The organism is Commensalibacter sp. W6292M3, from assembly GCF_016101315.1.
GTDB classification, from domain to species: domain Bacteria; phylum Pseudomonadota; class Alphaproteobacteria; order Acetobacterales; family Acetobacteraceae; genus Commensalibacter; species Commensalibacter melissae.
Genome location: NZ_JACFQT010000001.1, coordinates 944,512 through 1,002,182, shown reverse-complemented (window position 1 = coordinate 1,002,182; position 57,671 = coordinate 944,512). Strand labels below are relative to the sequence as shown.

The following is a 57,671-nucleotide window of genomic DNA, read 5'->3' as shown; positions in this document are numbered from 1 at the left end:
GAGATGGATTTAAGCTTTCCGATGCACAGGAGCTTGAAATTGAAGCCATGATTAGATCTGATTTGTCAGGTCAATTGGCTGGTAATGAACATATTGGTCGGGCCGTACGTCTGGATGATGCGGCAGGTCGCTATATTGAGCATGCAAAGGCTTCTTTTCCCCGTGGGTGTCGCCTTGATGGTTTGAAAATCGTTATTGATTGTGCAAATGGTTCCGCTTATCATGTGGCTCCCAAGGCATTGTGGGAGTTGGGCGCAGAAGTTATATCGCTTGGATGTAAACCGAACGGTTTAAATATTAATAAAAATTGTGGCTCAACACATCCAGAGACGCTAATCAATTCTGTATTGGAGCATAAGGCTGATTTGGGAATAGCCCTCGATGGTGATGCTGATCGTATGCTGTTGGTTGATGAAGAGGGCAAGCTTATCGATGGTGATCAGATTCTGGCTTTAATTGCATCTTCCTGGGATAAAAAAAAGATGCTCCAAAATCATTCAATTGTAGCGACAGTGATGTCTAATATGGGACTCGAGCAGTTTTTGAATGATACCGGAATTCAATTAATGAGAACCTGTGTAGGTGATCGTTATGTTGTTGAAAAGATGCGTCAACTTGGATGTAATGTTGGAGGGGAACAGTCTGGGCATATGATCCTTTCTGAATTTTCAACGACCGGTGATGGTCTTATTGCTGCATTGCAAGTATTGGCAGTTATTATTGAAGAGGGTAAAAAAGCAAGTGAAGTATGTAGAATGTTTATGCCGTTCCCTCAAAAGTTATATAATATTCGTTTTAACGGAAAAAACCCTTTAAATACCGAAGCAGTTAAAAAAGTCGTAAGGGATGCGGAATTGAAATTGGGTAAAGAGGGAAGGGTCCTTCTAAGGAAAAGTGGAACAGAACCCTTGATTCGTATTATGGTTGAGGCAAAGGATAATCAGCTTGTGGATCTTGTGTTACAGAAATTAAAACAAGTGATTGAAAATAATATCTAGGTATTGACTTTATGCAGTTAAATATGAAAGCAGGTTGTCTATTATTTGATGATTTATTGAATAATGTTCCTTTGGGACAGAAAGCATCTCTTTTATGCTTTGAACGAAAGGAGAGAGGGTTTTATCCTGATCATAACAATTTTCAATCATGTTTTGAATCATTGTTAAAGTCATTTCCGGATGGAACTGTAATCCAATTACATTATTCTTTATCATAAAGGCCTGATGTGGGCAACCTTGACTAAATGCGAGTAATTTGGCATGTGCTGGAATATCAAATTGTTCACCATGCCATAAAAATGTGACAAAATTTTCAGGCCATTTGATTTTCTTACGCTCCTTGGATTGAATTACCTGAATAGGAAACCAACCAATTTCTTTATGCTTAGCGATTGTAATATGGGCATTATAAATATCAGCAATTAATTGAGCCCCCAAACAAATGCCTAGAGTTGGAATATTTTTATTTATTAAGTTTTTAATTAATTGTTTTTCTTTTGATAACCATTTATATTTTTTTTCATCATGAACACTCATGGGACCACCCATGATAATTAAAAGATTGATGTTATAGGAAAGAGGAATGTTTTTTTCATCCATTTCGTACAATTTCAAAATAATTGTTTCATATTGATGTATTTTTAGCCATTCAAGAATATAACCCGGTGTCTCAAAAGAAGCATGCTGCAAGATTAAAGCCTTCAAGATTGTTTCCTTTGGTATGAATGTTTATGTTAAAAATTTTGAAGAATTATAATAATATTATTAGCAAATTGAAATAAAAAAGCCTCTTGATATGAGATCAAGAGGCTTTGATGATTTATCAATGGATAAATTAAAGAGTTTTATCCCCTTTGTGCCAGCTGCAAGGACAAAGACCCCCGTTTTGCAAAGCATCAAGAATGCGAAGGAATTCTTCTGGATTGCGACCAACAGACAGGTCATTTGCACTGACGTGACGGATAATCCCTTCTGGATCAACAATATATGTCGCTCTTAAATCAACACCAGCTTCATAATGAAGAATACCTAATGCTGCAGAAAGTTCGCGCTTGTTGTCAGCCAGCATTGGAATCTTCAGATTTTTTAAAGTTTCATTATGAAGACGCCAGTTTAAATGAACATATTCAGAGTCAATCGATACACCGTAAACAGCAGTGTTACGTTCTGAAAATTCTGTTTCCATGTCGCTAAAAGCCGCGATTTCCGTTGGGCAAATGAATGTGAAATCCATAGGCCAAAAGAAAAATAATTTCCATTTACCCTTGTCGCTTTGATTATTGATCGTTATAAATTCTCCATTCAGTCCATCAGGACCAGCAGGAACAGTTGTAAGACTAAAAGACGGAAATTGATCACCAACAGTCAACATATTATTTTCTCCTAATAAAATAACATTATAAAATTTTTTTTGGTTCCTCTATTAATATGTGTAAAAAATGCTAATATTTCAAATGAAATATTTAGTAATGAATGATTGAAAAAAACGATGGAAGCACTCCCTTCGCCGCAACAATTACGTTATCTTATTGCATTGTCAGAATTACATCATTTTGGTCGTGCGGCAAATGCCTGCTCTGTTACACAGTCAACATTATCTGCAGGAATTTTAAGTTTAGAACGTCAGTTGAATGTCTCTATATTGGATAGAACAGCGGGAAAAAGGGTTGTATTTACACCATTGGGACAGGAAATAGCTGAACAAGCAAGAATTGCATTACAGGGTTTGGAAACGGTTCGTGAAATGGTAAGTTTTGCGCATGAACCACTTTCCTCTTCTTTGAGGCTTGGAATCATTCCCACAATTGCACCTTATATTTTATCTTTTTTGGTTAGGGAAATTCGGAAAACCTATCCAAAACTAACTTTGACTATTCAGGAAGATATAACTGAAAATCTAATGGAAAAATTATTCATTGGATATCTCGATTTATTGATTATTGCAATGCCATGTTCCTGTGGAGGTGCGGATACCTATGCGCTTTATAAAGACAAATTCTATTTAATAACACCCAAGGATCATGTCTTAGCCTCTTTGGATAGGGTGTCATTACATCAGATTGATCCAAAAGAAATTATAATGTTGCAAGATGGTCATTGTTTACGCGATCAGACCATTGATATGTGTCGACAAAGTCAGACCATGAAAGCGGTCAACGATTTCAGCAACAATTTTGTCGCCTCTTCTCTGGATACGGTAATAAGTATGGTTGAAGTCGGTTTGGGAATTGCATTTATTCCCGAAATGGTTATTAGATCCGGTGTAATAGTAAACAAGGATGTAGCTGTCTGTTCTTTAGAGGGAAATCCAGCCTGGAGAACAATTGGCCTGGCCTGGCGTAGAAATTCATTGAGATCGGCAGAATTCAAGCAATTTGAAAAAGTTTTCCAAAAGCTTAAACTTTAAAAAATAATCGCTTTGCATTTGACATTTTTTAATTTTTCTTTATATAAAAAGGGACTTTTGTATTTATTGCCTGGGATGAATTAATTATGAAAATCAGAAATAGTTTACGTTCTGCGAAACTCCGCGATAAAGATTGTCGCATTGTTCGCCGTCATGGAAAAGTATATGTAATCAACAAGAAAAATCCGCGTATGAAAGCACGTCAAGGTTAGTTCTAAATTTGTTTTACTTTTTACAATCCTCTGTTTAAGAGGATTTTTTATAGAATATACAATTCAAACAATGTGCGTTTAAAAAAGTTATTTTTTGTCTTTTACTAAATCTGAACGTACCATTTCAACATAATCTGGATTTGCATTTGTATTTGATTCCGGTATGCCTTTTGCAATCAAATAAATGCGAGTGGCCGGAATACCCTGATTAATTAAGACAGCACGTATAGTAAGCCCACGATTTAAGGCGTTTCTTCTTGGTGTAGATATATCATCAACAGTTCCATGACTATATGCATTAAGGTAAATCTGAACGTTAGGATTCCGCTTAAGTACATTAGCCATATCCATTACCGTTTTCATCATTATTTCGTTTAATTCAGATTCATCTCCCTTAAAATTAATGATGGTGTGTTGATCATTAACCACGACATTTCCTTGGGCTTTAGGATTAATCTTAGGCATGGCAGGAGAGGCTGGTGGATGTAAAGGTACGTTTAGCTCTGGATCTCTAAAAACAGGGTTAGGAGGTGGGGAATTGGGAATTGACGGGATGGCAGCTTGTGTTTGTTTTGGTTTTGACTTCGAAATTTTGGCAGGATTTGTTGGTTGTTTTGTGTGTTTGGAAATAGAAGTTGCTTTTTTATTTTTTGTCGATTTTGGCTGGATATTTTTTGCAGGACCTAGATTATTCAAGGCTGAATTATTGACACTAACCTGGGCAAAAATCATGTTATTCCAAGAAGAAAACAATACGGTTGAAAATATGGTCAAATAATAAAGATGCTTTTTTTTTAGTGCCGGTGCAGAAGATGATAAAAAAAACATTTGATGCATTCTCAACCTGTTAGAATAAAAGAATAACTAAAATTAATTATCATTTATTATCAAGGTTTGGAAATGTTTTCTAATATTGTTTCCCTAATTTTAGGAAAAAGCGCTGCATTTCCTGCAACAGTATTAACAGACATTTTTAGATCATCTAATGGATTTCCTTCAGGATCGGTTACATATCCGCCCGCTTCCTTGACCAGTAGAATTCCTGCGGCAACATCCCAGGGTTTTAAATCCATTTCCCAAAAACCTTCATAACGGCCTGCTGCAACCCATGCTAAATCCAGGGCAGCGGCACCATAGCGTCTTATGCCTGCAATTTTTGGCATGACTGATTTAAGGATTTTTACAAATTTTTCCTGTTTATTAATGTCGGAAATGGCAAAAGGAATGCCAGTGGCAAGTACAGCCTGAAACATGTCTCGTCGAGAGGAAACGCGAAGGCGACGTTCATTCAGAAAAGCGCCGACACCCTTTTCAGCCCAAAACATTTCATTGGCAACCGGGTTATAAATAACGCCGGCAACGATTTCAACCTGACCTTTATCATTACGTTTCTGAAGGCCTATGGAAATTGCCCAATGTGGAATTCCATGTAAAAAATTAGTTGTTCCATCAAGAGGATCAACAACCCAGCGCCAGTTCCAGTTATCTCCCCCTGAGGCACCGCTTTCTTCCATAAGAAAGGCATATCCAGGTCTCGCTTTACTGAGTTCTGTTTTAATAGTCGATTCGGCCTTTAGGTCTGCCTGCGATACGAAGTCCCCGGGACCTTTGACACTCACTTGCAACATCTCAACTTCATTAAAATCACGAAGAAGCGTGCGTGCAGCTTTTTGTGCTGCATTCTGCATTACGGTCATATGAGGGGAAAGTCGAATCGCCATTAATTTTTCCTAGAATTTACAAAAGGCATTTGAATTTTTCAGTTAGTATTTAACCTAACTTAATAATGCAAATTTAAAAAGATGTCTTTCTTAATTGACTAAGATTTGACATCTTTTCTTTAGATCAAAATAAAAATGGTTTAGGTTTAAAACTATAAAAAAGCCTAATTTTTTGCTCTTTCAACATAGCTACCATCTTCTGTTCGTACAACGATTTTTTCTCCAGCCTCGATAAAAGGGGGAACCATTGTTTTTACACCATTGGATAACATGGCGGGCTTATAGGAAGAACTTGCTGTTTGACCTTTTACCACAGGTTCGGCCTCAACAATTTCCAAGGTTACCTGAGGGGGCAATGTGACGGAAATGGGATCGCCCTCAACCAAATTGACTATGACCTTCATATTATCCTGCAGAAACGCAACCTGATCCCCAAGTATATCTTTTGGCAACATAAATTGTTCAAAAGTTTCCGGATCCATGAACACAAGATTATCACCATCTTTATAAGAGTAATTATATTCTTTGTCTTCGGTTAACAGACGTTCGACGGTATCGGCAGTACGCCAACGTTCATTGGTTTTGTTGCCTGTTTTAAGATCACGCATTTCGACTTGAATAAAGGCACCGCCTTTACCAGGTGTGATGATTTGCTGCTTAAGGACAGACCACCGACGTCCATCATGTTCAATAACCTGACCTGCACGGATTTGGTTTGCCTGTTGTTTCATAATACTCTCTGATGATTAAAATACTAAAAAGACGGTTTATTGTTCTTTTTATATAAAATGGACTAGGCGTTGCTGCAAGATATAATTTAAATTTTATGATTATGATTTTTAGGGTCAAGAATCGAGGATGGTTTTTCGGGATCATAATAGTCTGGTCCCAATGGAACTTTTCCATACCCTCCAGGAATATCAAGAACATAGGTAGGCCAAGCTATACCTGTAACGCGCCCTCTTAATGCACGAAGTAATTCCTGTCCATTATTAATGGGTACATAAAATCGATTGGTGCCAGGCGCTTTATCCAGCTGATGTAAATAATAGGGCTTTATCCGCCATTCAACAAAAGATCTCAATAGGTTTTCCAGCGTTTCAATATTATCATTCACATTTTTCAATAATACGGATTGACTAAGAAGAGGTATCCCTCTCGAGAGCAAACTGCGAATGGCCTTGAATGCGTAAGGGGTGAATTCAGCTGGATGATTGGCATGAACAACGATCCATAGCGCCTTGTCTGTGTCCAGACTTTCAATAAAGATCTTATTCATAAGAGAGGGTGCGGAAAAAGGGACACGTGTATGAATCCGTATGGTTGAAACATGCGGTATGTTATTTATTTTTTGTATAATCAGTTTCATTCGACGTGGCGAAAGAATAAAGGGGTCGCCCCCTGAAAGAATAACTTCACGAATTTTGGAATGTTTTTCAATCCATTGAAGTGCTGCAATCAATTCCCTGTCATTAAGTAAACCGTGATCTGGGCCAACATGTTCCCTGCGGAAACAGAAGCGGCAATAGACAGGACAAATCTGTAGAGGTTTCAATAATACACGGTCTTCATAACGATGAACAATCCCTTTGATTGGTGATAATGCCTCATCTCCAATGGGATCATGCATTTCATCCGGGGTAATTTTCAATTCATCAGGATGAGGAATGTATTGTAGACCGATTGGGTTGGGGTCATTCTTTTCAAAATCATGAATAAGATTCACCATTTCAGGAGAAATGGCGGTGGCATAAAACTGTTCCAATTCTTGCAGAGGCTTTCTAATGGTTTGATCAATTAGCCTGGAATCAATTAAATCCTGAACATTTCGAAGTGTTTTTGATGTCATGAATTTTTTCTTGCTTTGAAGAGGAAAGCTTTTATTTAATTTAAATTGTTACATATTTAAAGACATAAATAAATTTCTCAACATAATAAGGAACCCTGCAATATTATGTCTGATCTTAGAGTATCGATAGCCGATCGTTTACCTTTATTGAATCGTCGTCAATGGATCATGAAATCCATTCGCAGTTTTTTTGATGCTCGAGGATACATGGAAATTGAAACGCCTTATTTGGTCAAAACTCCTGGGGAGGAAGTCCATTTACATCCGTTTCATTCGGTATATGAAACTCCCCAAGGAGAAAAATACAATCTCTTTCTTCATACCAGTCCAGAATTTTCCATGAAGAAGGTAATGGCAGAAATTCATCAGCCTATTTTTCAGTTGGCACGGGTTTGGAGAAATCAGGAGGGAGGTAATATTCATTCATCAGAATTCACGATGTTGGAATGGTATAGACCTAACTGTTCCCTTGGTGATCTTATGGATGAAACAGAATTGCTGTTAAAGAGGTTATTGCCACCTTATATTGATTATAATCATTACAAGCTTGATTTTACCAAACCGTTTCAACGTCTGACAATTCAACAAGCCTTTGAGATTTATGTTGGTATTGACTTGCTTGATCTTCCTGAAGATGTTGCCTTATTGGCAAAGGCAGCAAAGGTTGATGCAAGGAATAATGAAACATGGGAAGATTTGTTCTTTCGTCTTCTATTGGAAAAAGTCGAACCGAATATAGGAAGACAAAATCCAACGTTCCTGACCCATTGGCCTTTAAGCCAAGCAGCTCTGGCAAAAAAGGATCCCTTGGATCCGCGGGTGGCTTTGCGATTCGAATTATATGCAGGAGGTCTGGAACTGGCAAATGCATTTGAAGAATTGACCGATCCACTGGAGCAGAGAAAAAGATTTGTTTATGATCGTCAGCGTCGTTCTGAATTATATCCTGAAATGAAATATTGGGAGATGGATGAAGAATTATTGCTTTCGCTTGAAAAATTACCTGTGTGTTCGGGAATTGCCATGGGTGTAGATCGATTGGTCATGTTGGCAACAGGTGTGACCAATATACAGAATATATTATGGGTATGAATAACGTAGTTTTACTGATAGAAATAAATGATTGAATGCTTGTCGAAATGTTTATTACAAGTTAAATCATAGAGATATTATGTCTAATGTTTATTAAACGCTGGCAAGAGTAAGATTTAATATAAGGATTTTGACAGGATGAAACATTTAAACGTTGGTAATTTGGTCGATAAAAATTATTTAAAAAAAATTTCAATTCGAATTTGTGGTTTTATAGGACTACTCTCATTAGTTAATTGTTCCAATAGTGGTGTCCCCGAGCATGAACGAGAATGTCAATGGCATGGAAGCCCATCCTGGTATTGCCGTCATACTGCCAAAGTTGATACATATTATACGAAAGGAAGCACAAAACTTTATTTTATTCCTTCTTACAATAATGTTAGAGAATTTCCAGTGCCCAATATGCCTGTTTATGCTGACGAATCATTGGATCAAACAGTAAGAGCTTCTATCGTGTTGGCGGATTATACGGCGGCATTGCGGAAAACAGGTCTGTTATCGATTATTGAACGTCGGGGTCCCTATACGCTTTTTGCAGTACCAAATGCACCAATGGAAAAGCCTAAATTTTTTGTGAATGGTTCATTAATGGACGTTCAGAATGAATCTTATTTGAAAAGATTGATGGGGTATACAATAGTGTTTGGAAGTTATTCACCTGAATATCTTAAAAAACTGGTATTGCAACATAATGGAACTTACACTCTAACAACCTATTATAATGATCCATTATATATTTCCTTGGACGATACCAAACAGCAATTGATAGTTAAAAACAAGGTTGGAGAGAGAAATAAAATCTGGGTAAATGGTATTCCCCAGGCCAATGGTTTCATATATGTGACTCAGGATTTACTGAATGTTGTTCCATAACTGGAATAAATTTTGTAAATCGCAATAAAAGGGTTGAAAGTCATTTTTAAATATAGGTTCGTATTATTTTTCTTATATAGTTTTCCATATTTCTATCCTTTTTATTGCGTGGTCATACCAGATTCAGACCGATCATGATACACGTTAAAAAATTGAAAAGATAATACACAATCCTCGTTTAATAATTTTTGATAAAAGAACAGTAATTTATCAAGTTTCAGCATTATATTTAACAGTTCATAATTATGATTTCAGGAGTGATTTAATCCGTATTGGATATTCTTCCTCTTAAAAAGCTGGATGTTGCTTATGTCGGTATTTTTATAAAAAAAACGAATTTTTTTAGTTAATAATTTTATCCAAGATAATTGCAGATTTATTATTATTACTAATTATAGGAATGGTTATTCTTGCTCAGCCTCATTTATAGATTTTAACATTTCTTTGATTCCTTGGGCTGGACCTTCAGCATGTCCCCATACAGCATTTATAACAGCAAGAAAATCTGCGCCAGCCTTTACAAGGGGTTTGCAATTTTCAGGTGTAATGCCGCCAATTGCAACTACAGGAAGTTCCATTAATTCTGACCACCATTTTAAGAGTTCAACAGGAGTGCGAATTTCTGTATTTTTGGTTGGTGAAGGAAAAAAGGCGCCATAGGCAATATAATCAGCGCCGCTTTCACCAGCTTGCATTGCCAAGTCTTTACTGTCGTAACAGGAAACACCTAATTGTAAATGATCCCCAACAATTTGTCGGGCTTGTTGGATAGGCATATCTTCCATACCTATATGAACACCGTCACATTCAAATTTTTTTGCCAGATCTGGACGGTCATTAAGTATAAAAGCAATATCACGTTCCTGAACGACAGGTTTAAGAATTTCAATTGCTTGGCATATTTCAAGGTCCGTGACGTTTTTTAAGCGAAGTTGAACAGCTGCAATAGGTCCGGCTTCAAGGGCTTCAACGAGTAAGGGTTTAAATTTTTCTGGATTAAGTTGAGGTGGTGTTAATAGGTATAACTGGCAATTAGACATTATCTTGTTAATTCGATATTGGATTGTTTTTGATAAAAAGATAGGTTAGAACCTGTTTAATAAAAAGATATAGATATGTATAGAGAATAAATAATGTTCCATTTCTGTTTTAATGAAAATAATGTTGGTCACTTTTACTAAATATATCGTTGTTGGAATAGCGAATACCCTCTTAACTTTAGGTATTAGTTTTATTCTTATATATTTTAAAGTCAATTTGTATTTGGCTAATATTATTGGATATATTTTTGGATTTATTTTAAGTTTTATTTTAAATTCATTATTTACTTTTTCAGTACAATTGACTGTTTTAAGGTTTTCAAAATTTTTTATAACTTTTTTACTTTGTTATTTTTTAAACCTCTTAGGGATGAAAATATTCTTAGATTTTATTTTGATCTCTTCTAATTTAAAAGCCTATTTTGCCCAATTGATTGGAATGGTCGTTTATACTTTGAATAGTTTTTTTATTAATAAATTCTGGGTCATGAAATAAATAATACATTGATGTTATTGTATGAGAATGGAAGATAAAAGGGATTTTTATAAAGCGGGGTGAAATATGGACAAAGAAACAATTCCCTCATTAGCTCTGATCGTGCCTTGTTATAACGAATCGGAGATATTTAAACATAGTTTAAATATTTTAAAAAACTTTCTCAATTGCCTGGTCGAAGAAAAAAAAATCAGGGAAAATAGCTATATTCTTTTTATTGATGATGGAAGTGAAGATGATAGTTGGCAGCAAATTATACTGGCTTCACGTGAATTATCCTGTGTAAGAGGAATAAAATTATCCAGAAATTGTGGGCATCAAGTTGCACTGATAGCGGGTTTATCTTCGGTTGATACGGACATATGTATCAGTATCGATGCAGATTTGCAGGATGATATACAATGTATAGACAAAATGGTTGAAAAATATAAACAGGGATTTGAAATTGTTTATGGCGTCAGAAAGGATCGTTCCACGGATACTGTTTTTAAAAGAGGAACCGCAATTTTATTTTATCAATTAATGGAAAAAATGGGGGTTGAACAAATTGCCAACCATGCGGATTATCGTCTGTTAAGTTATCGTGCTTTGCAGAGTCTGCTGAAATTCAAAGAACGTAATATATATATACGTGGTTTGATACCTTTACTTGGTTACAAACAAGCCAGGGTCTATTACACAAGAAGTGAACGTCTGGCGGGTGAATCAAAATATCCATTGAAGAAGATGTTGGGACTTGCACTAGAAGGGATTACCTCTTTTTCAATAATACCGTTGAGAATAATTTGTTTTATTGGATTTGTAACTTGTTTTATTTCACTAATTGCAATTGGCTATATATTGACTGAAAAAATGATGGGCTATGTTGTTCAGGGTTGGGCTTCTGTTCTTATATCAATCTTTTTTTTAGGTGGAATGCAACTTTTTTCTTTGGGAATTATAGGTGAATATATCGGAAAAATTTATATGGAAGTAAAAAAGCGTCCCAAATTTTTTATTGAAGATACTATAATGAAGGAATAATAAATTATTAATTAAAAAAAGCGTTTTAATTATGTAATAAAACGCCTTTATATTATATGCAAACTATAGTTATTATTTTTTAAAGATATCAACAAGTTTATTTAAAATTTCTAAGGCTTCATGACGTGGGCGCTGAAAGACATTACGTCCAATTATAGCTCCGTTTGCACCGCCATCTTTTAGTGATTGATATGTTTCTAAAAGATTTTTTTCCGAGGTATGGGTTCCGCCTGAAAAAATAACCAATCGACGTCCGGCAAAAGCGGATTGCATGATATGTTCAGTGCGTTTGGTTAAACTGGAAATGTCAATTTTTTCTTTTTCATACACTTTTTTGGCTTCAGGCAAATGTAGATGAGCCGTGGGTGGCTTAATTTTAATAATATGGGCACCCATTTGAGCGGCAATATGTGCGGCATAGGCACAGACGTCAATGGCTGTTTCACCATCTTTATCCAGTGAGGGGCCGCGTGGATAACTCCAAATGACTGAAATTAATCCAACGGATTTTGCTTCCTCAATAATTTCCTGAAGATTTCTCATCTGATCATAAAAATAATCACTTGCGGGATATATTGTATATCCGATACCGACACAACCTAAACGGAGAGCTTCCTTAACTGAACCTGTTATTCCCTGATTTTTTGCATTGTTCAGGCAATTTGCATTGTTAAGTTTAAGAATGGTTGGAATTTGATGGGCATAGATGCCGGCCCCGCATTCCAACGCTCCCAATGGAGCAGCATAAGCGTTCAATCCTGCGTCAATGGCAAGTTCATAATGATAATGAGGATCATAGGCCGCTGGATTGACAGCGAATGATCTTGCTGGTCCATGTTCTACCCCTTGATCAACAGGGAGAATAATAAGTTTGCCTGTTCCCGATAGTTTACCGTGCATTAACAACCGTGCAAGATTACGTTTTGTTACCGGGCTATCACTTTCGTAATTATTAAGAATATGTTTAATTTGAGGGGTTAGTTTCATTGTTAAACCTAAAAACAAATCATTAGAGAAGTGGAAAATTATAATATTCTTTTCCAGAAAGGATAGTAAAATTAAGTTTATGTGATTTTTTGTAATATGAAATAATCATTACTTAGAAGTAAGAGAATCTTAATTCGGTCAAGTCAAAACTTTCTGAACGTTTGGTTAAAATAGTCGCCTGAAGTGAGTCCGCACGATTTTTGAGGAGGTCAAACTGTTTTGATTTTGAATTAAAGAGTATTTTTTTTTGGCCAAGTCTCAAAGCCGCCAATGCCAATCCGGCATTATCGTAGCAATCGAGTGCATCATCAATTGGATTTGAAAAAAGTTGTTTGCCAAATTTTATAAGTTGCATCCACCAGCGTACACCCATATAAGCAACAGCATTCTGGGGAGAGATGAAAGTTATAGGGCAGTAATTATTTTTAATATGTGAAGTAATAAAGTAAAATTGGGATAAATGATTGACGGTAAAAAAATATGCATTTGTATCAGTAGTGTATTTATTAAATGAGAAAATTATATTTTTTTGTGATATAAAAGTGAATTTATGGGCTTGCATTTTGGATAAGTGTCTTTTTTTAAGTATTTAATCGATAATTACCTTTAAAAAATAAAAAGGGTTTTATTATTTGGATATCATATTAAGGTGTAATAACATGGAAACGCATGAAGTCATTAGTACAATTGAATCTGATAATAAAAACAATTCAGAAAAAATAAATATATTGTCTATAAACAATACTGAGGAGGGAAATAATCAGGATTCATCAGATAAAAAGCTTGAAAAGGCGTTTGATAAAATAGAATTTTTTTTAGACAAAAAATTATCTTCACCTGATTTTATAAATTCAAATAAAAATGTGGATAAAATTTTAGCAAATTTAGACATTTTAATTACCCAGGTAAAAGATGTATTATTAAAAGTGGATTAGTTGGAAAATAAAATTAACAAGATCGTTAGAGATGAAAGAATGGCGCAAGTAACAATTTCCATTAATGGTTTTAATTATACAGTTGGATGTGAGGACGGGCAGGAAGGTCATTTACAGGCAATGGCCAATATTGTTGAACAACATATAGATATGATAAGAAAGATAGGGGGCCAGAGTGGTGAGGGACGCTTGTTGGCTCTGGCAAGCCTGATTATGGCGGATAAGCTTCATGACATAACTAATCAATTGAATGCATTGGAAAAAAAACAAAATGAGCATGAGATTGAGGTTTTAAGAAACAAGAACCGTGAATTGCAAGAACAATTAAAATATTTCTCCGAACGGGCGGAGACTATTGCAGACAGGATTGAAATAGCCTAAATATATAATGGAGGCTGCCTGGTTCGTTAGAAAGTTCATCTCCTGGGCCGATAATTTCTTCCAAGGGAGCTGGCGCTGACGTAATCGTGGTTTCGTTATTCTGGCACCCACCTGTATTTGCAGGTCCGGAAGAGCTGACAGTTCGACGGCTATGGCGGCTTCTTTATTTTTATTAAAAGACATAGATGCAAAATATTTCAAATCAAAAAAAAATGCTGCGACAAAAAATGCGGCAATTGAGAATTGAAAATCAAATTTTACAGCAAAAAAAAAATAAACAGTTAAATCGAAATATTGTTCAGTATATTCATAAAAAACATTTTCGTAGTCAGAAAGTTGCGTTTTTTTGGCCTCTTGAATTTGAAGCGGACATACGGGATAGTTTGCATGAATTATATCGGCAGGGATATCGTATTCTATTACCCGAAACGCCACCGGTGGGATTGGCCTTGCAGTTTCACTTATGGTATCCGGAAGCGCAGTTGAGGCCTGGACGGTATAAAACCTTATATCCAGATACGGAAATCATGCACCCCCAGATAATTATGCTACCCTTACTGGCATTTGACCGGAAGGGTAACCGATTGGGTTATGGTGGCGGGTATTATGATAGAACATTGGCTGTTTATTCGACGGTTAAAACCGCTGGTATTGCTTTTTCCTATCAAGAGGTATCAACCGTACCGGTTGAAAAATTTGATTGTTCTTTACAAACGATCATTACTGAAACAGAGATTATTTACAGTCAGAAGGATTAAAGGTGCGTATTGCTTTTCTAGGGGATATAGTAGGTCGTAGCGGTCGAGAAGCCGTTATAAAAGAATTGCCCATGTTAAGATCTAAACTATGTTTGGACCAGGTTATTGTAAATGCAGAAAATGCCAGTCACGGATTTGGGTTGTCTCCTATTATCGCACAGGATCTTTTTAGGGCGGGTGTCGATGTTATTACCTTGGGTAATCACAGTTGGGATCGTAAAGACCTGATTACCTATATCGCACAGGATCCACGTATAGTCAGACCTATTAACTATCCCATCGGGACTCCGGGGCAGGGTTATCATATCTCCTTTACAAAGAATGAAAAAAAAATATTGGTTATCAATGCAATGGGTCGTCTATATATGGATCCGCTTGATGATCCTTTTAAAATGATTGAAACTCTTTTGATATCCTATCGGTTGGGTGAAACAGTAGATGCTGTATTGATAGATATACATGCCGAGGCTTCAAGTGAGAAAATGTCTCTTGGATATTATCTGGATGGAAAAGTTTCTGCGGTTATAGGAACGCATACGCATGTTCCTACAGCTGATTATCGGATTTTGCCGTTGGGTACTGCCTATCAAACGGATGCGGGTATGTGTGGGGATTATAACAGTGTCATCGGTATGCAGAAAGAAGCGGCCATTAACCGTTTTGTTACAAAAATGCCTAGATATCGTTTTCAGCCAGCCGAAGGATCAGCCACTATTTGTGGATTATTCATTGAAACAGATGATGCAACGGGATTGGCAAAACGTACGTTTCCCATTCGTTTCCAGGGTGAGCTGGACACTTTTTTGCCTGATATAAAATAAAACAGAATACAACTCATTGCCGCAATAAAATATAATTGATTTTTAAATCCATATCAAAATGATCTGGAAGATCCGGAGGGATTTTGGGTAGTTGTGCATTTCTGAACATTCCAAGGATTGCCGCATCCAGAGCGTCAGAACCTGAGGAGTTGGTAAGATTTATCGAGAGAACCTGTCCATCCCGGCTGATAACGACATGAACGGAAGGACTGCCATCTTCTCCTTTACGAATGGCATCAGGTGGATAATACATATGTTGTTGGATCCAGGATGCAATTAAATCACTGTAATCGGAACTTACCCCTTTAATGGTAAATTTATCTGCATATGGAGTATTGATTTTACCATTTTTGACTAGAGGACCAGTGGACATATTAATGGCTGAACGTGACCCCTGGGGTCTTATTTTTGCCATTCTGCGATGAGAAGCGTTGGGATTTTCATTAAAATCCAGGTTTGTCAGGTTTTCAAAAGGTGATTGAGATCTTACGGGATGAGCAGTTTTTCTTTTGATCCGTGGGGGAATATTTTTATAAAAATATTTATGTTCTTGATTTAAATTGATTTTCCTGTTTTTGTGTCTCGATTTTTCTTTTTTGGATGGTATTGGTTCCGCATTGGGTTGTGAAACTGTTATTCTGTTTTCGGATGGGTTTTCATCCGGTTTTGGAACTGAGGCTATTTTTGGAGGTACAGGAAGCGAATCAGGAATGGGAGGGGGAGAAATCGCCTTGCTTGGGGCCGGTTCCCCATTATATCCTTCACCTTTTAATCCTGATTGTCCTGTTGATCGAGGTAGAAAAACGACATCTACTGGTTTACCCTGACTACTATTTCCATATGGATTGGTATTTTTGTGATTTATATAGAGGCTTCCCACAAAAATAAGAAGTACAATAATTCCATGAAAAAAAAGGGAAGTGGTAAAATCTAAAAAAAAAGGATGTTTTTTTGATTGGTTAGGAACATGAAGACAGGAATTTTTATCTATTGAATAGTGTAAAAATCGACCTGTTATAATTTTCTCAAGTTTATTGTCAATATTATCAAAAAGTCTAAAATTGCTATTGAAAGGTTCTTTGCGAAGAAGTTTGAAGCCTTTCAATAAATGGTTATAATTTTTAGGGCGATCCAACAGGGAAGGTTTTAAATGGCATACCGATTGATGATGAATTACTGATCGATCTGATTTTTGAACCAAATTCCAATATAAATGACGTTTGCCTTTTCGTCTGCCAGATATTGGGGAAGGGTGTCTACCAATGTTCATTCGACTGTAATTTTCTTCGGATGGAATGTTTATTGACTAAAACTTTATCTATTTAACATAATGTAATCTAAAAAAGAATAAATCTTCGATTAAAATAATAATTAATATTATTTCTATATATTATCGTGTCATTAAACTGGATATGAGATAATGACTATTTTAATGATCAAATCATCATCTGACATTGAACAGGGAATGCGGTTTCTTGAAAAAACAGATCAAGATCTGGCAAAAATTATTGATAAAGAAGGACCCTGTCGATTGAAAATCGATAGGAAAACGCCTTATGATGCCTTATTACAGGCCATAGCGGGGCAGCAATTGCACGCAAATGCAGCGAACGCTATTTTAAACAGGTTGAAATTGGCTAATTCGGGAGCTTTGCCAGATCCTGGAGCTTTGTTAAAATTAAGGCCGGATCAATTACGAGAGTGCGGCTTTTCATTTCGCAAGATCGATTCCCTATACGCTCTGGCCATGGCTACCCTGGATGGTATTGTTCCAGGCTATGAAGAGGCTTTAACTTTATCAGATCAAGATCTTATTGACCGTATAACCGTTCTGCCGGGAATTGGATGCTGGACGGTTGAAATGCTTTTAGTTTTTACACTTGGTCGTATGGATATCATGCCCAAAGATGATTTTGGAATTAGGGAAGGCTGGCGTATTTGTAAAAATCTTGCACTGCAGCCTAAACCCAAACAACTGGAAATTGTCACCAGGATATGGAGTCCATTCAGGACAATCGGGGCATGGTATTTATGGCGAGCTGTTGAGCAATCAAAACCTTTGAATAAACGTAACCCTTTAACATTATAAAATTAATCAGAAAATTGTGATAGATCCAGAACAATTTTTCCGATATGCTTATTGCTTTCCATCAATTGATGCGCCTTTCTGACTTGTTCAAATGGAAAAATTTTGAAAACTTGAGGTTCAATAATTCCGGTATCTAAAAGTGGCCATACATGTTTATGTAAAGCGCGCGCGATTTTTCCCTTAAATTTTGTATCACGAGGTCTTAAAGTGCTGCCTGTAACAGTAACACGCTTCATGGCGATCAATCCCAGATTCACATTTTCCGCCTTTATACCTCCTTGGAATGATATGATAACCAAACGTCCTTCTTCACTGAGAGATTTAATATTATCACTGAAATAAGAAGCGCCCATAATATCTAAAATCAGATTAACACCTTGTTTATTCGTAAGCGATTTTATTTTTTCATAAAAATTATCTTTTTTGTAATTTATAAAGTCAGTTGCGCCCAATTTTTTACAAAAACTCCCTTTCTCTTCAGTGCCAACAGTCGTATAAATGGTTGCTCCAAAAGTTTTGGCTAATTGAATTGCGGTAGTGCCTATTCCGCCACTGCCGCCATGGATCAGAAGGGAATCATTCGGTTTCAGATTGCCGATTGCAAAAAGGTTTGTCCAAACTGTAAAAAAAGTTTCAGGTAAAGCCGCCGCTTTTATAGCGTTATATTGTTTGGGCCATGGAAGACACTGTACGTAGGGAACAGAACAGTATTGTGCATATCCACCACCATTTGTTAATGCACAAACTTTGTCTCCGATGGAAAAATGGGAATTTGACGGGGATGAAACAATTTCTCCTGCTATTTCTAAACCCAAATGTGGATTTGCATTTTTGGGAGGCGGATAATTGCCCTGTCTTTGAACGATGTCAGGACGATTGATACCGGCAGCTTCAACCTTTATTAAAACTTCATTTCTTCTTGGTACGGGAATGGGAATACTGGATAATTTCAAAACGTCTGGATTACCCGGTTGATTAAAGGTTACCGCTTGCATCATAGAGGGAAGAGAAATGGACATATATTAATGCTTTCATGAATGAGGAGTAATTACAGTTTATTTGACCATAAAAAGGAATATTTTATAATAAAATGTAATTTACATGGAAAAGATAGATGAAACTCTGTAGATTTATCTTTTCAATTCACCCTTATATTTCTCTAACATATTGATTACATGCTTTATAATAGTTTATCTGATTTAGTGGCCGGTTTACCCAGACATTATCGTTTATTGGGAATAGATCCTGGTAAAAAACAAATTGGGTTAGCCTTATCCGATATAACCCTGATGCTTGCTTCCCCTTTTTCTGTTGTAAAAAGAGGGAAACTATCCGTTTTTGCTCAGTACTTGAAAGAATTATCTATAAAAGAAGAAGTTGGGGGTCTTGTTTGCGGATTACCTTTGTCGCTGGATGGTGACTTTGGGCCTGCAGCACAAGCAGCTAAAGATTGGATTATGGCTGTTTCTAATATGAGTGGTCTTCCGGCCTGTCTGTGGGATGAACGGTTGTCTTCCAGCGCAGTTAACCGCTTTTTGATTAATGAAGCGGATTTAAGCAGGAAAAAAAGGGATGAAATTGTAGATAAAATGGCTGCGAGTTATATATTACAAGCCGCTCTTGATACTTTAAAACCCAAGTAAATTATCTTTTGTTGCAGAAGTGGCGCCCAATGCATTGAGATATGATCGATAGATATCAAGCCTTTTTTTTGATTCTTGAATTTCGGCTTGGGGTAGGGGCTTCGTTTTGTCATATCTTGATCGAAGGTTTATTATAGATTGATAAGCCTCATAACGATACCGTTTGAGCCGTTCAAATGAGGCTGGATCGGCTTTACCATAAAAATTGTGCATATAACGCTCATTCAAGTTAACTATGTTTTTATATTCATTTTGGACATGCTCGAGAATTGATTGCTGTTTTTTGGATGCACATGCAAATAAAAAAGGAAAGCAGATGAAAAAAATGAAATATTTAACATATCGTTTTGGCGTTTGTGTCATATGAAATTAATTCTTTATGAAATATGGCCGATTAAAAAATGGATCAATCATCAATACAAGATGTATATCTATAATTATACTAGGCATGAATGATCAAGATGAAAATAGTTAAAAATAAAAATCAATTGTTCGTTCATTATAATATATTCGTATAATAAAAAATTTTCCTTTAAATGACAAATAATGATGATTAACGCAAATAACCCATATTTAAAACAAGTTAAGCGATTAATATTCAAGCAAAATGTATATTTTTTTATTCTTGCGTTTTGCAGTGGACTCATTGGGGCAATTTCAGTTCAGCTATTAAATATTATGTCCCTTACTCTCCACAAATTCTTATTTCATTTGGATGGAAATGGTCATTTGTCGGGATTAAGTTACGTTAACCCATGGTATTGTATATGTATTCCCATGATCGGAGCGATAGGTTTATTCCTTGTCCGTTATTATATGGGTCAATTTTTCAGTGCAAAAATTGCAGATATAATTGAAGCAAATGCATTATACGGTGGTAAGCTTTCTATCAAAGACAGTTTTTATTTAACGCTGCAGACCCTTTTGTCCAATGGGTTCGGTATTTCCTTGGGATTGGAATCTGCATATACACAGGTTAGTGCCGCAGCAGCATCCAAAATCGGACGCTTCTTTAAAATTAAACAGAATAAATTGAGAATACTTGTTGGCTGTGGAGCGGCAGGAGCCATCGGTGCAGCCTTCAACTCGATTTTAGGAGGGGCTTTTTATGGATTTGAAATTGTTTTAGCCTCATATAATTTTATAAATTTCCCCTATATCATGATTGCTGCAATGTCTGGATATATAATGATTCATTGTTTGGGTGGTGCAGGACCCGTTTTTCATATTGTTCCGGATTTTATCCATTATATTGATTATGGAATTGTATGTATTTTTTCACTGATTTGCGCAATCATTGCCATTATGGTCATGTATGGGGCGACACGTATTGAAATTTATATAAATCAATTGAGAATTCCGAAAATTTATGGTCTGGTTGCTGGAGCCCTGATGGTGGGAGGGATGGGTATCCTGACCCCTGCTGTATTGGGATCTGGTCATGGTTTTCTTTGGGTTGTCTTGGATCATGGTATTGCCTTTAAATTGGCAGTTTTTATTTTGTTTTTAAAGGCAATCGCCTCATCCGTTTCCCTAGGTGTGGGATTTAGGGGAGGATTGTTTTTTGCTTCAATGATGCTTGGTGGAACAGCGGGAATTGTTTATGGCAATATTGTATTATATCTAGGGATTCATACATTTTCCCCTCTTGTATATGCGGCAATAGGGATGGCGGTCATGTCGGCGAGTATTATTGGCGGTCCCTTAAGCATGATGTTTTTATCTCTTGATATGACGCAAAGTTATTCTATGACAAGTGTGATTATTTTAGCTGTTATTGTGGCTATCGTTACAGTGAGAAAAATATTTGGATATTCCTTTGCAACCTGGCGTTTCCATTTAAGTGGAAAAAAAATTCGCTCAGCTTTGGATATCAGTGGATTGACGAGAACGACCGCACAGACATTGATGAAACCTGTTGATTTTACACTTGATTATAATTTACCTCTTAATCAGGTTATACATTCGCTGCAATTTCATCATAAAGAGTTATTAATATTAAAGAATGAGGAGAATGAATATGCAGGATTGGTCGAATTAAAAGATATATTTGAGAATTTGGTTCATTATCAAGAACAAATCGGGGAACTTGCAATCAGAAAAAATCGGGTTTTGACCCCGGGTATGAATATCAAAGAAATGATGGATGGTTTTGATGACATACATGAATGCCCATGGCTTATTGTTGTGCGTGGAACCGACAATTATGAAATAATGGGCATTGTAAATGAGGATGATGTTCTGAATCGATATAATGAAATTCTTGAAAGACAGATAAAAGATCTGACAGGAATGAAATTATATAGAGAGCTATAATGATATAAGGCACTCAATAAAGTGCCTTATAAATGAAAATTGTGCCAGATCAATGAAATAGAAAGTTATTTGTACTAGTCAAGTGTGTGACGGTTAAAAGCCTTGAACCATTGGTTGCCAAATTCAGTTACAGCGGCAAGAACTGCTGGATCAGCAATGAAAAGATCAAAAATGCTTGGTGGCAGGGTAATACCAGCAGATCCGATCATCATGCATTCTAAAGCCTGACGGGGGCTTTTGAAGCTTGCATTAACGATTTCAACATCTGGTTTGTGTTGGGAAATCAAGTTTTGCAATTCTTTAACGGTTTCGGGGCCATTTCCACCTTGTGCATCAATTCTGCTGACATAAGGGGAAAGATATTTGGCACCTGCCAAAGCCGCCATAAATCCTTGAGCGGCACCATAGATTGAAGTTCCCAGGGTTGGGATGCCTTCCTTGGTTAATTCTTTGATGGCAACCAGACCGTTAGGGGTTACAGGAACCTTAACAATAAGGTTTTCTACACGAGAGGTCAGTGTATGAGCGTCTTTGATCATACCTTCTACAGTTGGAGAGATTACTTGAGCAAGCAACATTCCCTTTCCACCCATTGCATCACGGATGGCTGGTAACAAATCAAAAACGGACTTGCCACTTGCTGCAACAATACCGGGATTGGTTGTAACACCATCAACAGGTACCATCGCACAAATTCTTTTAATGTCTTCTACATCAGCTGTATCAAGTAAAAATTTCATATTTTATACACCTTTTTAGAATTATTTAAATGATTTAAATTCATTATATGATAAATAATATGTGAACATTAATAATGCTAGTGTAAAAAATGATTTTTGTTAAGTTTTTTGATAAAAAAATCAATTTTTTGTGATATTTATTCGATTCAATTTATAATTGAACAGTTTTATGGCTCTAATTAGTAATAAAATTACAAAAATTGATAGAATCAGTTATTATTTTTAAATTGTGATTTTATTTAAATTTTTTAAAATAATATTTTTTTAATTGACATTTAAAAACTTAATAGTTCGTTTTTTTATATCCTTGCTGTAGGAATGACTGATTAAAGATCAGCAAGGATATTTATTTGAATTTTAGACAGAGTAATACATATCAAATTCGACAGGGTGAGGCGTGTGTTCGAAGCGATATACTTCTTCCCATTTGATTTTGCAATAACTGTCAATCTGGTCCTGAGTAAATACATTTCCCGCCAATAGGAAATCATGATCAGCTGCAAGGGCTTCCAATGCCTCACGTAAGGAGCCACATACGGTTGGAATTTCTTTAAGTTCTTCAGGAGGTAGATCGTAAAGATCCTTGTCCATTGCATCACCAGGATGAATTTTGTTTTTGATGCCGTCAATTCCAGCCATTAGCATTGCCGCAAATGCGAGATACGGGTTTGCTGTTGGATCGGGGAAACGGATTTCAACACGTTTTGCTTTAGGACTGGTCACATATGGAATGCGACAGGAGGCGGAACGGTTGCGAGCCGAATAGGCTAACAAGACAGGAGCCTCAAATCCTGGAATCAATCTTTTGTATGAATTGGTGGATGGATTTGTAAAAGCGTTTAACGCTTTTGCATGTTTAATAATTCCACCAATATAATACAGGGCTTGATCTGAAAGGTCGGCATAGCCATTTCCTGCAAAATTTGGAGTGTTGTTTTTCCAGATAGATTGATGGACATGCATACCAGTGCCATTATCACCATAAATTGGTTTTGGCATGAATGTTGCAGTTTTGCCATATGAATTTGCAACATTATGAACGCAGTATTTATAGATCTGCATAAAATCAGCGGAACGTACTAGGGTGGCAAAAGCCACTCCCAATTCGTGTTGAGACTGGGCAACCTCATGATGATGTTTTTCGATAGGCAATCCCATCTCACCCATCGTGCTAAGCATTTCTGCACGCAAGTCATTTTCCGTATCAACAGGTGGAACAGGAAAGTAGCCTCCCTTCACCCGAGGACGATGTCCCATGTTTCCTTCGGGATAATCTTTTAGGTTTGCATCAGGGCCTTCTATACTATCGAGTTGATAGATACCATAATTGGAACCGACACCGAATTTGACATTATCGAAAATGAAGAATTCTGCTTCTGGCCCAAAATAAGCCGTATCGCCAATTCCTGTTGATTTTAGGTATTGTTCAGCCAGTTTCGCAGTGGAACGAGGATCACGATTGTAAGCGGTTCCCGTTGCAGGATCAATGATATCACAAATAAGAATAAGCTGGGGTTTCGCCGTAAATGGATCCATAATTGCTGTAAATGGATCAGGCATTAAAATCATGTCACTTTCATTAATCGCCTTCCATCCGGCGATGGAAGAACCGTCAAACATAATGCCATCCTCAAAAATATCAGGCTCTATGGTTGATACATATTGTGTGGTATGATGCCATTTTCCCCGAGGATCCGTAAAACGGAAATCAACAAATTCTACAGAATTTTCCTGAAGGAGATCCATAATTTTGGCAATAGCCTCTTCTTTGGAAGCTGAAGAAGAAATCAATTGGTCGGCCATGTACTATTAGTCCTTATTATATGATAGAAATTTATGCATTCAAAAACGTAACAGTGTCATCCATAAAGATAATATTTTTCGTCCCATATGGTTATAACTCTCAAGGAGATACTTCATTTTGTCAAAATGAAAAAGATAAAATTGATTATAAAGCTTCAACCCCACTTTCACCTGTACGAATGCGAATGGCATTTTCCACAGGAATAACAAAAATCTTTCCATCACCGATTCGGCCAGTTCTTGCTGTATTGAGGATGATGTCAATTGCACGTTCGACGATATCCGCACTACAGACAAATTCGATTTTAACCTTGGGTAAAAAATCAACGACATATTCAGCACCACGATAAAGTTCGGTATGGCCTTTTTGGCGGCCGAATCCTTTTACTTCTGTTACCGTAATTCCTTGAAGGCCAATCTCTTGAAGCGCTTCTTTAACCTCATCGAGTTTAAAAGGCTTAATAATGGCTTCGATTTTTTTTATCATCTTGTTTCTCTATATTCATCAAATAAAAATTATATAGCGATAATACTGTTACTGTTTACGATAACAATATTAAAGAATGTTTGGAAAGTTCTGTCCAGTGTAAAGATATAGAGAATTTTTAACAATGAATAGAACAATTTAATAAAAAATGTCTATTATTTAAACATTATGCCTATTTTTTATATTATTTATTTAAAATTGCTATAAAATAGACAATGACTTATAGGGTTTATGTAATTTTTTTGCCTAAATTTTTATCATAAAAAATTTTAATTTATAAATTGCAAATTATTGTTTTTTATAAATTAAAGGCGTTTTTCCCACATCTGTTCGATATATCATGGAAGATTCTTTTTCAACAAAATGAATATTGAATTGGCATTTATGTTTCAATTTTTCAAAAAGGGAATGTGATAGAGTGTTTTTTTTATCAGATTCAATCAATGATTGTATCATTATATCGCAAATTTTGTCTTTATGTTTATCATATTGATTCTTCATTTCATAAAGATTTGAAACCGCAATTATTAAATTTAAGGTTTCAGTATTTTGGTTTATTTGGAATTGAAATTCCTCAGCAATTTTGTTGAAGCTAAAAATGGAATCAGTTTCCAGTTTCTTAGATAATAATGTCAGGAAATGTGGAACATAAAATTGATGATTTATCAAAGAGATAAAATCGTCACTGCGGCCTACATATTCAAACTGTATTGAATTGAGAAATCGACTGGTATAATTTGGACGCCTTATGACGCGATCCCCCAATTTGTAACGTAAGACAGGAGCTTCATTTGCAAATAATCTTGTGACGACAAGATCTCCTTCTTCGTTTTCTTGGACCCATTTACCGTTTTTATCGACAATTTCTATCAGATGTAAACCGGGAACAGCTGTTAGAATTGAACTTTCCGGATTGAGTTGTAAACCTATAGTTTCGGCTTGTGTGGCAGCAAAAAAACTTAATATGATTAAATTCTGATAGATATCTTTTAAATCAGATTTAATTTTTTCTGGAAGACATCCACTGCCATATAGAGCTATTCTCAAACTACCTTTTTGTTGATCATTTAATTCACTTGCATAAGGAACGAGCATGGCGATGTCGCGGACAATGCCCATGAAACCTTTTTGTCCCGGATTTTGCATAATACGCTGATAAATTTTAGCGGACATGGGTCCGATACCAAGATAATTAACATTTGGAATTTCTTGTAAAACTCCACCAACCATGGTTCCGCTGCTCCATAATTGACTGTCAGAGAGAGTGGTGCCAATCCATTTGGCCTGTTGTTCTTCCATATAACGTGAAATAATATGTTTTCCGATAAAATTTCCTGCCCATCTGTAAGTATCCCTTAATTCTTTTTTTGAAAATACGATTTCGGAAGATCTTCCTGAGGCGGTACCTCCACTGTTGGCAATTTGAAAATTACCATTTTCGATCGGGACAATCATACCTGGACGTTTGCCAGAAAATAAATCTGTATAAATTTCTTTATCAGTAAGTGGAATGGCGGAGAAGGTTTCAAAATCGTTTAATTTTTCCTTGCCAATCGCTTGATCAATACGTTCTTTCCAAATAGGGTTGACTCGACATATCTCGATCAGCTGTTTTAACCTTTTAAGGATAAATTCGTTCTGTATTTCAAATGGAATTGCATCAAAATAAGTTTCCGTTAACCGTTCAAAATAGCGAATGGTTGATAAAAACGTTGGAAATTGAGCAATATTTTGGATTGATTGTGGATTAAACAAAAAATCAGGAAAAACAGTTTTCAGTAATTCCTTGTTTGAATGGATATGCAAGATAGGGGCTCCTTGGGTAAATATGGGAATGGAATGAATTTAAAAGGTTTTAAGAATGGAATTTGCTGCGGTTTCAATATGTTTGGTCAGATCAGCGATATCATCCATTGAGATTTCATGATTCATGATAACGATACGGAGGGCGGTGATATGATCTAGATCCACTTTTGAAATGAAATAGCGTCCTTCATCACGGATTTTATCTCTTATTTTTAATTGTAAATAATTCAATTTTTCTTTCGATAGTTTTTTTTCATTTGGCAAATATCTGAAGCAAAGAATGTTGGATTCAGGTTTGTGCAAGGTTTCAAAATCATCTAGAGTTTGTAGATATTTGTATGCTTGAAAGGTGGTTTTGACTAGAAGGTTTAATTTGGTTGCAAAAAATTGTTGACCGTATAAAGACCAAACAACCCATAAATTTAAAATGGAAGGCCGTTTGGTACATTCGAAATTTTTAGTTCCACTTTCGAATTTTGTTATTTCATCTTCGAATTCCTCTGTAACATAACTGGCTTGAATCGGAAATGTAAGCTTTGTTTTATCACCATTTTTATAAAATAATAATGTACAAGCCGCAGGAACAAATAATGTTTTATGAGCGTCAAGACAAAAAGAGTCAGCGTATGTTAAGCCTGCTACTCGGTTTCTTAATTGATCGGAAACTAGAAAGGATCCGCTATGTGCTGCATCAACATGAAACCAGGCTTTATATTTAATGGCGAGTTCCGACAATTCTTTTAAGGGATCAATAGCCCCAATGCTTGTACTACCTGCAGCAGCGATAATACAGAAAATATCTTTTCCGTTTTTATGGGCTTTATTTAAAATTTGCCTTGCTTGTTTTATACAGATTTGTCTTTGAGCGTTCAGGGGTAATAAAATGATATTGTCTTGACCAAGACCAATAATGCCAGCAATCCGGCTGACAGAAAAATGTGCATCCGTTCCTATAGCTATGGTAGGTACAAGGTTTTTTTGACCAGCATTTCCTTTTTTCCAGATATTTGGGTATTTGTTATTGCGGGCGGTTATTACCGCGGTTAAATTGGCCAAACTTGCTCCAGAGGTTGAAATCATGCCATAATTACTATTTTCCCATCCCAAAAATTTAGCAAATTTTTCCGCAATTATTTTGTCTGCTACATTAGGTAGGGGGCCGCATTCATAAAATGATGCTGGCTGGGGGCAAAGAGAATTTACAACATCATAAATGGCTGAAACAGGAATGACCGATGAAAATTGTCTGGCCATATATCCTGTAGAATTTACTTTGATTGCAGTATTGATGTGTAAATCAACAATCTGGTTCAGTCGTTCAATAATTGACTCACCGGATTTGTGATCTGTCAGATGAAGGGCAATATTGAGGAGTTCATGCGGAGTTATACAATGAATTCCTTTCTTGGTTTTATCTTGAAGCAATTTATAAAGTTTTTGTTGAATTTTTTCAAATAAAAATGAAATATTATTTGGGTTAAAAGCATCATATAATATTGAGTTATTTTTATTTATAATTTTATTACTGGATACCTTATAGTTATTCATTGAAATACTTTCTTAATATTTATAATTCAATTTTTAGGTTGTATATTATCCATAATAAAATAAGTATTACATAAATTAAAAAGACAAATAACAGTCAAAAAAAGAAAAATTGTTTAGAAATTACTTAACAGGATTATTAATAAATTATTTATATTTTGTCTGAAATACATTGATATTTGTCAATTTTACTTATTATTAATTTACCTAATTGGACTGTATTTTAATAAAGCCTGTTATTGCATGGAATTTACGTTGATGAAAAATACAGTTCTTATCATTATAGACTTACAAAATGATTATTATCCAAATGGAAAATTTCCATTATTTAATATGAATTCTGTTGGTAAAAGCAGCATGGAAGTTTTAGCTGCCGCACGGCAACATCATATTCCAGTCATCCATATACAACATCAGTTTCCCATGAAGGATGCCCCCTTTTTTGTTCAGCATACTGAAGGGGTGAAAATTAATAAGGATGTAAAACCATTGGATAATGAAATATGTATTACAAAAAATTATCCTAACGCTTTCAAGGGAACGGAATTGAAGTCCGTTCTTGATAGACATAATTATAAAAATCTTATCGTTATAGGTGCCATGTCCCAAATGTGCGTTGATGCGACAGTCAGGACAGCCTTAGATTATGGATATCAGGTGACATTGATCTCTGATTGTATTGCGTCAAAAGAAATAACCTTTAACGATGTTGAAGTGCCTGCGCCAAAGGTTCATGCTGCAATGTTATGGATATTATCTTTTGCTGGTGCCAAAATAATGCCTAAAGATGAATTTTTGGCACATCTATCTTAAATGAAAATGAATTACGATATATTATTATGTTTGACCGTTATCTAAATACGATTGAAACAGTGATGGCTAATAATCATGCTGTTTTTATGGGAACATCTCAAGCAGTAACTTTGCTCTATCTGGATTATAAAATTTCATCAAAACAATTTAAAATTGCTTTGGAAAATTACATAAATAAAAATCCATTACTGCAACAAAAACTGGTCATTCAGAATAAAAAATGGTGTTTGCAGAAAAATTCTCATCCCGTTTCTAATTTTGAAGTTTATAGATACGAGGAAAAAATTAAAGATTTTGATTTGATTCTTGAAAAAGAAGTTAATAACATTCTTGATTATAATCAAGTTTTATCAAAACTGAAAATTATCTATCTTGTCCAGAATAAAGGTTGCATAATTATCCTTACTCAACATCATGCAATCATGGATACCTATTCAGCAAAAAAAATTCTTAAAGATTTAATAGATTCAATTTCTATTGACGAAGAAGAAAAATATTATGAGCATTTTCCTGTATGGAAATATTTCAATGCAAAAGAGGTGGCTGATTGCGATATCCGTCAAGTTCATAAACCTGACAATGATTTTTCACAGGCTTTGAAAATCTTTGATAATCCCTTGCCTCTAAAATGGACCGCTGTTGATACATGGATCATTAACCCATCGCTCTTATCATCCATGGAATATTATGCGAAGAAATTGGATTGTAGACTTAATTCCCTTTTGACTGTCATTTATTCGATTGCTGTAATGAAACTTTTAAATATTAATAACATTAATACTTATAGTGCAGTAACCTACCGTAAAAATAACGATTTGATGAATCAATTGGGTTGTTTATTGGATGTTGTGAATATCAATGTAAAAATCTGGGATATTGATGATTCAGTCAGGAGGTTTGAAAGGGAAATAAGTTATATTAAGAAACACATATCCAAGGAACTGGAAACTACCAGCCAGATTCTTGCGGATGCAAAAAAACAAAAGCTGTCTTTTCAAAAGGCTGTAAGATTGTGCGAAGGATTGGGATTCACCAATAGTGGTAGAACAGATACCTTAAAGTTTGAAAATGATATAAATGTTCTTGCCTATCGGTCCGTTGCCAATCGCACATCTGGTGCATTGTTATTTACGTATCATATGTCATTTCATAAGGGAAGTTTGATAACAAGTGTTTTAACATCGCAATTATTACTGGATAAAAAATCCATTCAGTTATTTATTCAAAATATCAATAAATACATTAAAATAATTGATCAGAGAGTGAAGTTGATGAAAGCTCAGGATTAAATCTGTCTTGAACGGATTTTATATTTGTTTCGATAATCTCTTGGGGTGAGACAGGTGATCCTGGTAAAATTTTTTCTGAACGAACTTGAATTAGCATAACCAAGATTCCATGAAATTTGTTCAATAGGCATATCGGTTGTTTCAAGAAGGCCTTTGGCATATTCAATGCAAAAATTCTGTATGTAATTTTTTGGAAGCAGTTTGGTGGCTTTTTTAAAACGTCTTAAGAAAGTTCGTTCTTCAAGTCCCGATTGAATAACAAGATTTTTGACGTTTATATCATGAATATCTGCATTCATGAGCCAATATTGCGCCTTAAGGATGGCTGTATCATTATGATCCAGTTTTGGAAAAAAAGACATATATTGATTTTGAAGATCTCTTGGTGGATCAACATTCATGAATTGAGTCGTTTTTAGCATTATATGATGGCCAAAAAATTTTTCTACAATATATAATCCAATATCGACCCAGGACATGATTCCACCACTAGTGATAAGAGTTTCGTTATCAACCAGAAGTTTGCTTTTATTTACAATGATTTTTGGAAATTTTTTTTGAAGGGTATCAGCATATAACCAATGGGTTGTGGCTTCCTTTCCATTCAACAATCCCGTTTCAGCTAGAATAAATGTTCCAACACAGATTGCCGCAATTATGGATTGTTGAGAATGATGATGTCTAATAAAATTAATTATTTCGCCAATATTATCCGGTGTATGGATTCCGCTCATACAGGGAGGAATAATGATCACGTCTTGTTTTGCTAGAAAATTTGTAAAATCGTGATCGTTGGAAATTACCTTGACCTGTATTTTTTTAAATGAGTTACACGCATATTCTGCCAGATTAAATAAATCAATCAAACCGTTGATAGCCGTCTGTTGATGATCTGAATAGGAAATAATTACAATTTTTAAGTTAAATTGATTTGTCATCATGGATTAAAACCAAATTTGTAGGGTATCAATTACCCTACAAAATAAATTATTGATTTAAAAGTGGTTTTAAAAAAACGCCTGTATAACTATTTGGTGACTTGGCAATTTGTTCTGGTGTTCCTGTTGCCACGATTTCACCACCGCCACTTCCACCTTCAGGTCCGAGATCAATAACCCAATCAGCGGTTTTGATAACCTCCAAATTATGTTCGATAACAATAATGGTATTTCCCTGATCAACCAGTGTATGTAAAACCTCCAGTAACTTACGTACATCTTCCGTATGTAGTCCTGTTGTGGGTTCATCAAGAATATATAGGGTTCTTCCCGTTGCCCGCCTTGCCAGTTCCTTGGAAAGTTTGATACGTTGCGCCTCTCCTCCTGAAAGGGTGGTGGCCTGTTGTCCAAGATGAATGTAGCCAAGTCCAACCTGTTTTAGTATATTTAGACGATCGTAAATTCTGGGAGCGGATGAAAATAATGGTATGGCTTCATCTACTGAAAGATTTAGGATATCGGCAATGGAGTGGCCCTTGAATTTGATTTCCAACGTTTCCCGATTGTATCTTGCTCCTTTACAGGTATCACAGGTAACGAACATATCTGGAAGAAAGTGCATTTCAATTTTTATGACCCCATCTCCTTGACAGGCTTCACATCGTCCGCCCTTTACATTAAAGGAAAAGCGTCCTGGCTTGTAACCTCGTGCACGACTTTCCGGAAGCTCTGCAAACCATTCTCTAATTGGTGTAAATAAATCTGTATAGGTTGCCGGGTTGGAACGGGGGGTGCGTCCAATGGGGGATTGGTCTATGTCAATGATTTTATCAAGTAGTGGAATATTCTTGATGGATTTATATGGAGAGGGTACAGCATTCGAACCCATCAATTGTCTGGAAAGGGCCTTATAAAGTGTATCAATGATCAGGGTGGATTTTCCACCCCCCGAAACACCTGTTACGGCGATAAAGGTTCCAAGGGGAAAATCAACAGTAACATTTTTTAAATTGTTACCTGTTGCGTTACACAGTGTTAATATTTGTTTTTTATTCATTTTCCTTCTTTTTTTGGGAATGGCAATGAATTTTCGGCCACTCAGATAATCGCCGGTAAGGCTGTCCGGATTTTTTTCCACTTCCTTGGGTGTACCCATGGCAACGACATGTCCCCCCATGATGCCAGCCCCCGGGCCCATATCAATAAGATAGTCAGAAGCCTTGATCGTATCTTCGTCATGCTCAACAACGATCAAGGTGTTTCCAAGGTTTTTTAAACGATCAAGAGTGCCGAGCAACCGTTCATTATCCCGTTGATGTAATCCGATTGACGGTTCATCCAGAACGTATAAAACCCCTGTCAGTCCAGATCCAATTTGACTGGCCAGACGAATGCGCTGGCTTTCACCTCCAGATAGTGTGGCTGAACCTCTGGATAATGTAAGATAATCAAGACCGACATCATTGAGAAATTTCAAGCGGTCAATAATTTCTCGCAGAATTCGATGGGCAATTTCTGCTTTTTGAGGGGATAGAGTTTCTTCAACACTGGAAAACCATTTTAATGCTTGATGGATGGGATAATCTGCAATTTCTGCAATGTTTTTATTGTTTATTTTGACACATAAAGCTTCGGGTTTAAGTCGGGCGCCATGACAAGCGTGACAAGGATAATCCGCCCGAAAGCGATTGAGATCTTCCCTAATGATATGACTGTCAGTTGAATGATAGCGTTTATCTAGATTTTTGATCACCCCTTCAAAAGGTTGAGTTACAGTATAGGATTTTTTTTCATCATGATAGTGAATCGGAATTTTTTCATCTGTACCATGCAGAATGGCATGTTGAATTTTTCCAGGGATTTTTTCCCATGGCGTGTTGATTTTAAAATGAAAATGTTCGGCTAGACTTGCCAAAGTTTGTTGATAATAGGGCAGTGAAGTATTTTTCCATGCTGAAATAGCCCCTTTTTCCAGGGAAAGTGCAGGATTGGGAATGATCAGGTCTGGGTCGAAAAAGCTTTCAGTCCCGATACCGTCACATACTGGACATGCACCTTGGGGTGCATTGAAGGAAAAAAGTCTTGGTTCAATTTCTTCAAGAGTAAATCCGCTTTCAGGACAAGAATAACGTGATGAAAAGCTTAAATGAATTGATTTTCTTTTTTCATCTTTACGTAAGACCTCCTCCACTTGTGCAAGACCATCGGAAAGGGATAAGGCTATTTCAAAACTATCTGCCAATCGATTTTCTATACCCTGTTTAACGATGATGCGATCAACAACCACCTCGATCGTATGTTTAAGTTTACGATTCAATTCTGGCGCTTCTGAAATGTCATATAGTTTCCCGTCAATTTTAACCCGTGTAAAACCCTTGCGTTGAAGTTCCGCAAGCTCTTTTCTGTATTCCCCTTTACGACTTCGTACAATGGGGGATAACAACATCAATCGGGTGCCTTCGGACAATTCCATCACTCGATCAACCATTTGGCTGACGGTTTGTGCTTCAATTGGTAATCCCGTAATCGGTGAAAAAGGGGTTCCTGCTCGTGCCCATAACAGGCGCATATAATCATGAATTTCAGTAATGGTGCCAACTGTTGAACGTGGATTGCGGGATGTTGTTTTTTGTTCGATTGATATCGCGGGAGACAGCCCCTCAATGGATTCAACATCGGGTTTCCCCATTAATTCCAAAAACTGGCGTGCATAGGCTGAAAGGCTTTCAACATAACGTCTTTGCCCTTCCGCATATATAGTGTCAAAAGCCAAAGAGGATTTTCCCGATCCGGAAAGACCCGTGATAACCGTCATCTTGTTTCTGGGAATATCAACATCAATATTATGTAAATTGTGGACTTTTGCTCCACGCACTTTAATATGGGTAAGCGCAGTCGGTGATTTATTTTTCATGATATGATTGTTATATGGTTTTGTATCTTGTGATTACTGTTTTAAAAAAATTACAGGATGGTATAGAAAGAATATAATTCTTTTAAAGATGGAAAAAAAGTAAAGATATAGCATTTTTTACTATAAAGAAATGAGGATAAAATGGCAGGAAGTGTTAATAAGGTGATTTTGGTTGGAAATCTTGGACGAGACCCTGAAGTTAGAAGTGCACAAACAGGCGCCAAGATAGTTACTCTCGCAATTGCCACCAGTGATACATGGAACGATCGTCAGACTGGTGAACGCAAGGATCTGACAGAATGGCATAGAGTGGTAATTTTTAATGAGCGTCTTGCTGATGTCGCAGAAAAATATTTACGTAAGGGTCGCAAGGTTTTTATTGAGGGTATATTGAGAACCCGGAAATGGACTGATCAGCAAGGTGTTGAACGGTATAGCACAGATGTGGTTGTTGACCGATTTAGAGGAGAACTGGTTTTATTGGATAGCGCGCGAAGTGGTGGAGATTCAATGGATAATTATGGTTCGGAATCTTCATTTACACCACCACCTGCGACCCGTCCAGCCAGTAATGCGTCATCTGGTAATAGATCCAATTCCAGTTGGGATGCTTCCATGCCTGGTAATAATGATTTGGATGATGAAATTCCCTTCTAAGTCTATCGATGAAGTTTTGATCACTGGAATATTATTGATGTCATTAGTTTGATAATAACTTGTATATTTTTAGTGATCCGCACTCTAACTAAATATAAACAGAATGTTATAAAAAAAGATACGATCTTATTATCGTGACGTGATAATATTAGATCTAAATAGTAAATCCTTTTGTATTTTTGTTTTTAGCAAGCTTTTGATCATAAAATTATTTATTTTCTTTCCACTATAAAACTTATAAGTTTTACTCTATATTATAGGAATATTATTATTTAAGGGTTATTTTGCAAAGATCATAAGACATTCTTACGTTGTAACCTGATTTAAAGTTATTTGTTTGTAGATTAGTTTATAATTAATTAAATGATGGATCTGCCTTGACCGATTTACCAGAAAATACTTCATCCTTTTCAACTGATATTACCCCTGTTACCGTTGAAGAGGAAATGCAAACCTCTTATCTGGCGTATGCCATGTCTGTAATTGTCAGTCGTGCTTTGCCGGATGTCAGAGATGGGTTGAAACCCGTTCATCGTCGAATTTTATATTCAATGTTTGAAAGTGGTTTGACCCCTGATAAACCTTATCGTAAATCTGCCCGTGCTGTTGGGGATGTGATGAGCAAATATCATCCGCATGGGGACTCATCAATTTATGATGCCATGGTAAGAATGGCACAGCGTTGGTCTATGCGGGTATGTCTGGTTGACGGTCAGGGGAATTTCGGGTCTGTTGATGGGGACTCTCCAGCTGCTATGCGTTATACAGAGGCACGTCTGGGGAAACCTGCCATATTTTTATTGGAAGACATAAATCAGGATACAGTTGATTTTCAGCCAAATTATGATGAAAGCGAGCAGGAACCCGTTATCTTGCCCGCAGCCTATCCAAATCTCTTAATAAACGGTGCCTCGGGTATTGCGGTGGGAATGGCGACGAATATACCGCCTCACAACCCTGGAGAAATTATCGATGCTACCTTGGCATTAATTGCCAATCCAGACATGGATCTTGCACAATTAATGCAAATTGTACCTGGTCCAGATTTTTCCACTGGCGGTATCATTCTTGGACGTTCAGGTATTCGTAATGCATTTGAAACGGGACGTGGATCAATACTGGTGCGGGGACGTGCCAGTATCGAGGAAATTCGCAAGGACAGGCAGGCCATTATTATCACCGAGATTCCCTTTCAGGTAAACAAGGCGACTTTACAAGAGAAAATTGCGGAGCTTGTACGTAATAAGCAGATTGAAGGTATCTCCGATATCCGTGATGAAAGTGATCGTTCTGGTATGCGGGTGGTCATTGAAATCAAACGTGATGCTACCGCGGAGGTGGTCTTAAATCAATTATACCGCTTTACCCAGCTACAGACGACTTTTGGTGTGAATATGCTTGCATTAACCAATGGAAAACCTCAGTTGCTGGGATTGAAAGATGCGTTAAATGCCTTTATCTCCTTCCGTGAGGAGGTGATTTTGCGTCGGGCGCGATTTGAATTAAGAAAATCTAGGGATCGGGCGCATCTATTGTTGGGTCTGGTTATCGCGGTTGCTAATATAGATGAAGTTATCGCTTTAATCCGCTCGGCTCCGGATACGGTAACAGCTCGTGATCAATTATTGAATCGGTCCTGGCCTGCGGAAGATATCCAAAGTCTTTTAAACCTTATCCAAGATGAAGGTAATACATTAAAAGACGGAAGGGTTTATCTCAGTGAAGTGCAGGTTCGCGGTATTCTTGAGTTGAGATTGCAACGGTTAACCGGTTTGGAACGTGAAAAAATTCAAAGTGAACTAATGGAAGTTTCAAAACGGATTGAGGAATTGCTGGAAATTATTGCGAGTCATTTGCGTCGTATGGAAATTATGCGTGATGAACTTGTTCGTGTAAGATCTGCAATTGCCTGTGAAAGAATGACCGATATTGTCGATTATGAAGGCGACCAAACTGATGAAAGCCTGATTGAACCTGGACAGATGGTTGTAACCATAACACGTGAGGGATTTATCAAGCGTACCCCACTGGACACTTTTCGTTCTCAAAATCGTGGGGGTCGTGGCAGAACTGGGGCCGGAAGACGTGGAGATGATATAATTACACGATCCTTTAACGCGCATACACATCAATGGGTAATATTTTTCTCTTCTGGAGGAAAGGCGTACCGTGCAAAAGTTTGGCATTTACCAGAAGCCAGCCCAACGTCAAAAGGTAGAGCATTGGTCAATTTATTGCCTGATTTAGGAAATGATGAGGTGACAACAGTATTGCCTTTGCCTCAGGATGAGGAATTGTGGTCAGACTTGCATCTTGTGTTCGCCACCTCATCCGGAAACGTCAGGCGTAATCGCCTGAGTGATTTTGGAAATATACGTTCTTCCGGTTTGATTGCCATGAAACTAGATGAACATGAACGGCTTATAGGGGTTGCTACCTGTCAGGAAGGTCAGGATGTTCTTTTGGCCACCAATAAAGGTCGGGCTATACGTTTCCAGATTACCGACAGTTCTTTGCGCGTTTTTTCCGGACGTGGAAGTACCGGTGTTCGTGGTATCAAATTGGCTGATAATGATGAGGTTATTTCCTTAACTGTCTTAAATCATGTTAACATTTTAACTTCTGAACGACTTGATTATTTACGTTACAGTAATGCGAAACGACGTGCGGAAAATGCCGAAACCAGTGATGATGAAACGATTGTTGAAAGTGAAGATCCGTTTGAGGACGAAGTTGAAAATAATGAATCTGCTGTAGAGTTGACAACAGGACGCTTAAGCGAGCTACAACGGTCTGAGGAAATTCTTCTGACGGTAACCAATGCCGGTTTTGGTAAACGGACTTCCGCTTATGAATATCGAGTAAGTGGTCGAGGCGGATTGGGTATTGCTAATATAAATCTGACGGGCAAGAACGGAGATGCCGTTGTTGCAACATTTGCGGTATGGGAAAATACAGATGTAATGATGATGACGGACAAGGGACGTTTGATTCGCGTGCCAGTTAACCAGATACGGATTACATCAAGAACAGGAATGGGGGTAACTTTATTCCGTATTGATGAAGGGGAAACGGTCAGTAGTGTTTTTCCTGTGATTGATAATTCTGATGACAGTGATGAAAATCAGACAGACACCGATTCATCCTTATCAGAAGATAAGGATGAATAGGGAATGCCGAGAATAGGATTTTATCCAGGCACATTTGATCCTATAACGAATGGTCATATTGATATTATTAAAAGGGCCGTTCGTATTGTGGACAAATTAATCATAGGGGTCGCTTTAAATGCAAATAAGCAGCCCTTATGGTCTTTGGAAGAGCGTGTGACATGTATTCATGAAGCCCTGATTGAGGAATTTGGTGAAGTCTGCAAAATCTTAAACCATAGCGGATGCGATATTGATGTTATCGGATTTGACAATCTTCTAGTTGATTGTGCAAAAAAATATAATGCGCAAATTCTTATACGCGGTTTAAGACAGGCAACAGATTTTGATTTTGAATTCCAGATGTGTCTAATGAATCAATGTTTGGATCCAAACATTGAAACGATTTTTTTAGTTGCCACTGAACAAAATCGGAGTATAGCTTCAAGATTTGTAAAAGAAGTGGCTTTGTTGGGCGGGGATATATCATCCTTTGTTCCAAAGTCTACTTATAACAGGTTTCAGAAGATGTTCTTGAAATCGTGAAATAACAAATTATTCATGTAAATAAAGTGAAAAAATAATGGAAAATGATAAAAAACTATCAGCAGATACAATTCATATGAAATTGAAGGATGGAACGGTCATTATAAAATTGCGTCCAGATCTTGCACCATTGGCAGCGGAACGTTTGGTCGCGTTGACTGAAAGTGGATTTTACGATAATACCCCTTTCCATCGTGTTATAGAGGGTTTTATGGCTCAGGGAGGCGATCCAAGTGGTACAGGTACCAAAGGGAGTGATTTGCCAGATTTGCCCGCTGAATTCACAAAAAAAGAGGGTTTTCGTCGTGGTACAATAGGCATGGCACGTACAATGGATCCAAACAGTGCCAACAGTCAGTTTTTTATTATGTTTGAAGAGGCACCGCATTTGAATGGTCAATATACCATTGTTGGCGAAGTTATCGAGGGAATGGAATATGTAGATCAGATTAAAAAGGGAACCGGGGCAAATGGTATGGTTCAGGATCCGGACCGTATTGTTCGAATGGTTACATTTTCATAACTAAATTTTTTAAAGAAAATGAAAAATAGTGGTTGACTTCTTTGCGAATAACCACTATTTCAATGCTCACACCGCAAGAAAACAGCGGACTTTCTAAGAGCCGGTAGCTCAGTTGGTAGAGCATTCGACTTTTAATCGAATGGTCGAGGGTTCGAATCCCTCCCGGCTCACCATCAAAGAATGATGGTATTCAAATCCTCTTATAATTCAGTATTTTAAACGTATGTAAATATAATACAAATATATGTTTATGACGTTGTCAATATTTTCACAACAATTTTAAAAAATATTTTAAATTAATTTTTTTAACATAGATAAATAGATAATTTCTTTAATATGGTATAATATTTTGTATTATATTATTTTCCTTTTGAAAAAAGAAATAATAGTTAAAAAAGTATATTTTTTCTAGTTTTTGTAAGGCTTAATGCATCCAGATTTGTAAAGTTTGGATTGATCTGCCTCTTGCAGTATGATAAATTGGTAACAATTATTTGATAGTGCTTCAGTCGAGTTCATTGTTCTTTCTTGAGGCACATATTAAAAAAATTGATAGCAAAAGTATTGGATATAATTTTTGCAAATAAATAGTTAAATCATTATCAGGAGAAATTCATTGGTATACACTGTTGGTCAATATCTTGCCACACGGCTTGCCCAACTTGGGTTAAACCATGTTTTTGCAGTAGCAGGTGATTATAACCTTATACTATTAGATGAACTGGAAAAAGTTTCAGAATTAAAACAGGTTTATTGCAGCAATGAGCTTAATTGTGGATTTGCAGCCGAAGGGTATGCTCGTTCACGTGGACTGGGGGCCGCCGTTGTAACTTTTAGTGTTGGTGCATTTAGTGCATTTAACGCTGTTGGTGGTGCTGCAGCCGAGAATTTGCCTTTAATCTTGATTTCTGGTGCACCTAATAACAATGATTATGGCAGCGGACACATTTTACACCATACAACGGGTCATTATGACTATTCATATCAGCTTGAAATGGCCAAATATATCACGGTTGCGGCTGTCTCAATAACACATGCCGATACAGCGCCAGCCTTGATTGACCATGCAATTCGTCAGGCTTTATATCATCAGAAACCCGTATATATCGAATTATCTTGTAATATTGTTAATTTGCCTTGTGCAAGACCGGGACCAATCACCAGTCTGACCTATGAAAAAAGTAGTGATGTTGATTCATTGGAGGCTGCAGCAAAAGCTTGTCTGGAAAAAATCAACAATGCCAAAAATCCTGTTATTGTAGTTGGCAATAAAACACGTGCTGCAGCTGCAGAGAAAGAAGTGATTGCATTGGCCAAACATTTAGGATGTCCTGTGGCCACTATGGCGCATGCGAAAAGTTTCTTCCCTGAGGAAGATCCTCATTATATTGGAACTTTCTGGGGTGAAATCAGTTCACCTGGTGTCGAGGAATATGTCAAGAATTCCGATTGTCGTATTTATGTTGGCGCTGTATTCAACGACTATTCAACGGTTGGATGGACTTCCCATTTATACGATGAGGATAAGGATATTCTATTTTCTCCGCATCATTTACGTGCAGCAAAAACAGAATTCAGCGGTTTTAAACTAAAAAACATTCTAAAACACATCACACCTCTTATCAAAAAGAATTCAACTGCATTGGAAGCTTTTAAAGCTAAGCATCATGCTGAAAAAGCTGCTGCCGTTGCAGAAGGTAATGCACCTTTAACAACAGTTGAACTAACACGTCAAATTCAAGGAATTATTGACAATAATACAACGATTTTCCTTGAAACAGGGGATTCATGGTTCCATGGTATGCATTACAGGCTTCCTAATGGAGCTCGTGTTGAATCAGAAATGCAATGGGGACATATTGGCTGGTCTGTTCCGGCAATTTTTGGTTATGCAGTCAGTGCCCCTGAACGTCGAAATATTGTGATGGTCGGTGATGGTTCATTTCAATTGACAGCTCAAGAAGTTGCTCAAATGATTCGTCATAATTTGAACGTCATTATTATCTTGATCAATAACCAGGGTTATACGATTGAGGTCAAAATTCATGACGGTCCTTACAATCGTGTTAAAAATTGGGATTACGCGAATATCATCAACACGTTTAATGCTGAAGATGGTCATGGACTTGGTTTGAAAGCTAAAAATGGCGCAGAATTGGCTGATGCGATGAAAACAGCGCTTAATCATAAACAAGGTCCGGTTTTAATCGAGGTTGTTATTGATCCTCAAGATTGTTCTCCTGATCTTGTTGTTTGGGGCAAGAAAGTTGCCAAGGCGAATTCAAGACCACCACGTGAAAAAAAATAAAATCATCAAATAATTTAGTATAAAACCTTTTCATGATTGTTTAATGAAAAGGTTTTCTTGTTTAGATATTTATCTAAAAAGTTCGTCCACAGGCTTGTTAAGATAGACCGGTAAAACTTCCTGTGGGGTTCCATCCATTTTCAAAAATCCCTGTTCCAACCATATGATCCGATTGCACCATTTTATAAGAATTTGCGGCGAATGAGTTGAAATAATTAAAATTTGTGATTTTTTTACGATATTTTCCAATCTGTGCGTGGCTTTGAGCATAAATCCTTCATCACCTGTCATGAACCATTCGTCCATTAATAGGATTTGTGGATCAATTGCAGTGATGAGACCAAAACCCAATCGCAAATTCATGCCAGAACTGTAGGTTTTTACCGGTAAGTCAATGTAGGGTCCTAATTCAGAGAATTCAATGACCTTTTTTTCGATTTCATTCATCTGCTTACGGGGAACACCATCAATATAACATCTTAATCGTATATTTTCTCTTCCTGTTAATTCAGCATTCATTCCAACTGATGGATCTAATAATGAGCTAATATGACCTTCAATACGAAGATGACCGCTTACCGGTTCATAAATTCCTGACATCGTACGTAAAAGAGTTGTTTTTCCGGCACCATTTGTACCGATCAAACCTACTCTTTCTCCACCCTTAATGCTAAAGCTTATATCGCGTAAGCTTTGAACATAAATTTTTCTATGTTTGTCTTCGCTAAGACGTCCAGAAAGGAAAATATTGGTGATTTTTCGTAAATTACGCATATTTTCATGATATAAAGGAAAAGATATATAAAGATTTTTTACGGTAATACTGGGCATGATATCTAAATCCAGTAGGGAATGCGAAAACGTGTTTTACTGAAAATGAAAATTGCGGTTACCCATAATATCAGGCTGTAAACAATCGCAGCAAACCAGATAGATGAAGACACATATTCTCCAAGAATGGGTGCGCGCACAATTTCAAACAGAGGGTAAAGTGGATTCAGAAGCATATAGTTTTTGTTGAAATGAATGAAATTAATCTTCCAGATAATGGGAGTTATAAAAAACAAAGCTTGCATTATACTGGCTATAATAGGTGGAACATCTTTGAATCTGGTGCCTAGAATACCGATCAATAAACAAATAGCCAAACTATCCAGTGTCCATAATATACCAGAGGGAATTAAAAGATATAGGGTATAGGGCACGACCTTTAGAATGCAGAAGACAATTACAATGACTAATAGGTTATGGATAAGGATTAGGAAATTACTGATGATACTTCGCCATGCATATACGCTGTAGGGTAGACGTGTGGATAAAATCAATTTCTCAGAATTGGTAAATATTGTGCAGCTATCAATTGTTAAAGTGCTTATAAAAGTCCATAAAACCACGGAAAGGGAAACATAGGGAAGATATTCATGAATATTAATGTGTAAAAGATATGCATAAAGAAAACCAATAGTCGCAATTTTGCTTCCCATTATAATGGTGATCCAAAAAGGTCCCAGAATTGATCCCCGATAGCGTAATTTAATATCTGTCCAACCCAATTTACAATTTAACCTCCATTTCATAAATCCTTCCAGAATATCCAACACGGTAAGTTTGATATTTTGTGAAAACTTTACAGGGCCAAGATCAAGGATCGGTTCTTTTGGTAAAATCTGATTATTATTTGACATTGCAAAGTCCGTATATTCATTGGCGATTAAATAATAAATAAAATTAAAATATAGTGTTTAAAATTGCTTTTCAAACAAAAAAACAGCATTGATCAGTTTCAAAATAATTGCATCAATACTTTATAATACTTTTTATTTATGAATAAATTTAATGATTATTTATAATAATTGTTAATATTGTAACAATAATAATTTAAATTTAATTTGAAATAATTTCTGCATTATTTGATCTGATCAGTTCTCGAAAATATTATCATAAATTAATAGGTTATTTAGATAACGTGGCGTATAAATAAAAATAGTGAATAATTTTCAGTTATTAAAATATGTTGATCAAATGAAAAATATATCTATGCATGAAGTCAAAGATGCTGTCCTTGTTGGTGCTGGCATTGTAAGCTCTACGTTGGGCACATTATTAAAAGAATTTAATCCTGATTATAAAATTACCATTTTAGAAAGATGTTCCGAAGGTGGCGATGAAAGTTCAGCGGCATGGAATAATGCGGGAACAGGTCATGCTGGTTTATGCGAATTAAATTACACTCCCTTTATTAAGGGGGAGGAAATAAATTTAACCCGCGCAATTGTCACGAATTCCAGATTTGAGACTTCACGCTTGTTTTGGAGCTATTTGGTCGAGCAAGGAAAATTTACAACGGTTCGGGATTTTATAAATCCAGTACCTCATTGCAGTTTTGTTTATGGGGCTGATAATGTTGCATTTTTAAAGCATCGATATGATAAAATTCGTGAATTTGCAGGATTTGCAAAAATGGAATTCACTGAAGATCATCAAAAAGTTAAGGAATGGGCGCCGCTGGTTGGTAATGGTCGAAATGCAAGTGAAAAAATTGCATTGACACGTGTGAAGGGCGGTACAGATGTCAATTATGGTGCCTTGACACGTAAGTTATTGGCACAACTTGAAAAATATGATGACGTTTCCATTCAATATGATGAGCAGGTTGTTGATATAAAACGGGTTAATGGTGTTTGGGAAATAAAATATAAAAATCGGATAAGTGGTTACGAAAATATTGTTTTATCAAAATTCGTTTTTATAGGTGCAGGTGGCGCAGCACTATTATTGTTACAGAAATCCGGCATACCTGAAGGACGTGGACTGGGTGGATTTCCAGTAAGCGGTCAATGGTTACGATGTGATAATCCCGCGATTGTAGAACAGCACCATGCTAAGGTTTACAGCCTATCCATGGAAGGATTGCCTACTGTTGTGGCACCGCATTTGGATACACGTGTCATTGATGGTAATAAATCAATCCTATTTGGTCCATTTGCTGGATTTACAACTAAATTTCTAAAAAAGGGTTCATATTTTGATTTCCTTTCATCGGTTCGTTTGGAAAATATTGAACCTTTATTATCTGTGGCGATACATAATATCGACTTTATTCGATATCTTATTCGCCAGAGTACACAAACGATGGACGATCGTATTAATGCTTTACTCCGTTTCTATCCCCAGGCAAAAAAATCAGATTGGAAACTTCAGGTTGCTGGACAGCGTGTTCAAATTATCAAAAGAGATCCATATGGTAAACCAATCCTGCAAATGGGTACCGAGGTTATAACATCCAGTGATAAATCTCTTGCCGCTTTATTGGGTGCCTCTCCTGGTGCCTCTGTATCAGTTTCAATTATGGTGAACCTGATTAAAAAATGTTTTCCTGAGCAAGTCCAGGGAAAATGGGCCAAGAAGTTGCATGAGATATTCCCTGCTGAAGAACAGGAACTTCAAAAAGATGCAGGAACTTATAATAAATTGCATGATTTTTCTGATAAAGCGTTGCAATTAACTTAGGATTTTATCTGAATAGTTTTAAATACCCATTTTAAATGGGTATTTTTATTTCAAATCTTTGATAAGTCGATCAAAATTATTATTTCCTTTGCTTACTCTTTCTTGCATTTTTGAAATAATTTTGCATGTCGCATATTGACGCCATAAATTACAAAGAAAGAATCCCAATACTCCTATAAAAACACCAATTGCTACGTAAAGCATGTTATCTTGTGGCAAAAGACCCATGATCCAGCTGCTTAATGCACCAAGAATGAATTGAATGGTTCCCAATAATGCGGACGCACTTCCTATTTTTCTTCCATGTAGGGTAAAGGCAAATATGGTACAATTAGGAAAAATAAATCCTAGGCACCCCATGATTATTACAATTGGAGAACAAACAAATATAATGCCTAGCCAATTATGAGGTAGTGGTAAAAAGCAAAGAATAATAAACAGGATTGAAACGATAAATGCTATATTTACCGCACAGTTTGTCAAAAAGCTTGGTTTAAATTTGTTGATTAGAATACCATTAAGCTGATTACAACCGGCAATTACAGCGGAATTGATACCAAACCAAAGTGCTAGCTGCAATTTAGAAAAATGCATAACATTACTCAATATGTCAGGTGTACCGCTCAAATAGGCAAATATCATGAAAAGTCCAAAACTGGTTATCAAAGTGTTTGAACTAAAGACAGGTTCTTGAACAATGCGAATATATCGCCATAAAATTGATCGGATAGAGGATTGAATGCGGTATCTAATGGGTAAAGTGTCAGGAAGCATTATTATTACTGAAACAGTGCCCAAAAAGCCGTAGATTGTCATTATCCAGAATAGGACGCGCCAGGGAAATTTGGCAACAATGAGACCACCAAGTGTTGGTGCTGCAATAGGAACAATCGCACCAACCAATGCCAGTTGCGCCATTATTTTAATGCCTTTCTTTCCGGTGGCAATATCCCTTACCATGGCCCGAGGAACAACCATGGCGGTTGAACCTCCTAGCGATGAAAGAAGGCGGCATAAGCAAAAAAGATAAAAATTTGAAAAGATTGCACAACCTGCCGAACCTAAAGTGAAAAGTAACATGCCTAAAAATAGAGGAGCCCGACGTCCGTATCGGTCAGATATCGGACCAGATGTAAATTGACCAATGGCTAAGCCGATAAACCATACCGTTAAGGTGATCTGGGCTGCACCATTGCCATAACCTGCCAAATCTTGACTGATCTGAGGAAAGGCGGGAAGATACATATCTGTTGCAAGGGGACCAATCGCAGTCAACAGGCCAAGTATGACTATAATCCACCAGGATAAGTCTATAGTGTTTAGGTTATCTTGTTTCAATTTATTCATAGTTTCGTATTTAAATTTATTTTATGTTGATAAATAGATTATTAATGAATTAATTCAATATAAATTAAATGTTACGTATAAAATATCGGTTTAATCAGGCTGATGATTTTACCATTTACACCTTACGGATTTTTTGTGCATATGATGGTATAAAAGATAAAAACATCTGAATTTATATTTTTAGATCATCAAGAATCTTGTTCAGCATTCGTAAATAATAATTTCCAAAAAGAATGTAATGAATAATCAAAGGGAATATTTGATAAATTGCCAAACGTTTTTGCCATCCTTTCTCAAGAAGATTATAAGATTGATAAAAAATGTCATAAGGATTACCAAAAAGGTTTAACATGGCGATATCAACTTCATTATGGCCATAATAACAGGCTGGGTCAATTAAATAGGGTTGATTGTAATGGGCAAGGATATTACCGGTCCACAAATCTCCATGAAGGAGGCTGGCTGTAGGATGATCAGGCAAAAAGTCATCAAGTTTGATAACAAGATGTTCTATTTTTTTGGCAGTTGTTACCGGTAAATGGGACAGGTAACATGCCAAACGCCATTCACCCCAAAATTTTACCCAACTAGATGAGGGTGTATTGATGACATTGATTGTTCCAAAAGCATAATTGTCCTCCCAGCCATAATTGGAGTTATGGATGTTATGAAGTTTGGTTAACATTTTTCCAAGATTGGACCATGTTTCCAAGGAAAAAGAATTTGTTTCCTTAATTCTTTCCAAAATTAAAATTTCTGAATTGGCAAGAATGACTTTTGGAACATCAATGCCATTACTTGCAAGAAATTTAAGCATTTTTCCCTCACTTTGAGGAGATGCACCATTTTTGATCACATAATTTTTCTTGTTTTTTGTTACGATATGGAATGTTTCGGAAACATCACCCTGGGTTAAGGGTTGTGCTTGTTCTATCTTGTCATTAAGATATTTTTCCGCAATGGAAATGAGGGCAGAGGAAGGGTAAATATTCATGATATTTGCTGTTCAAAATAATTTGCTAGATTTTGACAAGCCTCGTTTATTTGAGACCATGTTCGTGAAAAAGCATCTTGATTTTTGTAATAGGGATCTGAAATTTCTTCATTTTGATGATTGGGAATATAATCAAGCAATAATTTTATTTTACTATCTGTATCAGATGGTGCCAATTTTTTTAATTGAACGATATTTTTATGATCCATGCCAATTATATGCGTAAAATCATGAAAATCCTGTAGCTGAATTTGCCTTCCAAGATAATGGCGAATGTCTATTCCATGTTTCATGACCTCATGTATGGTACGCGGATCTGGGGGTTGATCAACATGCCACGCTCCCAATCCAGCAGAATCAATAGAAACTGGCAATTTCCTTTTTTTGACTTCTAGACTGAAAGCAGCTTCAGCCATGGGGGAACGACAAATATTACCCAAACAGACAAACAATACTGAATATAAAGCCATAGAAAACTCAATGTTATGATAATAAATTGTTGAGAAATATATTGATTTTGCAAATCTATTTTTATGTTAAAATACTTTTGCTATCATGACAATGCTAAGCTTCATAAGTTTTTTAACTGTTTTAATAAGCAAATTTGGTAATTTATGCAAACTAATATATAGTAACAGCTATAATTATGATGATTCATAATATCAGTCTATTATAATTTATTTTATGTTAGTTATTTTTTCATATTGAATATGGATTTTGCTAACTTAATTATTTAAAATAATAAAAATTTTAAATGGTTTAAATCAAGGGGATGATAGGTGCCTGCTGGTGAAATTGTTGATCCAACCAAAAATCCAGTAAATCGTTTGTGGCGTTTTTTTCTGCGAATTGGTATTCCCGTGCTTGGGGTTATTTTGGTTTCTTTTGTTGTGGTTGGGGTGACCCTTCATTCTTATCACACGACAAAAGCTGGGATTTCAAAATTATCACATGTGATTTTGCGGACCGAACAATCTAGGATTTCCGAAGAAATATTATCTTATCTCAATCCAGCCACCAAGGGTGGGGGATTGGCGGTTGATATGTTAAGTCATATTCCATCCGAATATAAATGGGGAATGTTTTATAGTTATGCGATGAGCAGTTTACATCGTACGAAACAGGCTGAATCTTTTTATTTGGCTGATAGTGACGGTCGTTTCAATATGGTTGAACGTGTTCCTGATCATCCTGACCAAGTAAGGGTTATAACATTGGAGCCAGATCAAAAAGGTGGACGTTTTTTAGAGGAATATCACATTTTTGACAGTAAAAAGGTTATTAAAACACGTTATATGCCAGCCAACGCCTATGATCCTCGTTTACGTGCCTGGTATCATACAGCTGTTGAAAATAATAAATTGACTTGGTCATCACCTGTTTTGATGCCAACAAAAAAAGGCTTGGCGGTGACAGCATCTATACCTTTTGTGGATAAAGATGGGAAAAAAAATGTTTTTGCAATGAATATCTCCTTGCAAGAATTGACGAAATTTTTGGCTTCCATAAAATTGAGCAATAATGCGCGGATCATAATCATTGACAATACTGGTCATATTATTGCCTCTCCCAATCTATTGACCTATTTTGTTGGAAATGAATGGAATCCCCAAGATTCAAAAATCAATCCTGCGGTAAATCCCGTGATAGCTAGGGCATATGATCAATTTCAGATCCAAGGTTCTGGTATTCATTCCTTTAAAATGGAAAAAAAACCTGATCTTGGTCAGGGACAGGATCAGAAAAAAAATTCAAAAAATATTATTGATAAACAGAAACAAGTCGCTGGCAATTATATTTGCGTAACTTCCAGATTACCTGATTCAATACAGAAATGGGTTATCATGATTGTTATACCAGAAAAAGATTTTTCTGGTTTTGTAGCTTCAGGTGCAAAGCAGAATCTGCTTTTTTCATTGTTGGTTGTTGCATTGGCCGCATCAATGGCGGGATTACTGATTTATCAGGGACATCGTATGGATAAACTTGGTCTGCGTTTCCAGCACATTCAAAATGTAGTTGAACAGGAAAGTGACGCTATAGAGATGGTAGCCTCAACGCCGGAAGTTTTTGACCCGAGAAATGAAGCGCTTATTCTTACCGAAAAACTTTGCAAGCTGGTTTCTGCACATCGAGTCAGTATTTGGCATTTTTCAACTGATCATAAATCCTTGATTTGCAATGATATATATGATCGGACAGAAGATAATCATGCTGGTGGATATGAATATTCTATTTCGGAATTGCCCAATTTTTTTGAATTGCTTGATGCAGGTGAAACAGTTGTTGTGGACAATGCTGAACATGATCAGAGAACGGCTGCATTATATCGACTGTTTATGAACTCTGTTTCTACTCGATCGCTGATGATTACCCCTGTTTTAGGTAAAAATGGAACAATAGGGGCAATTCTGGTTGAGGATACGCCTTATCTTTATAATATAAATCATATCACAAAAATTTTTGCCGGACTGGTTACAATGCGTTTTGTTGCGGCCCAAGTTGAATTTGACCAGATTGGCAAACACCAAAGACTACACTATGAAAATGGTAAAGTTTCTTCTCAGAAAGAATTTTTGAAAAAAACGGTCGAAGATGATTTGGAAAATACGGAAAAAGATATTAATCATGATTATCTGATAGATCCGGGTCAGTTTTCAAAAAATAAAATTGATTTTGGTCAATTTGATAAACAAGGCGAACAAACCATATATCCTGCTGTTGCGATGATGGATATTTCATTTAGTGGGTTTTTGTCTTCTGATATTCAACATACGGTGGAATTAATCAAACCTGTCAAAAATTTAGTCATTGTATTGGAGAAAATCGCACAGAAATATGGTATTTTCTACGTAAGAATTATGGGTGGTCATCTGATCGCTGTGACGGGATGTTCAAAGGAGCCAGATATCACCGCCCCGATCAGATTGGCCCAAGCGGCAATAGATATGCGAGAGGCCTGTCTGGAGATTATCCCCCATAAATATACAAGTTCTACATTTGGGATTGGAATAGATGTTGGTCCAGCAATCGGGTCCTGGTTTGGCAAGGACGCAAAAACTTTTGCATTATGGGGGCCCGTGGTCGGAATGTCTTCATTGATGGCACAAATGGCCAAAGATGATGCAACGATTCAAGTGACACAAGAAGCCTATGCGGCTTTAAGAAACGATTTCCTGTTCAGATCAAGAGGAAATTTCTTTATTCCTGATATGGGTGTTGCTGATATATTTATTCTTGCTGGCAGACGATGAACGATTATCAAAATAATAATGACCAGTATGCCAAAAGGGAGAGTGCTCCCAGATCGGATAAACAGGTCGAAACGATTTTATCGAGCTTGAATGATAATGGTATTCATGATGTTGATCGATATATGGAATCCATTCGTATTCGTGAAGCTGAACAGGGACAAACATTATATGAACGTTTGAAAACTGTAGAACCGGGTTTCTTTTCGATTTTCAGAAAAATTGGAATTGTTATTTTTTGGTACATGCAGCCTGTTTTGAATGTAATTGGTTCAGCAACACGCAGTTATTTTCGGTTTCTTTTGTCTGTTCTGGCAGTTTCATGGGGAGTGCTGGTTGAAAGCATCTCCCCTCTAACATGGCGCAGGACAGTAAAGTATGAATTCAAAAGAATGGTAGGGTTGGCCATTGGCGGTGGATTTTTCAGCACTTTCTTTACGGCTAGTCTTGCGGGTTTGGCTGTGGTTTCTCAAGCGATTTCATGGCTTGGCGCAGCAGGACTAACCAAAATGACTGGACCCATCCTGGTTACAGTTCTGGTTCGAGAACTGGCCCCGGTGCTGGTGGGAATGATTTTATTAGGAAGAAATGGCATTCTGACCGTAACGGAATGCAGTTTACTAGCAATGGGTGGACAGCTTAAATTTTTTACGTCTATGGGAATAGATGCTTTTATAACCATTGTAGTGCCAAGAGCCTGGGCTTTTACTATTGCCAGTTTTACCCTGGGAATGGTTTTTGGTATTATCTCGTTATTCATGGGTTATCTGGTAACTTATTTTATGGGGACAATGCATGATTCCATTTGGATGTTCTACAGTAATATCCTCGCCGCAATGACGGGATGGGATTATATTCTGGTACCCTCAAAATTTATCGTTATGGGTTTCTTGATTGGCGTTGGTTCTTGTATCACTGGTATGAATGTCAAAGTTACAGATGATCCTGCAACGTTATTGCCCAAAGGTTTTACGCGCGGTATTTTGCTCATCATGGTGGTTAATATTTTATTTACAATAGGATTTTAGTGATGGTGGATAAAATATTATTGAATATAGATAATGCCAAACCTTCATTTGAAGAAAGCGCGTTGCCTTATGTGCCATACAATTTAAAATTGCGGGCAGGCGAATGTATCATTGTTGAAACGGGCAGTATGGAGTTATCAACTGCTTTAGCGGATTTATGTAGTGGTATTGTCAAGTTAGATGAAGGAAGTGTCAAATTTGAGGGGATGGAATGGTCCTCTCTGAATGAGCCAAGATTATCTGCCTTAAGAGGAAGAATAGGTCGTATATTTCAACAGGGTGGTTGGGTTGATATGTATCCTGTCGCAATCAATATCTTGATGCCAATGTTGCATCATTCCTCTTTAGCTATCGATAAATTGACCAAGCAGGCTTTGACACTATGTCGAATTTTTGGTTTGCCTGGTCTTCCCATGGATACGCCACGCCATATGATGCCGGTAGATTTACATAGGGCTGCGTGTGTGAGGGCCCTGTTGGGAAACCCTGATCTAATTTTATTGGAGCACCCTTTTGAAGGGTTTTCAGAAGATTTGTTATTCCCACTGTTTGAAATGTTGAATACGGCACAAAATAAAGGGGCCGGTGTTATTTGCTTTACACAACAGTTTTCTTTGTGGAATTATTATAGGGAACGGGTGACGCATTGGATGCGGTTGCAGGAAAAAGGGTTAACGTTGGAAAATCAATAAGAATATTTATCCTTAATTGCATGAATGATACGGTTATAAAATAAAATGTTTAACAGCAAACGATACACAAAAGCGCGACAGTTATTTCAGCTAAGATATGCCAATGAGTGGACAGGTGGTCTTGTTCTTTTATGTTTATTGGCATTTATTGGTGCAATTATTGAAGCTGGTGTATTACGGGACTGGCTTACCCCTGCGGCACAACTGAATATTATCCTGCCACAAACAGGTGTTGACAATCTATCGGTTGGAGATGATGTGGAGGTGTTCGGTATTAATGCGGGGACCATACAAAAAATCAATGTCAATTCTGATGGTGGTTTAACGGCAATCGCAATGCTGGATCCCCAGATCAGAACTTTTATCAGACGAGATAGTACAGTCACCATCAAACGTAAATTTGCCGTAGCAGGTGCCGCTTTTGTTTCTATAACAAGAGGGTATAGTACGCCGCTAAATTGGCGTTATGCTGTTTTGTCGGCGAAGACAGAGCCTAATCCTGCAGACCAGATTTCACAAATGGTATTGCAAATCCATAAACGTATTGTTCCAATTATGGATAGTGCAAAAAATATGATGGCTTCACTTGAAATGACAGTTGAGGGAATTCAACAGGGGCGTGGAACAGTCGGTCGTTTGGTTAATAATGATGAATTAATCAGAAGAGCTGAAAATATGGTTCAAACAATCAACAATGTTATTGAACAATTGAAACCGATTGAAAATAATATTAATCATGTTGTTAAAAATTCTGATAAGGTCATGGTTAATTTCAAAAAAGTTTCCAGAGATTTAAGCAAGGCTTCACCTTCTTTGAAACCGATAGCTAAAAATGTTCAAGATGCAACGGCAGAGTTGCCGGATATGATGATTCAATTGCAATCAACAATGGGTGATCTACAACGATTGATTATACAACTGAAAAGTATGTGGATATTGGGCGGGAATGGAAAAGCGCCTCATAAAACAAAACGTCTACACGCAAGAGAGGTAAGACCATGATAGGAAATTTAGGAAAGATTCCGTTTTGTCTTACAGGTTTTCTATTTCTGGCAGCATGCGGCGTTACACAAAATGATCCACCTAGAGATGAACCTTTGCAACGAACTATGGACATTGCCAAACAGGGAGTATTTTATAATCGGTTAAAACAGGCTGAAATGAATTATCTAAAATCGTATCAATTTGCTTTAACCCGTGATGATCAGGATGATATTGAGAATGCAGGTTATAATTTGGCTGTTGTTCAGTTGGATATGAATAATATACAAAAGGCTTATGAAACTGTTCAGGCTGTCCGTAACGAATTATATATTAGAGACGAAAAAAATAGTCCTCAACTGGATTTAGTTGAAGCAGCCATTTTATACCGGTTGCATCGTCAAGACGAGGCTTTGAGACTTTTACAAAATGCGGTACAAACGTCGCAAGATGATATACGGGAACGGGCTTATTTTTTCATAGGATTGATTGCTAACGATCAAAATAATATTTCCCTGTTGGTTAAAGCTTCTCAAAAGCTTGATCAATTAATTCTAAAAGATAAAAATGCAAGAAAAGAGGATAGTTGGAAAGCGGATCAAGGTGAATTGCATGCATTGTTGAATTATAGAAATGGGAAATATGATGATGCTATTACCACGTCAAGATTTGTAGAGACAAGCCGTCGTCAACAAATTGAATATAGAGCAATGGTTAGGGCGCTTGTTATTCAGGCTATGGCTTATGAATCAAAAGGTGATCGGATTCAGGCAGCCAATTTATATATAAGGGCTGGCAAAAGTGCCCGATTTTTAAAAGAATATACAGATGCCAAGAATTATTTGTATAAAGCTGTTGCATTACAGGCTGATCAAATAACTAATAATTTGGCATCTCATGAATTATCAATTGTGAGACAAGAAGAATTTAAAATGAAAGAAAATTCTTTAGATAATAATTAATGACAATAATAATAATTTTATTTAAGAAATAGAGCTAAAATCGCTAAATATAGCCAACCAAAAATAAGAAGAGTACCTCCGATTGGTGCTATGGGTAAAAATGGATGAAAACCGGTGAAACTGATGTAAAAGACACCTGAGCAAAACAAAGTTAACCCTAGAGTAAATATACATCCGATTAGAAAAAAATGTAAATTCAGTTTCCATATTTTTTGTAATATGGAAACTGATATCAAGGCTAATCCGTGAATGAATAATATATTATTCGCTATTCGACTCATATTTCTGCCATCATTAATGAAATATTGATCTGGTAAATGGGAGGTAAGTGAAGAAAATATAACTGCCAGTAAACAGTAAAGTGCCCCGAAGGCGAGAGAAATATTAATAAATAAAAATTTTCTTTGGAATTCCATTTTTCACCTTATTTATACGATTTAAAGAGTTGAAAAAAAACTATTTATGAATTAAGTATAAAAAAATAATATAAAGCTTTAAGATGGCAAAGAGGTTAAAAGAATAATAAAAAAAATTGTGTATTATTAATTATAAAACAAAATTATATTAAAAGTATTTTATAAATATTGCAAAATATATTAATTTTTTAGGTAATACTAAATAAAAACGTGTAAGTCAAAAAATAATAATTAAGTTTATTAATTCATAGTAAATAGCGAAATAAACTTGAATATTTGTTTAAAAAATCGAAAATATTAATTTTTCTAGAGATTTATCTCTAGAATTTATCACTTAATAACCAATATAAACCAATAAAAATATTTATACTTAATAATAAGCATGATTTTTAAAGTGGGAATTTTTTTTAATGAGAACTGATAATAAAGAAGAAAAATTTTCGAATATAACTGATATAGATGCTGTTAAAAGGGCGTTGGAAAGTATAGGGGATTCTACAAATAAAAAGACAGTGAAAGAAAAAGGAAATGATAATTTTCCTAAAAGACGGTTTATTAGGGATCAAGGAGTAATTGTTAAAAAACAGAATTCAGAAAAATTTTCTAGAAAAACATATTTTCAAGATTTTTCAGTTGATGATAAACTGTCAAAATATAACCGAAAATTATCGATAACAAACGAAAAAGATGAAAATAGTTTCAAAACAATTCTTAAACATGTAGAAATACTTGTCGAGAAAATGACATTGATGCAAAAACAAGTCGAGAATTTGGAAAAATTGAATATTCAACTTTCAGAACAATTCAAGAGTGTGACATCCAGTTTTAATAAACCAAATGAAATTGAGACTGTTGAGATTATGGAAGATGATGATATTGTTGATGAATTGGGACAAAAACCGGTCAAATGGTGGATTAGAAAGCTTGACTAATGTCCAAACTGATTGTTAAACATTATGAAAATTTATGGAAAGGACATTTTAAACTTGATAGAGCAGAAGCTGTTCAGAAATATTCGGATGGTAATGAAAAGTCTATCAAGCGTGAAATATTAAGAGTAAATGACAGTGTTGCGGTTTTATTATTTCGTCATGATAATGGAAACATTATTTTAACTTCACAATGGCGGGCACCTGTTCTTGCAAGAGGTGACGATAATAATCCGGTTATAGAAGTATGTGCAGGCAACATAGATTCATCAGATTATGATCCCTTAAAAAAAAATCCATTGGAAGCGGCTTATCAAGCTGCTTATCGAGAGGCAAAAGAAGAGACAGGTTGGCATATAAATCAGTTGTACCATTTATTTGCCTTGTATAGTTCGCCAGGAATCACAACAGAAAAATTATATTATTTTATCGCTTCCGTGGATAAGCAAGATCAAAAGGGTGGTGGATTACGACAGGAAGGCGAAAATATTGAAATATTGGAAATGAAATTGACGTTGGCCTTTGAATGGATCAAAGAAAATAAAATTGTTGATTTGAAAACGGTATTTTTGTTACAGTATTTCGGTAATTATATTAATCTATTTATGTAAGACCAAATATTTATATGTAATTCAAATAATTTTTTGGCTGAAAAATCAATATAATCATATCAGTTTGCATCATGTTTTGTAGAAAAAAAGTCGTGCAGACGAAATATTTTTATATTTACCTATTTATACGGTTATATTGTTTTTAATTGTAATTAGTGTTGATTTTAACTAGTATTTACTCGTTTATAAATTTAAAACGTGTAAAGATAATTTGTAACAGAAGAATAAGGAATAAGTCGTGGTATTTCGTCGGGATCTTTTGCGTACTACAGCAGGAGCCTCCTTGGTTGGAATAGTTGGTGGAATAACAAATATTTCCCCAGTATCTCTTGCAAAAGCAGATGAACATAATTCTGTGGATCAGGGAAAACCATTTGATCAAACTACGGTAAGACAATTGGCAAAATCAATGGCGCAACGTGCGTATAAGGCACCTGATGATCATTTGCCAGATGTGATTGACAAACTAGATTTTGATGGATTTAGGGGAATTGAATTCCGCCATGAAAGAGCTTTATGGAATAATGAAAATTTAAATTTTGCTATTGAATTCTTTCCGAGAGGTTTTTTATATCGACCACGTATAGATATTTACGAGGTAATTGATGGGGTTTCCAAGCCTGTTCAATATCATTCTGACATGTTTTCCTATGCGGATCCTAAACACAAAATTGATCAGGATTTAGGATTTTCTGGCCTGAAATTGATGACCAAACTCAATCAATCGGAAACGATGGAAGAATTTGCAGTATTTTTAGGTGCATCCTATTTCAGGGCGATAGCCAAAGGTCAACAATATGGTTTGTCTGCGCGTGGTTTTGCTAAGGGAACCGCGGATCCACAAGGAGAGGAATTTCCTCTATTTCGGGCGTTCTGGATTGTCAAGCCTAAAAACGGCATTGAATCGTTGGTTATATATGCATTGCTGGACAGCCCTTCATTAACCGGGGCATATTGCTTTACAATTCGCCCAGGTAACATGACAATATTCGATGTTGAAACTCATATCTATCCCCGTAAATTAATTTCTAATGGCGGAATTGCCCCCCTGACTGGTATGTTTTATTTTGATGCTAATGATCGTAATCATATTGATGATTGGCGTCCTGCCGCCCATGACAGTGAGGGTCTCCTTATATGGACAGGTACAGGACAACAAATATGGAGACCTTTAACCAATCCAGTTGATTTACAATATTCTGTTTTTGTTGATAACGCGTTAAAGGGTTTTGGCCTAATTCAACGTAAACATGCCTTTAGCCAGTATGAAGATCTGTCTTTGCATTATGAATTAAGACCAACCGCCTGGGTTGAACCCGTGGGTGAATGGCAAGCGGGTAGTGTCAATTTGGTTGAAATACCTTCCCCCAGTGAAGTCAATGATAATATTGTGGCATTCTGGCGTCCCAAAGAAGTTTTTAGAGAAGGAAAAGAATATTCCTTTACTTACCGTTTATATTGGGGATGGGATAATCCATGGACAACATCCTTATCTCGTATTGCTGCAACCAGAATAGGGGCAGTTGTTGATAAACCGGATGTAAGATTTATTTGTATAGATTTTTTTGATGGTCCATTGAACGGCTATTCATCGGACAAACAATTGCATGTCAATGTATCCTCTTCCACGGGTCAAATTAGCAATATAAGCATGTATTCAGATACAAATTTGCATAAATGGAGAACGACTTTTGAGTTCGATCCTAAAGGGGCCAAAATGGCTGAATTGAAATGTGTTTTAATGGATGGGGATCAACCAATTTCCGAACAATGGACCTATCGTTGGAC

At 36.4% G+C, this 57,671-nt stretch carries 55 protein-coding genes, 1 tRNA gene and 1 other RNA gene (2 of these 57 only partly in view); 32 read left to right on the top strand and 25 right to left on the bottom strand.

Annotation, left to right across the window (positions count from 1 at the left end; translation table 11 throughout):
- Positions 1-998, top strand: the 3' portion of a protein-coding gene (glmM, locus tag H3T57_RS04540; protein WP_198193328.1) for a phosphoglucosamine mutase. Its footprint begins 358 nt before the window's first position; 998 of the gene's 1,356 nt are visible here — the last part of the coding sequence; its start codon lies off the left edge, out of view; the stop codon is at positions 996-998.
- Positions 999-1,007: 9 nt separating this feature from the next.
- Here the strand turns inward: glmM and H3T57_RS04535 are convergent, their stop codons facing one another.
- A complete protein-coding gene (locus tag H3T57_RS04535) occupies positions 1,008-1,703 on the bottom strand; it encodes a type 1 glutamine amidotransferase (RefSeq protein WP_198193327.1) in 696 nt (231 codons plus the stop codon).
- Between the two features lie 130 nt (positions 1,704-1,833).
- Positions 1,834-2,370: a peroxiredoxin gene (locus tag H3T57_RS04530; RefSeq protein ID WP_110438811.1), complete on the bottom strand. Its 537-nt coding sequence runs from the start codon at positions 2,368-2,370 to the stop codon at positions 1,834-1,836.
- A gap of 117 nt (positions 2,371-2,487) precedes the next feature.
- On the opposite strand from H3T57_RS04530, the gene H3T57_RS04525 reads away from it, so the two are divergent.
- Together H3T57_RS04525 and ykgO are read left to right on the top strand one after the other, a co-directional pair.
- Positions 2,488-3,405 (top strand): hydrogen peroxide-inducible genes activator, encoded by a 918-nt coding sequence (locus tag H3T57_RS04525; protein ID WP_155565250.1) that lies wholly within the window; start codon positions 2,488-2,490, stop codon positions 3,403-3,405.
- A gap of 86 nt (positions 3,406-3,491) precedes the next feature.
- Positions 3,492-3,617 (top strand): type B 50S ribosomal protein L36, encoded by a 126-nt coding sequence (gene ykgO / locus H3T57_RS04520; RefSeq protein ID WP_110438813.1) that lies wholly within the window; start codon positions 3,492-3,494, stop codon positions 3,615-3,617.
- A gap of 87 nt (positions 3,618-3,704) precedes the next feature.
- Here the strand turns inward: ykgO and H3T57_RS04515 are convergent, their stop codons facing one another.
- The 4 genes from H3T57_RS04515 to H3T57_RS04500 form a co-directional block, all read right to left on the bottom strand.
- On the bottom strand, positions 3,705-4,445 hold the full coding sequence (locus H3T57_RS04515; RefSeq protein ID WP_198195200.1) for an OmpA family protein: 741 nt from the start codon (positions 4,443-4,445) through the stop codon (positions 3,705-3,707).
- Between the two features lie 59 nt (positions 4,446-4,504).
- Positions 4,505-5,332: an inositol monophosphatase family protein gene (locus H3T57_RS04510; protein ID WP_198184981.1), complete on the bottom strand. Its 828-nt coding sequence runs from the start codon at positions 5,330-5,332 to the stop codon at positions 4,505-4,507.
- 170 nt (positions 5,333-5,502) lie between these two features.
- A complete protein-coding gene (efp, locus tag H3T57_RS04505) occupies positions 5,503-6,069 on the bottom strand; it encodes an elongation factor P (RefSeq protein ID WP_198193325.1) in 567 nt (188 codons plus the stop codon).
- Positions 6,070-6,155: 86 nt separating this feature from the next.
- Entirely contained in the window at positions 6,156-7,187 is a 1,032-nt protein-coding gene (locus H3T57_RS04500) for a lysine-2,3-aminomutase-like protein (RefSeq protein ID WP_155566617.1), read from the bottom strand.
- 105 nt (positions 7,188-7,292) lie between these two features.
- On the opposite strand from H3T57_RS04500, the gene epmA reads away from it, so the two are divergent.
- The gene (epmA, locus tag H3T57_RS04495; RefSeq protein WP_198193324.1) at positions 7,293-8,279 is read left to right on the top strand and encodes an EF-P lysine aminoacylase EpmA; all 987 of its coding nucleotides are present in this window, start codon (positions 7,293-7,295) and stop codon (positions 8,277-8,279) included.
- A gap of 138 nt (positions 8,280-8,417) precedes the next feature.
- Positions 8,418-9,155, top strand: coding sequence for a fasciclin domain-containing protein (locus H3T57_RS04490; RefSeq protein ID WP_155566619.1), 738 nt, complete (start codon positions 8,418-8,420; stop codon positions 9,153-9,155).
- A 404-nt stretch (positions 9,156-9,559) separates the two neighbouring features.
- Here the strand turns inward: H3T57_RS04490 and thiE are convergent, their stop codons facing one another.
- Positions 9,560-10,195, bottom strand: a complete 636-nt coding sequence (gene thiE / locus H3T57_RS04485; protein WP_110438819.1) for a thiamine phosphate synthase — start codon at positions 10,193-10,195, stop codon at positions 9,560-9,562.
- Positions 10,196-10,307: 112 nt separating this feature from the next.
- Between thiE and H3T57_RS09210 the strand changes: the two genes are divergently transcribed.
- Both H3T57_RS09210 and H3T57_RS04475 read left to right on the top strand, forming a co-directional pair.
- The gene (locus tag H3T57_RS09210) at positions 10,308-10,691 is read left to right on the top strand and encodes a GtrA family protein (RefSeq protein WP_110438820.1); all 384 of its coding nucleotides are present in this window, start codon (positions 10,308-10,310) and stop codon (positions 10,689-10,691) included.
- Between the two features lie 66 nt (positions 10,692-10,757).
- A complete protein-coding gene (locus H3T57_RS04475; RefSeq protein ID WP_155565257.1) occupies positions 10,758-11,714 on the top strand; it encodes a glycosyltransferase family 2 protein in 957 nt (318 codons plus the stop codon).
- Positions 11,715-11,786: 72 nt separating this feature from the next.
- Here the strand turns inward: H3T57_RS04475 and H3T57_RS04470 are convergent, their stop codons facing one another.
- Together H3T57_RS04470 and H3T57_RS04465 are read right to left on the bottom strand one after the other, a co-directional pair.
- Positions 11,787-12,701, bottom strand: a complete 915-nt coding sequence (locus H3T57_RS04470) for a class I fructose-bisphosphate aldolase (RefSeq protein ID WP_110438822.1) — start codon at positions 12,699-12,701, stop codon at positions 11,787-11,789.
- A 112-nt stretch (positions 12,702-12,813) separates the two neighbouring features.
- On the bottom strand, positions 12,814-13,056 hold the full coding sequence (locus H3T57_RS04465) for a hypothetical protein (protein WP_198193323.1): 243 nt from the start codon (positions 13,054-13,056) through the stop codon (positions 12,814-12,816).
- A gap of 304 nt (positions 13,057-13,360) precedes the next feature.
- Here H3T57_RS04465 and H3T57_RS04460 point away from each other — a divergent pair, with 304 nt between their 5' ends.
- From H3T57_RS04460 to H3T57_RS04440, 5 genes are all read left to right on the top strand, one after another.
- The gene (locus tag H3T57_RS04460) at positions 13,361-13,636 is read left to right on the top strand and encodes a hypothetical protein (RefSeq protein WP_155569086.1); all 276 of its coding nucleotides are present in this window, start codon (positions 13,361-13,363) and stop codon (positions 13,634-13,636) included.
- Between the two features lie 39 nt (positions 13,637-13,675).
- On the top strand, positions 13,676-14,017 hold the full coding sequence (locus tag H3T57_RS04455) for a cell division protein ZapA (protein WP_122124259.1): 342 nt from the start codon (positions 13,676-13,678) through the stop codon (positions 14,015-14,017).
- An 8-nt stretch (positions 14,018-14,025) separates the two neighbouring features.
- Positions 14,026-14,182, top strand: a non-coding RNA gene (ssrS, locus tag H3T57_RS04450) — 6S RNA.
- Between the two features lie 20 nt (positions 14,183-14,202).
- Entirely contained in the window at positions 14,203-14,775 is a 573-nt protein-coding gene (locus H3T57_RS04445) for a 5-formyltetrahydrofolate cyclo-ligase (RefSeq protein ID WP_198193322.1), read from the top strand.
- Between the two features lie 2 nt (positions 14,776-14,777).
- Positions 14,778-15,596 carry a TIGR00282 family metallophosphoesterase gene (locus H3T57_RS04440; protein WP_198193321.1) on the top strand — a complete coding sequence of 273 codons (819 nt, stop codon included), beginning with the start codon at positions 14,778-14,780 and terminating at the stop codon, positions 15,594-15,596.
- A 13-nt stretch (positions 15,597-15,609) separates the two neighbouring features.
- On the opposite strand, the gene H3T57_RS04435 is transcribed toward H3T57_RS04440, so the two are convergent.
- Positions 15,610-16,866 (bottom strand): energy transducer TonB, encoded by a 1,257-nt coding sequence (locus H3T57_RS04435; RefSeq protein ID WP_198193320.1) that lies wholly within the window; start codon positions 16,864-16,866, stop codon positions 15,610-15,612.
- Positions 16,867-17,016: 150 nt separating this feature from the next.
- On the opposite strand from H3T57_RS04435, the gene H3T57_RS04430 reads away from it, so the two are divergent.
- Complete coding sequence (locus tag H3T57_RS04430) at positions 17,017-17,685, top strand: DNA-3-methyladenine glycosylase (protein WP_232349725.1); 669 nt, start codon at positions 17,017-17,019, stop codon at positions 17,683-17,685.
- 2 nt (positions 17,686-17,687) lie between these two features.
- Here H3T57_RS04430 and H3T57_RS04425 read toward each other — a convergent pair whose 3' ends face one another.
- A complete protein-coding gene (locus tag H3T57_RS04425; protein ID WP_232349724.1) occupies positions 17,688-18,704 on the bottom strand; it encodes an NAD(P)H-quinone oxidoreductase in 1,017 nt (338 codons plus the stop codon).
- 156 nt (positions 18,705-18,860) lie between these two features.
- On the opposite strand from H3T57_RS04425, the gene ruvX reads away from it, so the two are divergent.
- Positions 18,861-19,328 (top strand): Holliday junction resolvase RuvX, encoded by a 468-nt coding sequence (ruvX, locus tag H3T57_RS04420; protein WP_110438828.1) that lies wholly within the window; start codon positions 18,861-18,863, stop codon positions 19,326-19,328.
- Here the strand turns inward: ruvX and H3T57_RS04415 are convergent.
- Positions 19,314-19,691: a hypothetical protein gene (locus H3T57_RS04415; protein WP_155565265.1), complete on the bottom strand. Its 378-nt coding sequence runs from the start codon at positions 19,689-19,691 to the stop codon at positions 19,314-19,316. The two genes, ruvX and H3T57_RS04415, sit on opposite strands and share 15 nt — an antisense overlap.
- Before the next feature lie 315 nt (positions 19,692-20,006).
- Here H3T57_RS04415 and H3T57_RS04410 point away from each other — a divergent pair, with 315 nt between their 5' ends.
- A complete protein-coding gene (locus H3T57_RS04410) occupies positions 20,007-21,644 on the top strand; it encodes a chloride channel protein (RefSeq protein ID WP_198193319.1) in 1,638 nt (545 codons plus the stop codon).
- Positions 21,645-21,718: 74 nt separating this feature from the next.
- Here the strand turns inward: H3T57_RS04410 and H3T57_RS04405 are convergent, their stop codons facing one another.
- From H3T57_RS04405 to H3T57_RS04385, 5 genes are all read right to left on the bottom strand, one after another.
- Positions 21,719-22,384, bottom strand: a complete 666-nt coding sequence (locus H3T57_RS04405) for a transaldolase family protein (RefSeq protein ID WP_122123392.1) — start codon at positions 22,382-22,384, stop codon at positions 21,719-21,721.
- Positions 22,385-22,741: 357 nt separating this feature from the next.
- A complete protein-coding gene (glnA, locus tag H3T57_RS04400) occupies positions 22,742-24,187 on the bottom strand; it encodes a type I glutamate--ammonia ligase (RefSeq protein ID WP_198193318.1) in 1,446 nt (481 codons plus the stop codon).
- A 145-nt stretch (positions 24,188-24,332) separates the two neighbouring features.
- On the bottom strand, positions 24,333-24,671 hold the full coding sequence (locus H3T57_RS04395) for a P-II family nitrogen regulator (RefSeq protein WP_110439010.1): 339 nt from the start codon (positions 24,669-24,671) through the stop codon (positions 24,333-24,335).
- 291 nt (positions 24,672-24,962) lie between these two features.
- Positions 24,963-26,480 (bottom strand): hypothetical protein, encoded by a 1,518-nt coding sequence (locus H3T57_RS04390; protein WP_198193317.1) that lies wholly within the window; start codon positions 26,478-26,480, stop codon positions 24,963-24,965.
- A gap of 39 nt (positions 26,481-26,519) precedes the next feature.
- The gene (locus H3T57_RS04385; protein WP_155565270.1) at positions 26,520-28,028 is read right to left on the bottom strand and encodes an aminotransferase class V-fold PLP-dependent enzyme; all 1,509 of its coding nucleotides are present in this window, start codon (positions 28,026-28,028) and stop codon (positions 26,520-26,522) included.
- 255 nt (positions 28,029-28,283) lie between these two features.
- Here H3T57_RS04385 and H3T57_RS04380 point away from each other — a divergent pair, with 255 nt between their 5' ends.
- Both H3T57_RS04380 and H3T57_RS04375 read left to right on the top strand, forming a co-directional pair.
- On the top strand, positions 28,284-28,838 hold the full coding sequence (locus H3T57_RS04380) for a cysteine hydrolase family protein (protein WP_198193316.1): 555 nt from the start codon (positions 28,284-28,286) through the stop codon (positions 28,836-28,838).
- 26 nt (positions 28,839-28,864) lie between these two features.
- Positions 28,865-30,127, top strand: a complete 1,263-nt coding sequence (locus tag H3T57_RS04375) for a hypothetical protein (RefSeq protein ID WP_198193315.1) — start codon at positions 28,865-28,867, stop codon at positions 30,125-30,127.
- Here H3T57_RS04375 and H3T57_RS04370 read toward each other — a convergent pair.
- Positions 30,124-31,068 carry a GlxA family transcriptional regulator gene (locus H3T57_RS04370; protein WP_198193314.1) on the bottom strand — a complete coding sequence of 315 codons (945 nt, stop codon included), beginning with the start codon at positions 31,066-31,068 and terminating at the stop codon, positions 30,124-30,126. The genes H3T57_RS04375 and H3T57_RS04370 overlap by 4 nt on opposite strands.
- Before the next feature lie 46 nt (positions 31,069-31,114).
- A complete protein-coding gene (gene uvrA / locus H3T57_RS04365; RefSeq protein ID WP_198184862.1) occupies positions 31,115-33,979 on the bottom strand; it encodes an excinuclease ABC subunit UvrA in 2,865 nt (954 codons plus the stop codon).
- 141 nt (positions 33,980-34,120) lie between these two features.
- Between uvrA and ssb the strand changes: the two genes are divergently transcribed.
- The 6 genes from ssb to H3T57_RS04335 all read left to right on the top strand — a co-directional run bounded on the left by ssb (position 34,121) and on the right by H3T57_RS04335 (position 41,162).
- Entirely contained in the window at positions 34,121-34,636 is a 516-nt protein-coding gene (ssb, locus tag H3T57_RS04360; RefSeq protein ID WP_198193313.1) for a single-stranded DNA-binding protein, read from the top strand.
- A 446-nt stretch (positions 34,637-35,082) separates the two neighbouring features.
- Positions 35,083-37,806, top strand: a complete 2,724-nt coding sequence (gene gyrA / locus H3T57_RS04355; RefSeq protein ID WP_370552874.1) for a DNA gyrase subunit A — start codon at positions 35,083-35,085, stop codon at positions 37,804-37,806.
- A 3-nt stretch (positions 37,807-37,809) separates the two neighbouring features.
- A complete protein-coding gene (gene coaD / locus H3T57_RS04350) occupies positions 37,810-38,331 on the top strand; it encodes a pantetheine-phosphate adenylyltransferase (RefSeq protein ID WP_110438841.1) in 522 nt (173 codons plus the stop codon).
- A 37-nt stretch (positions 38,332-38,368) separates the two neighbouring features.
- Positions 38,369-38,854: a peptidylprolyl isomerase gene (locus tag H3T57_RS04345; protein WP_198193311.1), complete on the top strand. Its 486-nt coding sequence runs from the start codon at positions 38,369-38,371 to the stop codon at positions 38,852-38,854.
- Positions 38,855-38,951: 97 nt separating this feature from the next.
- Positions 38,952-39,027, top strand: a tRNA-Lys gene (locus tag H3T57_RS04340).
- A 443-nt stretch (positions 39,028-39,470) separates the two neighbouring features.
- Positions 39,471-41,162 carry an alpha-keto acid decarboxylase family protein gene (locus tag H3T57_RS04335; protein ID WP_198193310.1) on the top strand — a complete coding sequence of 564 codons (1,692 nt, stop codon included), beginning with the start codon at positions 39,471-39,473 and terminating at the stop codon, positions 41,160-41,162.
- Between the two features lie 69 nt (positions 41,163-41,231).
- On the opposite strand, the gene H3T57_RS04330 is transcribed toward H3T57_RS04335, so the two are convergent.
- Together H3T57_RS04330 and H3T57_RS04325 are read right to left on the bottom strand one after the other, a co-directional pair.
- Positions 41,232-41,993 (bottom strand): ABC transporter ATP-binding protein, encoded by a 762-nt coding sequence (locus H3T57_RS04330; protein WP_198193309.1) that lies wholly within the window; start codon positions 41,991-41,993, stop codon positions 41,232-41,234.
- Positions 41,994-41,998: 5 nt separating this feature from the next.
- Positions 41,999-42,847 (bottom strand): ABC transporter permease, encoded by an 849-nt coding sequence (locus H3T57_RS04325; RefSeq protein WP_198193308.1) that lies wholly within the window; start codon positions 42,845-42,847, stop codon positions 41,999-42,001.
- A 337-nt stretch (positions 42,848-43,184) separates the two neighbouring features.
- Between H3T57_RS04325 and mqo the strand changes: the two genes are divergently transcribed.
- Positions 43,185-44,672, top strand: a complete 1,488-nt coding sequence (mqo, locus tag H3T57_RS04320) for a malate dehydrogenase (quinone) (RefSeq protein WP_198193307.1) — start codon at positions 43,185-43,187, stop codon at positions 44,670-44,672.
- 45 nt (positions 44,673-44,717) lie between these two features.
- Here the strand turns inward: mqo and H3T57_RS04315 are convergent, their stop codons facing one another.
- The 3 genes from H3T57_RS04315 to H3T57_RS04305 form a co-directional block, all read right to left on the bottom strand.
- A complete protein-coding gene (locus H3T57_RS04315) occupies positions 44,718-46,019 on the bottom strand; it encodes a multidrug effflux MFS transporter (protein WP_198193306.1) in 1,302 nt (433 codons plus the stop codon).
- Positions 46,020-46,191: 172 nt separating this feature from the next.
- Positions 46,192-47,013 carry a fructosamine kinase family protein gene (locus H3T57_RS04310; RefSeq protein WP_198193305.1) on the bottom strand — a complete coding sequence of 274 codons (822 nt, stop codon included), beginning with the start codon at positions 47,011-47,013 and terminating at the stop codon, positions 46,192-46,194.
- Positions 47,010-47,483, bottom strand: a complete 474-nt coding sequence (locus H3T57_RS04305) for a low molecular weight protein-tyrosine-phosphatase (protein ID WP_198193304.1) — start codon at positions 47,481-47,483, stop codon at positions 47,010-47,012. The genes H3T57_RS04310 and H3T57_RS04305 overlap by 4 nt, the downstream gene beginning before the upstream one ends.
- Positions 47,484-47,792: 309 nt before the next feature.
- Between H3T57_RS04305 and H3T57_RS04300 the strand changes: the two genes are divergently transcribed.
- The 5 genes from H3T57_RS04300 to H3T57_RS04280 are packed head-to-tail and all read left to right on the top strand — an operon-like array spanning position 47,793 to position 53,927.
- Positions 47,793-50,267: an adenylate/guanylate cyclase domain-containing protein gene (locus tag H3T57_RS04300; protein ID WP_198193303.1), complete on the top strand. Its 2,475-nt coding sequence runs from the start codon at positions 47,793-47,795 to the stop codon at positions 50,265-50,267.
- Positions 50,264-51,292, top strand: coding sequence for an ABC transporter permease (locus H3T57_RS04295; RefSeq protein ID WP_198193302.1), 1,029 nt, complete (start codon positions 50,264-50,266; stop codon positions 51,290-51,292). Before H3T57_RS04300 ends, H3T57_RS04295 begins: the two co-directional genes overlap by 4 nt.
- Positions 51,293-51,294: 2 nt before the next feature.
- Positions 51,295-51,984, top strand: a complete 690-nt coding sequence (locus H3T57_RS04290; RefSeq protein WP_110438850.1) for an ABC transporter ATP-binding protein — start codon at positions 51,295-51,297, stop codon at positions 51,982-51,984.
- A gap of 45 nt (positions 51,985-52,029) precedes the next feature.
- Positions 52,030-52,986 carry an MlaD family protein gene (locus H3T57_RS04285; RefSeq protein WP_110438851.1) on the top strand — a complete coding sequence of 319 codons (957 nt, stop codon included), beginning with the start codon at positions 52,030-52,032 and terminating at the stop codon, positions 52,984-52,986.
- Positions 52,983-53,927 carry a hypothetical protein gene (locus H3T57_RS04280; protein WP_198193301.1) on the top strand — a complete coding sequence of 315 codons (945 nt, stop codon included), beginning with the start codon at positions 52,983-52,985 and terminating at the stop codon, positions 53,925-53,927. Before H3T57_RS04285 ends, H3T57_RS04280 begins: the two co-directional genes overlap by 4 nt.
- A gap of 17 nt (positions 53,928-53,944) precedes the next feature.
- Here H3T57_RS04280 and H3T57_RS04275 read toward each other — a convergent pair whose 3' ends face one another.
- The gene (locus H3T57_RS04275) at positions 53,945-54,343 is read right to left on the bottom strand and encodes a DUF423 domain-containing protein (RefSeq protein WP_198193300.1); all 399 of its coding nucleotides are present in this window, start codon (positions 54,341-54,343) and stop codon (positions 53,945-53,947) included.
- 410 nt (positions 54,344-54,753) lie between these two features.
- Between H3T57_RS04275 and H3T57_RS04270 the strand changes: the two genes are divergently transcribed.
- The 3 genes from H3T57_RS04270 to H3T57_RS04260 form a co-directional block, all read left to right on the top strand.
- A complete protein-coding gene (locus tag H3T57_RS04270) occupies positions 54,754-55,275 on the top strand; it encodes a hypothetical protein (RefSeq protein ID WP_155566648.1) in 522 nt (173 codons plus the stop codon).
- Positions 55,275-55,883 carry an NUDIX domain-containing protein gene (locus tag H3T57_RS04265; protein ID WP_198193299.1) on the top strand — a complete coding sequence of 203 codons (609 nt, stop codon included), beginning with the start codon at positions 55,275-55,277 and terminating at the stop codon, positions 55,881-55,883. Before H3T57_RS04270 ends, H3T57_RS04265 begins: the two co-directional genes overlap by 1 nt.
- A gap of 238 nt (positions 55,884-56,121) precedes the next feature.
- Positions 56,122-57,671: the 5' portion of a glucan biosynthesis protein G gene (locus tag H3T57_RS04260; protein ID WP_198193298.1), read on the top strand. Its footprint extends 7 nt past the window's final position; 1,550 of the gene's 1,557 nt are visible here — the first part of the coding sequence; the start codon lies at positions 56,122-56,124; the stop codon falls past the right edge of the window.

Coding starts and splice junctions, on each gene's coding strand:
- H3T57_RS04530 (WP_110438811.1), bottom strand. CDS start 2,370: ATGTTGACTGTTGGTGATCAATTTCCGTCTTTTAGTCTTACAACTGTT.
- H3T57_RS04525 (WP_155565250.1), top strand. CDS start 2,488: ATGGAAGCACTCCCTTCGCCGCAACAATTACGTTATCTTATTGCATTG.
- ykgO (WP_110438813.1), top strand. CDS start 3,492: ATGAAAATCAGAAATAGTTTACGTTCTGCGAAACTCCGCGATAAAGAT.
- H3T57_RS04515 (WP_198195200.1), bottom strand. CDS start 4,445: ATGTTTTTTTTATCATCTTCTGCACCGGCACTAAAAAAAAAGCATCTT.
- efp (WP_198193325.1), bottom strand. CDS start 6,069: ATGAAACAACAGGCAAACCAAATCCGTGCAGGTCAGGTTATTGAACAT.
- H3T57_RS04500 (WP_155566617.1), bottom strand. CDS start 7,187: ATGACATCAAAAACACTTCGAAATGTTCAGGATTTAATTGATTCCAGG.
- epmA (WP_198193324.1), top strand. CDS start 7,293: ATGTCTGATCTTAGAGTATCGATAGCCGATCGTTTACCTTTATTGAAT.
- H3T57_RS04490 (WP_155566619.1), top strand. CDS start 8,418: ATGAAACATTTAAACGTTGGTAATTTGGTCGATAAAAATTATTTAAAA.
- thiE (WP_110438819.1), bottom strand. CDS start 10,195: ATGTCTAATTGCCAGTTATACCTATTAACACCACCTCAACTTAATCCA.
- H3T57_RS09210 (WP_110438820.1), top strand. CDS start 10,308: ATGAAAATAATGTTGGTCACTTTTACTAAATATATCGTTGTTGGAATA.
- H3T57_RS04475 (WP_155565257.1), top strand. CDS start 10,758: ATGGACAAAGAAACAATTCCCTCATTAGCTCTGATCGTGCCTTGTTAT.
- H3T57_RS04470 (WP_110438822.1), bottom strand. CDS start 12,701: ATGAAACTAACCCCTCAAATTAAACATATTCTTAATAATTACGAAAGT.
- H3T57_RS04465 (WP_198193323.1), bottom strand. CDS start 13,056: ATGCAACTTATAAAATTTGGCAAACAACTTTTTTCAAATCCAATTGAT.
- H3T57_RS04460 (WP_155569086.1), top strand. CDS start 13,361: ATGGAAACGCATGAAGTCATTAGTACAATTGAATCTGATAATAAAAAC.
- H3T57_RS04455 (WP_122124259.1), top strand. CDS start 13,676: ATGGCGCAAGTAACAATTTCCATTAATGGTTTTAATTATACAGTTGGA.
- H3T57_RS04445 (WP_198193322.1), top strand. CDS start 14,203: ATGCAAAATATTTCAAATCAAAAAAAAATGCTGCGACAAAAAATGCGG.
- H3T57_RS04435 (WP_198193320.1), bottom strand. CDS start 16,866: ATGAACATTGGTAGACACCCTTCCCCAATATCTGGCAGACGAAAAGGC.
- H3T57_RS04430 (WP_232349725.1), top strand. CDS start 17,017: ATGACTATTTTAATGATCAAATCATCATCTGACATTGAACAGGGAATG.
- H3T57_RS04425 (WP_232349724.1), bottom strand. CDS start 18,704: ATGTCCATTTCTCTTCCCTCTATGATGCAAGCGGTAACCTTTAATCAA.
- ruvX (WP_110438828.1), top strand. CDS start 18,861: ATGCTTTATAATAGTTTATCTGATTTAGTGGCCGGTTTACCCAGACAT.
- H3T57_RS04415 (WP_155565265.1), bottom strand. CDS start 19,691: ATGACACAAACGCCAAAACGATATGTTAAATATTTCATTTTTTTCATC.
- H3T57_RS04410 (WP_198193319.1), top strand. CDS start 20,007: ATGTCCCTTACTCTCCACAAATTCTTATTTCATTTGGATGGAAATGGT.
- H3T57_RS04405 (WP_122123392.1), bottom strand. CDS start 22,384: ATGAAATTTTTACTTGATACAGCTGATGTAGAAGACATTAAAAGAATT.
- glnA (WP_198193318.1), bottom strand. CDS start 24,187: ATGGCCGACCAATTGATTTCTTCTTCAGCTTCCAAAGAAGAGGCTATT.
- H3T57_RS04385 (WP_155565270.1), bottom strand. CDS start 28,028: ATGAATAACTATAAGGTATCCAGTAATAAAATTATAAATAAAAATAAC.
- H3T57_RS04380 (WP_198193316.1), top strand. CDS start 28,284: ATGAAAAATACAGTTCTTATCATTATAGACTTACAAAATGATTATTAT.
- H3T57_RS04375 (WP_198193315.1), top strand. CDS start 28,865: ATGTTTGACCGTTATCTAAATACGATTGAAACAGTGATGGCTAATAAT.
- H3T57_RS04370 (WP_198193314.1), bottom strand. CDS start 31,068: ATGATGACAAATCAATTTAACTTAAAAATTGTAATTATTTCCTATTCA.
- uvrA (WP_198184862.1), bottom strand. CDS start 33,979: ATGAAAAATAAATCACCGACTGCGCTTACCCATATTAAAGTGCGTGGA.
- ssb (WP_198193313.1), top strand. CDS start 34,121: ATGGCAGGAAGTGTTAATAAGGTGATTTTGGTTGGAAATCTTGGACGA.
- gyrA (WP_370552874.1), top strand. CDS start 35,083: ATGCAAACCTCTTATCTGGCGTATGCCATGTCTGTAATTGTCAGTCGT.
- coaD (WP_110438841.1), top strand. CDS start 37,810: ATGCCGAGAATAGGATTTTATCCAGGCACATTTGATCCTATAACGAAT.
- H3T57_RS04345 (WP_198193311.1), top strand. CDS start 38,369: ATGGAAAATGATAAAAAACTATCAGCAGATACAATTCATATGAAATTG.
- H3T57_RS04330 (WP_198193309.1), bottom strand. CDS start 41,993: ATGCCCAGTATTACCGTAAAAAATCTTTATATATCTTTTCCTTTATAT.
- H3T57_RS04325 (WP_198193308.1), bottom strand. CDS start 42,847: ATGTCAAATAATAATCAGATTTTACCAAAAGAACCGATCCTTGATCTT.
- mqo (WP_198193307.1), top strand. CDS start 43,185: ATGAAAAATATATCTATGCATGAAGTCAAAGATGCTGTCCTTGTTGGT.
- H3T57_RS04315 (WP_198193306.1), bottom strand. CDS start 46,019: ATGAATAAATTGAAACAAGATAACCTAAACACTATAGACTTATCCTGG.
- H3T57_RS04310 (WP_198193305.1), bottom strand. CDS start 47,013: ATGAATATTTACCCTTCCTCTGCCCTCATTTCCATTGCGGAAAAATAT.
- H3T57_RS04305 (WP_198193304.1), bottom strand. CDS start 47,483: ATGGCTTTATATTCAGTATTGTTTGTCTGTTTGGGTAATATTTGTCGT.
- H3T57_RS04295 (WP_198193302.1), top strand. CDS start 50,264: ATGAACGATTATCAAAATAATAATGACCAGTATGCCAAAAGGGAGAGT.
- H3T57_RS04290 (WP_110438850.1), top strand. CDS start 51,295: ATGGTGGATAAAATATTATTGAATATAGATAATGCCAAACCTTCATTT.
- H3T57_RS04285 (WP_110438851.1), top strand. CDS start 52,030: ATGTTTAACAGCAAACGATACACAAAAGCGCGACAGTTATTTCAGCTA.
- H3T57_RS04280 (WP_198193301.1), top strand. CDS start 52,983: ATGATAGGAAATTTAGGAAAGATTCCGTTTTGTCTTACAGGTTTTCTA.
- H3T57_RS04275 (WP_198193300.1), bottom strand. CDS start 54,343: ATGGAATTCCAAAGAAAATTTTTATTTATTAATATTTCTCTCGCCTTC.
- H3T57_RS04270 (WP_155566648.1), top strand. CDS start 54,754: ATGAGAACTGATAATAAAGAAGAAAAATTTTCGAATATAACTGATATA.
- H3T57_RS04265 (WP_198193299.1), top strand. CDS start 55,275: ATGTCCAAACTGATTGTTAAACATTATGAAAATTTATGGAAAGGACAT.